General features: G+C 68.9%; 43 protein-coding genes and 3 pseudogenes (1 of these 46 running past the window's edge). 13 read left to right on the forward strand and 33 right to left on the reverse strand.

The window, feature by feature from the left end; all coding sequences use genetic code 11:
* A partial coding sequence (locus ACTWPT_RS49560) for a M14 family zinc carboxypeptidase (protein ID WP_443184536.1) occupies positions 1-2,514 on the reverse strand: 2,514 nt, incomplete at its 3' end.
* A 128-nt stretch (positions 2,515-2,642) separates the two neighbouring features.
* Positions 2,643-3,629 carry a hypothetical protein gene (locus ACTWPT_RS49565; protein ID WP_443184537.1) on the reverse strand — a complete coding sequence of 329 codons (987 nt, stop codon included), beginning with the start codon at positions 3,627-3,629 and terminating at the stop codon, positions 2,643-2,645.
* A gap of 241 nt (positions 3,630-3,870) precedes the next feature.
* Here ACTWPT_RS49565 and ACTWPT_RS49570 point away from each other — a divergent pair, with 241 nt between their 5' ends.
* Entirely contained in the window at positions 3,871-6,195 is a 2,325-nt protein-coding gene (locus ACTWPT_RS49570) for a rhamnogalacturonan lyase (RefSeq protein ID WP_443184538.1), read from the forward strand.
* A 57-nt stretch (positions 6,196-6,252) separates the two neighbouring features.
* Here ACTWPT_RS49570 and ACTWPT_RS49575 read toward each other — a convergent pair whose 3' ends face one another.
* From ACTWPT_RS49575 to ACTWPT_RS49630, 12 genes are all read right to left on the reverse strand, one after another.
* Positions 6,253-7,263: a LacI family DNA-binding transcriptional regulator gene (locus ACTWPT_RS49575; protein WP_443184539.1), complete on the reverse strand. Its 1,011-nt coding sequence runs from the start codon at positions 7,261-7,263 to the stop codon at positions 6,253-6,255.
* Positions 7,264-7,300: 37 nt separating this feature from the next.
* The gene (locus ACTWPT_RS49580) at positions 7,301-8,122 is read right to left on the reverse strand and encodes a carbohydrate ABC transporter permease (RefSeq protein ID WP_443184540.1); all 822 of its coding nucleotides are present in this window, start codon (positions 8,120-8,122) and stop codon (positions 7,301-7,303) included.
* Entirely contained in the window at positions 8,119-9,060 is a 942-nt protein-coding gene (locus ACTWPT_RS49585) for a carbohydrate ABC transporter permease (RefSeq protein WP_443184541.1), read from the reverse strand. Before ACTWPT_RS49585 ends, ACTWPT_RS49580 begins: the two co-directional genes overlap by 4 nt.
* 1 nt (position 9,061) lies before the next feature.
* Positions 9,062-10,303: an ABC transporter substrate-binding protein gene (locus ACTWPT_RS49590; RefSeq protein ID WP_443184542.1), complete on the reverse strand. Its 1,242-nt coding sequence runs from the start codon at positions 10,301-10,303 to the stop codon at positions 9,062-9,064.
* A 130-nt stretch (positions 10,304-10,433) separates the two neighbouring features.
* The gene (locus ACTWPT_RS49595) at positions 10,434-11,366 is read right to left on the reverse strand and encodes a hypothetical protein (protein ID WP_443184543.1); all 933 of its coding nucleotides are present in this window, start codon (positions 11,364-11,366) and stop codon (positions 10,434-10,436) included.
* Positions 11,367-11,465: 99 nt separating this feature from the next.
* Positions 11,466-12,035, reverse strand: a complete 570-nt coding sequence (locus ACTWPT_RS49600) for a hypothetical protein (RefSeq protein WP_443184607.1) — start codon at positions 12,033-12,035, stop codon at positions 11,466-11,468.
* 385 nt (positions 12,036-12,420) lie between these two features.
* A complete protein-coding gene (locus ACTWPT_RS49605) occupies positions 12,421-14,118 on the reverse strand; it encodes a CBM35 domain-containing protein (protein WP_443184544.1) in 1,698 nt (565 codons plus the stop codon).
* 4 nt (positions 14,119-14,122) lie between these two features.
* Complete coding sequence (locus ACTWPT_RS49610; protein WP_443184545.1) at positions 14,123-16,042, reverse strand: glycoside hydrolase family 127 protein; 1,920 nt, start codon at positions 16,040-16,042, stop codon at positions 14,123-14,125.
* Between the two features lie 28 nt (positions 16,043-16,070).
* Positions 16,071-16,889, reverse strand: a complete 819-nt coding sequence (locus ACTWPT_RS49615; protein ID WP_443184546.1) for a carbohydrate ABC transporter permease — start codon at positions 16,887-16,889, stop codon at positions 16,071-16,073.
* Positions 16,886-17,827 carry a carbohydrate ABC transporter permease gene (locus tag ACTWPT_RS49620; RefSeq protein ID WP_443184547.1) on the reverse strand — a complete coding sequence of 314 codons (942 nt, stop codon included), beginning with the start codon at positions 17,825-17,827 and terminating at the stop codon, positions 16,886-16,888. The genes ACTWPT_RS49615 and ACTWPT_RS49620 overlap by 4 nt, the downstream gene beginning before the upstream one ends.
* Positions 17,828-17,831: 4 nt before the next feature.
* Entirely contained in the window at positions 17,832-19,103 is a 1,272-nt protein-coding gene (locus ACTWPT_RS49625; RefSeq protein ID WP_443184548.1) for a sugar ABC transporter substrate-binding protein, read from the reverse strand.
* 62 nt (positions 19,104-19,165) lie between these two features.
* On the reverse strand, positions 19,166-20,209 hold the full coding sequence (locus ACTWPT_RS49630; protein WP_443184549.1) for a LacI family DNA-binding transcriptional regulator: 1,044 nt from the start codon (positions 20,207-20,209) through the stop codon (positions 19,166-19,168).
* Between the two features lie 338 nt (positions 20,210-20,547).
* Between ACTWPT_RS49630 and ACTWPT_RS49635 the strand changes: the two genes are divergently transcribed.
* On the forward strand, positions 20,548-24,180 hold the full coding sequence (locus ACTWPT_RS49635) for a LamG-like jellyroll fold domain-containing protein (RefSeq protein ID WP_443184550.1): 3,633 nt from the start codon (positions 20,548-20,550) through the stop codon (positions 24,178-24,180).
* A gap of 80 nt (positions 24,181-24,260) precedes the next feature.
* On the opposite strand, the gene ACTWPT_RS49640 is transcribed toward ACTWPT_RS49635, so the two are convergent.
* Positions 24,261-24,734: a DoxX family membrane protein gene (locus ACTWPT_RS49640; RefSeq protein ID WP_443184551.1), complete on the reverse strand. Its 474-nt coding sequence runs from the start codon at positions 24,732-24,734 to the stop codon at positions 24,261-24,263.
* A 173-nt stretch (positions 24,735-24,907) separates the two neighbouring features.
* Positions 24,908-25,318: an organic hydroperoxide resistance protein gene (locus ACTWPT_RS49645; RefSeq protein ID WP_443184552.1), complete on the reverse strand. Its 411-nt coding sequence runs from the start codon at positions 25,316-25,318 to the stop codon at positions 24,908-24,910.
* An 83-nt stretch (positions 25,319-25,401) separates the two neighbouring features.
* On the opposite strand from ACTWPT_RS49645, the gene ACTWPT_RS49650 reads away from it, so the two are divergent.
* Positions 25,402-26,001 carry a TetR/AcrR family transcriptional regulator gene (locus tag ACTWPT_RS49650; protein WP_443184553.1) on the forward strand — a complete coding sequence of 200 codons (600 nt, stop codon included), beginning with the start codon at positions 25,402-25,404 and terminating at the stop codon, positions 25,999-26,001.
* A 101-nt stretch (positions 26,002-26,102) separates the two neighbouring features.
* On the opposite strand, the gene ACTWPT_RS49655 is transcribed toward ACTWPT_RS49650, so the two are convergent.
* The 5 genes from ACTWPT_RS49655 to ACTWPT_RS49675 form a co-directional block, all read right to left on the reverse strand.
* Positions 26,103-27,692: an acyl-CoA dehydrogenase family protein gene (locus ACTWPT_RS49655; RefSeq protein ID WP_443184554.1), complete on the reverse strand. Its 1,590-nt coding sequence runs from the start codon at positions 27,690-27,692 to the stop codon at positions 26,103-26,105.
* Between the two features lie 51 nt (positions 27,693-27,743).
* On the reverse strand, positions 27,744-28,610 hold the full coding sequence (locus ACTWPT_RS49660; protein WP_443184555.1) for an FAS1-like dehydratase domain-containing protein: 867 nt from the start codon (positions 28,608-28,610) through the stop codon (positions 27,744-27,746).
* Positions 28,611-28,623: 13 nt separating this feature from the next.
* Positions 28,624-29,748, reverse strand: a complete 1,125-nt coding sequence (locus ACTWPT_RS49665; RefSeq protein WP_443184556.1) for an acyl-CoA dehydrogenase family protein — start codon at positions 29,746-29,748, stop codon at positions 28,624-28,626.
* The gene (locus tag ACTWPT_RS49670) at positions 29,745-30,995 is read right to left on the reverse strand and encodes a CoA transferase (RefSeq protein ID WP_443184557.1); all 1,251 of its coding nucleotides are present in this window, start codon (positions 30,993-30,995) and stop codon (positions 29,745-29,747) included. The genes ACTWPT_RS49665 and ACTWPT_RS49670 overlap by 4 nt, the downstream gene beginning before the upstream one ends.
* Positions 30,996-31,101: 106 nt before the next feature.
* The gene (locus tag ACTWPT_RS49675) at positions 31,102-31,557 is read right to left on the reverse strand and encodes a MarR family winged helix-turn-helix transcriptional regulator (RefSeq protein WP_443184558.1); all 456 of its coding nucleotides are present in this window, start codon (positions 31,555-31,557) and stop codon (positions 31,102-31,104) included.
* A gap of 85 nt (positions 31,558-31,642) precedes the next feature.
* Here ACTWPT_RS49675 and ACTWPT_RS49680 point away from each other — a divergent pair, with 85 nt between their 5' ends.
* A complete protein-coding gene (locus tag ACTWPT_RS49680; RefSeq protein ID WP_443184559.1) occupies positions 31,643-32,509 on the forward strand; it encodes an NmrA/HSCARG family protein in 867 nt (288 codons plus the stop codon).
* A 26-nt stretch (positions 32,510-32,535) separates the two neighbouring features.
* On the opposite strand, the gene ACTWPT_RS49685 is transcribed toward ACTWPT_RS49680, so the two are convergent.
* Positions 32,536-32,793, reverse strand: a complete 258-nt coding sequence (locus tag ACTWPT_RS49685) for a SpoIIE family protein phosphatase (RefSeq protein WP_443184560.1) — start codon at positions 32,791-32,793, stop codon at positions 32,536-32,538.
* A 424-nt stretch (positions 32,794-33,217) separates the two neighbouring features.
* The gene (locus ACTWPT_RS49690) at positions 33,218-34,228 is read right to left on the reverse strand and encodes a LacI family DNA-binding transcriptional regulator (protein WP_443184561.1); all 1,011 of its coding nucleotides are present in this window, start codon (positions 34,226-34,228) and stop codon (positions 33,218-33,220) included.
* A gap of 241 nt (positions 34,229-34,469) precedes the next feature.
* On the opposite strand from ACTWPT_RS49690, the gene ACTWPT_RS49695 reads away from it, so the two are divergent.
* Together ACTWPT_RS49695 and ACTWPT_RS49700 are read left to right on the forward strand one after the other, a co-directional pair.
* Positions 34,470-36,794 carry a beta-xylosidase/alpha-l-arabinosidase gene (locus tag ACTWPT_RS49695; RefSeq protein ID WP_443184562.1) on the forward strand — a complete coding sequence of 775 codons (2,325 nt, stop codon included), beginning with the start codon at positions 34,470-34,472 and terminating at the stop codon, positions 36,792-36,794.
* A 1-nt stretch (position 36,795) separates the two neighbouring features.
* Positions 36,796-38,817: a beta-galactosidase gene (locus tag ACTWPT_RS49700; RefSeq protein WP_443184563.1), complete on the forward strand. Its 2,022-nt coding sequence runs from the start codon at positions 36,796-36,798 to the stop codon at positions 38,815-38,817.
* A 980-nt stretch (positions 38,818-39,797) separates the two neighbouring features.
* Here ACTWPT_RS49700 and ACTWPT_RS49705 read toward each other — a convergent pair.
* Positions 39,798-40,682, reverse strand: coding sequence for an HTTM domain-containing protein (locus ACTWPT_RS49705; RefSeq protein WP_443184564.1), 885 nt, complete (start codon positions 40,680-40,682; stop codon positions 39,798-39,800).
* A 143-nt stretch (positions 40,683-40,825) separates the two neighbouring features.
* Positions 40,826-41,593 (reverse strand): DUF5819 family protein, encoded by a 768-nt coding sequence (locus ACTWPT_RS49710; RefSeq protein WP_443184565.1) that lies wholly within the window; start codon positions 41,591-41,593, stop codon positions 40,826-40,828.
* A 1,117-nt stretch (positions 41,594-42,710) separates the two neighbouring features.
* Between ACTWPT_RS49710 and ACTWPT_RS49715 the strand changes: the two genes are divergently transcribed.
* Positions 42,711-43,763: a serine hydrolase domain-containing protein gene (locus ACTWPT_RS49715; protein WP_443184566.1), complete on the forward strand. Its 1,053-nt coding sequence runs from the start codon at positions 42,711-42,713 to the stop codon at positions 43,761-43,763.
* A gap of 15 nt (positions 43,764-43,778) precedes the next feature.
* On the opposite strand, the pseudogene ACTWPT_RS49720 reads toward ACTWPT_RS49715, so the two are convergent.
* Positions 43,779-44,427, reverse strand: a pseudogene (locus tag ACTWPT_RS49720) (hypothetical protein); the annotation flags it as partial.
* 115 nt (positions 44,428-44,542) lie between these two features.
* Positions 44,543-45,970 carry a phytoene desaturase family protein gene (locus ACTWPT_RS49725; protein ID WP_443184567.1) on the reverse strand — a complete coding sequence of 476 codons (1,428 nt, stop codon included), beginning with the start codon at positions 45,968-45,970 and terminating at the stop codon, positions 44,543-44,545.
* A 566-nt stretch (positions 45,971-46,536) separates the two neighbouring features.
* Here ACTWPT_RS49725 and ACTWPT_RS49730 point away from each other — a divergent pair.
* The 5 genes and pseudogenes from ACTWPT_RS49730 to ACTWPT_RS49750 form a co-directional block, all read left to right on the forward strand.
* Positions 46,537-47,064: pseudogene (locus ACTWPT_RS49730) on the forward strand (hypothetical protein); the annotation flags it as partial.
* 675 nt (positions 47,065-47,739) lie between these two features.
* Entirely contained in the window at positions 47,740-47,982 is a 243-nt protein-coding gene (locus ACTWPT_RS49735; protein ID WP_443184568.1) for a hypothetical protein, read from the forward strand.
* Between the two features lie 381 nt (positions 47,983-48,363).
* Positions 48,364-49,557, forward strand: coding sequence for a poly-gamma-glutamate synthase PgsB (gene pgsB / locus ACTWPT_RS49740; RefSeq protein WP_443184569.1), 1,194 nt, complete (start codon positions 48,364-48,366; stop codon positions 49,555-49,557).
* Complete coding sequence (locus ACTWPT_RS49745; RefSeq protein ID WP_443184570.1) at positions 49,554-50,042, forward strand: poly-gamma-glutamate biosynthesis protein PgsC/CapC; 489 nt, start codon at positions 49,554-49,556, stop codon at positions 50,040-50,042. The genes pgsB and ACTWPT_RS49745 overlap by 4 nt, the downstream gene beginning before the upstream one ends.
* Before the next feature lie 276 nt (positions 50,043-50,318).
* Positions 50,319-52,046, forward strand: a complete 1,728-nt coding sequence (locus ACTWPT_RS49750; protein ID WP_443184571.1) for a tachylectin-related carbohydrate-binding protein — start codon at positions 50,319-50,321, stop codon at positions 52,044-52,046.
* A 96-nt stretch (positions 52,047-52,142) separates the two neighbouring features.
* On the opposite strand, the gene ACTWPT_RS49755 is transcribed toward ACTWPT_RS49750, so the two are convergent.
* The 4 genes and pseudogenes from ACTWPT_RS49755 to ACTWPT_RS49770 form a co-directional block, all read right to left on the reverse strand.
* A complete protein-coding gene (locus ACTWPT_RS49755) occupies positions 52,143-52,523 on the reverse strand; it encodes a hypothetical protein (RefSeq protein ID WP_443184572.1) in 381 nt (126 codons plus the stop codon).
* 169 nt (positions 52,524-52,692) lie between these two features.
* Entirely contained in the window at positions 52,693-53,661 is a 969-nt protein-coding gene (gene add / locus ACTWPT_RS49760; protein ID WP_443184573.1) for an adenosine deaminase, read from the reverse strand.
* A 43-nt stretch (positions 53,662-53,704) separates the two neighbouring features.
* Entirely contained in the window at positions 53,705-54,472 is a 768-nt protein-coding gene (locus ACTWPT_RS49765) for a class I SAM-dependent DNA methyltransferase (protein ID WP_443184574.1), read from the reverse strand.
* 187 nt (positions 54,473-54,659) lie between these two features.
* Positions 54,660-55,610, reverse strand: a pseudogene (locus ACTWPT_RS49770) (RNA polymerase sigma factor); the annotation flags it as partial.
* A gap of 142 nt (positions 55,611-55,752) precedes the next feature.
* Here ACTWPT_RS49770 and ACTWPT_RS49775 point away from each other — a divergent pair.
* On the forward strand, positions 55,753-56,418 hold the full coding sequence (locus ACTWPT_RS49775) for a TetR/AcrR family transcriptional regulator (protein ID WP_443184575.1): 666 nt from the start codon (positions 55,753-55,755) through the stop codon (positions 56,416-56,418).
* 199 nt (positions 56,419-56,617) lie between these two features.
* On the opposite strand, the gene ACTWPT_RS49780 is transcribed toward ACTWPT_RS49775, so the two are convergent.
* Positions 56,618-56,935, reverse strand: a complete 318-nt coding sequence (locus tag ACTWPT_RS49780; RefSeq protein ID WP_443184576.1) for a hypothetical protein — start codon at positions 56,933-56,935, stop codon at positions 56,618-56,620.
* Positions 56,872-57,671, reverse strand: the 3' portion of a protein-coding gene (locus ACTWPT_RS49785) for a winged helix DNA-binding domain-containing protein (protein WP_443184577.1). 319 nt of this gene lie beyond the right edge of the window; 800 of the gene's 1,119 nt are visible here — the last part of the coding sequence; the start codon falls outside the window, past its right edge — the gene reads right to left on this strand; its stop codon occupies positions 56,872-56,874. The genes ACTWPT_RS49780 and ACTWPT_RS49785 overlap by 64 nt, the downstream gene beginning before the upstream one ends.

The following is a 57,671-nucleotide window of genomic DNA, read 5'->3' on the forward strand; positions in this document are numbered from 1 at the left end:
CTGCGGGAACAAGCCCTTCGGGTGGTTGCGGAACATCGGCTCGGTGCCGAACAGCACCACGGCCGCGCCCCGTTCGTCCCGGCCGCTGACCACGGCCGCCTGTCCCCTGGCCGCGTCCGGGCCGCCGGTGCCGTCCTCGGCGTTCGGCCGCCAGTGGCCGGACACGAGCGGGCCGTCGGCTGCGTACGACTGCTCGACCGTGACCCCGGCCCCGAGGGCGGTGAACCAGCGTGGCGAGTACACGAACGAGTGCTCGGGCGACCCGCTGCCGACGGGGCCGGACGACGAGGTCACGCGTACCACGCCGTTGGCGTCGCCGCGGCCGGCGACAGCGGTCGCCGTGAGCAGTCCCGCGGCGGCGTTGAACGCGGCGCCCGTCCCGCCCCGGGTGATCACGCCGCCGGTGGCGAGGAAGGCGTCGAGCGCCGTACGGGCGGCCGGGTTGAGCGCCGCGTAGCTGAGCCCGCTGGAGACGTACAGCACGTCGGTCCCACTCCAGTCGAAGCCCGCGTTGAGCACGGCGGTGGAGACGGGGGTGACGGGGAAGCCCATCTCACGCAGCGTGAACAGCTCGTCGGCGGAGGCGGCCGCGGCGACGCGCACCTGGGACAGCGGCGTGCCGGCGGCCGAGCCGGCCGGCGTGAACGCCACGCCGAAGCGGTCGGACACGGTCACGGCGGCCTGTCTGGAGGCGGCCGGCACGATGGCGCTGCCGTCGTTGGTCCAGGTCACGGCCACGCCCTGGGCGAGCAGGTCGTTCAGCGCCAGGGCCTCCTTGGCGTCGGTCACCTTCAGCGCGAGCGGCCCGGAAGTACGTGCGACGGATCCGGTGGGCGCGGCGGCCTTGACCGGCTCGGACGACACGTGGAGCGGGCCGGAGGCGACGCTGTCCACGGTGGCGCCCCAGAGCATGCCGTGGCTCCAGCCGGAGATGTCGTACATCGCATCCACCCGCGGGGAGATGTCCTCGCCCGGTTCCAGCATCACGTTGGCCAGCCCGCGCTTGGGCTGGCGCATGTCCACGACGTAGGAGCCGGCCGGGTACGTCTTGCCGTTCAGGCGGAACGGGCGCCCGGCCCGCTCGACCCGCACGTCGTTCGCGATGAGGTGGTCGACCAGGCGGGCGGCCGCGGTGGCCGAGCGCTGCCCGGTGATGACGTACGCGCGGGGGAAGGTCGTGTTGTAGACGTCCTCGGGGCCGAAGCCGGGCACGATGCCGAGCGGCACGACCTTGGACGGCTCACCGGCCGCGCCCCGCCGGAAGACCTCGATCTGGTCGGCGATCAGCTGGTCGTGCTTGGAGTGCACGAACCCGTAGGTGGCCCGGATGGCGGCGGCGGCCACGTCGGTGTTGATCGCGGAGCGGCGGCGCAGCTCCTCGACGGGCAGGTTGTAGTCGGCGTTGTTGACCCGGAGCGGGATCTCGACGGTGTGCGAGGCGACGGTGCCGTGGAACGGCGCGTACTGCGGGGTGAAGATCGGCGGCCAGTCGTCCCAGCCCTCGTCCGAGTCCCGGAACGGGATCTGCACCGGGTGCACGCCGTCCTTCGCCGGCGTGTAGCCGAGCCCGTTGACGGCGGCCTCCATGCCGAGCCCGTTGGCGTAGGTGTTCTTGATGAACAGGTCGTACTCGTAGTTGGCGCCGTGCGGCGGCGTGGTGGGCTCGATGAGCGTGCCGTTGACGTAGCCGTGCAGGTCGATCATGGCGACCGGCTGGGTGTCGATCATCACCTGGCGCATGGCCCGGACCTCGGGCTGGGAGGCGGTGATGAAGTCGCGGTTCATGTCGAAGCCGGCGCCGTTCGCCCGCGTGCCGTTGACGCGGCCGTCGGGGTTGGCGGTGATGTTGAAGTACAGCCTGGTGCGTTTCATGAGGTCGGCGACCTGCGGGTCGGTGCTGGTCGCGAGCTCCTCGATGGTACGCAGCGCGCCGTCGGTGCCCTCCCACTCGTTACCGTGGATGTTGGCGTTGACGAAGATCGGCGCCTTGTACCTGGCGGCCAGCCTGCGGTCGCGGGCGGCCCCGGCCGGGTCGTTCTCGATGCGGTCGCGGATGACGCTCTGCTCACCGGCCTCGCCGCGGCTCTCAGGGGCGGTGAGGGTCACGAGGTAGAGGTCGCGGCCCTGGTGGCTGCGGCCGATGAGCTCCACGCTGACGCGGTCGCTGCGTCGCTGCAGGTCGTTCAGCTTGGGCGCGATGGCGTGGTACGGCACGAGGCCCAGCTTGATGGAGGCGTCGGCGGGGTTCTCCGCGGGGATGGGGAGCTGGGTCTGCCTGGGGTACCCGCGGTCGCGGGACAATCCGTACGATCCGGTCGTCTCCGGGGCTCGGCGGAGCGTCTCGGCCTGCTTCCCCTCCGCGACGCCTGCGGCCACCTCGTTCCGCTCGGGGCCGTTGCCGAAGTCGCGTACGGCGGGCTGGGGCGGCTCGGCGGGCTCGGCTGCCGCCGACCCTGGCGGGACGAGGAGCGCGGCCGAGACGGCGATGCTCAGGAAAGCTGCATATAAGCGCACAAAGGCCTCCACGAATCAGTAGTGCGGTCTCGTTCGTACGTTTCAGTGCAAAACCCCACAAGACGCCGTGATCAGAGCGACGCGCAATCCATGTCAATCTGTGTCGCCCGGATCGCCCGCCGGCCCGCTCAGCGGGCATGCCACGGGCGTGCGTGCTCGTCGACGATCTCGGCCAGCCGCTGGAGCCGGGGCACCGCGCGGGCCCGGAGCGCGGCGGCCAGATCATGGGATGAGACGTCGATGCCGACGAGGTCGCTCCAGATGGCACGTCCGGCGAGCATCCCGGAGGCTCCCGCGCGGCAGGCGGCCCGCACGGCGGCCGGGAAGTCGTCGCGGTCCACGCCCTGCGAGAGCACGACCCACGGGACGGGGATCACCTCGTCGAGGCGCGCGCACTCCTCGACCAGGCGTTCCTCGGGCGCGGCCCCTCCGAGCGGGACCTGGGCCTTGTAGAGGCTGGGACGCAGCCCGGCCAGCTCGGCGGCCGCCTCCCTGATCATCGCGGGCCCGTCGAACGAGGGCACGGAAGTGGCGGCGGAGGCAGGATCCGCGGCGACGCCGGTCGCGGAGGCCGCCGCGACGGCGGGCGCGGAGGCGGGGGCCACGGCGGGTGGTTTGGCGACGCCTTCGAGGACGGACAGCAGCCCCGCCGCGGCGCACCGCCGGACGAACTCGGCGGCGATGTCCAGACGCCGCTGCCGATGCTCGTCGTCGCGCCAGATGAGCAGCAGCTTGGCGGCGACGGCGCCGGCCCGGCGGGCGGCCGCCAGGTCGACGCGCTCGTCGATCGAGGTGTCCTCCACGGGCCCGTCCGGGGTCTGCTGGAGGTTGTCGACGGCGACGATCAGCCCGCCCGGGATCAGGCGCTCGGCCGCCACCCGGGAGAAACCGTAGTCCTGGTCGATGAGGAACCCCGAGGCATGCGGCCCCACCTCCCTGGCCACCGCCAGCTTGAACACCGTCAGCGTGCCATCGCCCACCCGCTCGCCGGTGGCGGCGGCGAACATCTGCCTGAGGCTCTCGCGCTGGTCCATCGCCACCATGGCGAATCCGCCGGACGGCCGGGCCAGCAGATCGAGCGTCGGAGCCGGCGTGGTGGTCTCGGAGGTGGCCATAGGGAGCTCCAATCCGGGTCATGCGTTCCCGTGGCCGAGGCGAGCGGGCGCCGCGGGCACACCAGCCATCATGGGCACAGGAGCGACACGGACGCGAGCCCGCGATCGGCAATTCAATTCACTGCAACTCGTGCATTCATTTCGCGAAAAATGCCGCCGAAATCCATCCTTGACAAAACTCACAAGCGGCCAATAACCTCCGGGAGATTTTATCGATTTAATGCGCCAGGAGCCCTGTGCCATGAGACCCCCCAGCGGCGTTCGCCGCTTACTCGCCACCGCCTTGGCCGCCCTGCTCACCGTGTCGGCGACCGCGGCCCCGGCCACCGCCGGCTCCGGAGCCGGGCACGGCGCGGGCGTCCGGCTCGAGCACCTCGACCGTGGCCTGGTAGCGGCCTCCACCAGCGAGGGTGTGTTCCTCAGCTGGCGGCTGCTCGGCGACGAGGTGACCGGCGCCGGCGCCACCGGGATGGAGGGCGCCGACTTCCGCGTCTACCGCGACGGCCGCCCGATCGCCACGGTGACCGACAGCACCAATTACCTGGACGCCGCCGGCACCGGCTCGGCCGAATATCGCGTCGCCCCCGTCGTCAAGGGCCGGGAGGGCCGCCGAAGCGCCGTCGCCACGCCCTGGGTTAAATCGTTTTATGATCTTCAGCTGAAGAAACCGGCCGACGGCGTGACCCCGGCCGGCGAGGCGTACACGTACTCTGCCAATGACCTGAGCGTCGGCGACGTGGACGGCGACGGCCAGTACGAGTACGTCGTGAAGTGGGACCCGTCCAACTCCAAGGACGTCTCCCAGCGCGGCTACACCGGCAACGCCTACATCGACACGTACGAACTGGACGGCACCCTCCGCTGGCGGCTCGACCTGGGCGTCAACATCCGCGCGGGCGCTCACTACACGCAATTCCTGGTCTACGACTTCGACGGCGACGGCCGCTCGGAGATGATGCTCAAGACCGCGCCGGGCACGAAGATGATCCGCTACGGACGCGACGGCCAGGTCGTCTCCGAGCGCTACGTCACGATGCCGGAGCAGGACGTCAAGGCCGGCCACTCGCACACCGACGACTACCGCAAGAGCGCGGCGGACTACTTCGACCACGTGGTCGGCATGTTCGAGAAGTGGCACGAGCACCCCGAGGTGGTGGCCGGACGCTGGCCGGCGACGCTGGAGCAGGCCTTCGGCATCGCCCCGAGGCACCAGTACCCGCTGTCGCACGAGGCCGCCGTCGACCTGGCCACGTACTTCGTCGACGTCTACGCCCCGAGCCGCAGCGGCAACAACCGCCTGCGGGAGTTCGCCGGGTTCGTCATCACCGGCCCCGAGTACCTGTCGGTGCTGGACGGCGCCACCGGCAAGGAGCTGCAGACCATCCACTACAAGCCGGGCCGCGGCGACGACGGCCTGCTGTGGGGCGACTATGCGATGGCCCGCATCGAGCCGGGCAACCGGGTGGACCGGTTCCTGTCCGCCGTCGCCTACCTCGACGGCAAGCGGCCGTCGGCGATCTTCGCCCGTGGCTACTACACGCGCACCACGCTGGTCGCCTACGACTGGAACGGCAGGAAGCTGAAGGAGGTCTGGTACGTCGACAGCGGCCACGCGCCGATGGCCAACCCGTTCAACGCCTCCCCCCACGGCGTGCCCGGCAGCAACCCCGAGTACGCCGACCTCACCACCCAGGGCTTCCACTCGATGAGCGTGGCCGACGTGGACAATGACGGCCGGCAGGAGATCGTGTACGGCGCCGCGACCATCGACGACGACGGCGACCTGCTGTACTCGTCGTTCGCCGAAGGCCCGCCGCAGAGCAACGTGCCCGGGCAGAACGTGCGGCTCGGCCACGGCGACGCCATGCACGTCGGCGACCTCGACCCCGACCACCCGGGCCTGGAGATCTGGACGGTGCACGAGGGCGCCGCGTGGGCGCCGTACGGATGGGCGATGCGCGACGCCGCCACCGGGAAGGTGCTGTTCGGCGGCTACAGCGGCCGGGACACCGGGCGCGGCATGGTCGGCGACATCGACCCCGCCATCCGCGGCCTGGAGGCATGGTCGTCGATGCCGCCCAACCAGGAGATCCAGGCGGGCCTGTGGTCGGCGCGCGGCGAACACCTGGGCCGGACCACGCCGGGCACGAACATGAGCATCCGCTGGGCGGCCGACATGACGACCCAGCTCGTCAACGGCACCGCCACCACCGTGTTGCAGACGCCGACGATCGACGACTGGAAGCGCGGCACGGTGCTCACCGCGGAGGGCACGCTGACCAACAACTGGACGAAGGGCAACCCGGGGCTGGTGGCCGATGTGTTCGGCGACTGGCGGGAGGAGCTGCTGACGCGCACGGCCGACAGCTCGGCGATCCGGATCTTCCTCAGCACGGAGGTCACGGACCGCAAGCTGTACACGCTGATGCACGACCCGCAGTACCGCGTGGAGGTGGCCCGGCAGCAGACCACCTACAACCAGCCCGCCTACCCGAGCTTCTACCTGGGCTCGGACATCGACTGGTCGCGGGTGCCGGTGCCCCGCTTCCGGACCCCCCAGGGCTGAGCCAAGCGAGTCGACCGGCGGCGGTCAGCCGCCGGTCGACGTCAGCGGCCGGAGTCGTCAGCCGCCTGTCGACTCGCGGGCCACGACCGTGAAGCGGCTGATGAACTCCCGCGCGACCTGCCGCTTCTTCCCCTTCTCCGCCAGTCGCCCGACCAGGAACCGGACGGCCGTGCTCGCCATCAGCGCGTGGTCGGGGTCGATCGACGACAGCGACGGCACGATGAAGGCGCCCTCGGCGATGTTGTCGAACCCGATGACCTTGACGTCCTGCGGCACGCGGACACCGGCGTCGGCGAACCCGCGCAGCGCCCCCATCGCCACCGTGTCGGTCACGCAGAAAGCGCCGTCGAACTCGACCCCTGACTCGCTCACCCGCCGCGCGGCGGCGGCCCCCTGCTCCATGGTGAGCGCGTCGATGTGCACGAGGAGCCGCGGGTCGAGGGGGATGCCAGCCTCCTCCAGCGCCTCACGGTAGCCGTCGTAGCGCAGTCTGGAGACGTCGACCTCGTCCCCGGGCCCGCCGTCGATCAGCACGACGCGGCGGCAGCCCCGCTCGATCAGGTGCGCGGTCGCCGCCCGCGCGCCCTCGACGTTGGGCATCGCGACGTGGTCCAGCGGCCCGTCGAAGATCCGCTCCCCCAGGATGACCATGGGGTAGTCGACCTTGAGCAGGTGGGTGTCGGCCGGCCCCAACCCGACCGTGCTGAGGATGAGCCCGTCGTAGAGCCGGTTGCGGGACAGGGCGAGCGCGTCGAGCTCGCCCTCGCGCGAGGCCCCGGTCTGCTCGATCGCCACCTTGAGGTTGTGCCGGGCCGCCGCCGTGATGATCTCGGCGGCGAGCTGCCCGTAGTAGGGCCGGTCGACCTCGGGCACGGCCAGCCCGATCGTGCCGGTGCGCCCGGTCCGGAGATTGCGCGCGGCCACGTTGACCCGGTAGTCGAGGTCGGCGATGGCCTGCAGCACGCGGGCTCGGGTCTCCGTCTTGACGTGCGGGTGGTCGTTGATCACGTGGGACACCGTCATGGCGGACACGCCTGCCGCCCGCGCGACATCCTGAATCGTCACCATCCCCGCCGCCTCACCGGAGAATCCTCTCATGGCTGATCTAGCCCTTGACGCTGCCCTGCAGGAGCCCGTTGACGATGTGGCGCTGCATCACGATGAAGAAGATCACGACGGGGATCAGCACGATCACGCTGAGCGTCATGAAGGCCGGCCAGTCCACCGAGTACTCCCCGACGGCCTTGTAGACCTGCAGGACCAAGGTCTGCTTGTCGGGCGAGCTGATGAAGACGTTCGGCGTGATGAAGTCGTTCCAGATCCACATGGTCTGGAACACCCCGACCGTGATGAGGATCGGCCGGATGAGCGGCAGCACGATCCGCCAGTAGATCTGCCAGGGCCCCGCGCCGTCGATGCGAGCGGCCTCGAAGATCGAGATCGGCAGCGACCGCAGGTAGGCCTGGATGAGGAAGTAGCAGAAGATCGAGCCGGCCGCGTACAGGAAGACGAGCCCTTCCAGGCTGTCCACCAGCCGCAGCCCCACCAGGATCCGGTAGACGGGGATCAGCGTGGCCTGCCCGGGCACCAAGAACGCGATCACGAGGAGCACCCCGACCACCCGGTTGAGCAGCGTCTGGCGCAGCAGCATCGCGTACGCCGCCATCGACCCGATGACCAGCATGATCACGATGGACACGGCGGTGACGTAGAGGGTGTTGAGGAACGACTGCAGGATCGGCGTGCTCTCCAGCACCCGCACATAGTTGTCCAGGTAAAGGCTCGTCGGCGGCGCGAGCGGCGCGGCGGACGTCTCCTGCTGCGTCTTGAACGTGTTGACGACGATGTAGTAGAAGGGCACGCCGACCACGGCCGCGGCCAGGATCATGGCCAGGGACAGGATCGGCGAGGAGCGCTGTTTCCTCATGAGAGGCGTCCCTCCAGGCGGCGGGACAGGACGAGCTGGACCGCCACGATCGCCCCCACGGCCAGCATGAAGACCACGGCCAGCGCGGAGGCCTGGCCGAACTTGGCCTGGGCGATGCCGCTCTGGATGATCGACTGGGTGATGGTGAAGGTCGCGTACCCGGGGCCGCCCTTGGTGAGGGTGTAGGGCAGATCGTAGACCTTCAGCCCGCCGGTCATCAGCAGCAGCGAGCTGACGGTGACCGCGGGGGCGAGCAGCGGCAGCGTGATCCTGAAGAACGACTGGCGCGGCGAGGCCCCGTCGACCCGCGCGGCCTCGTAGTAGTCGCCGGGGATGGACTGCAGGTACGCCAGGTAGAGGATGGCGTGCCAGCCGGTGGACGACCAGACGGCGACCATGATGATCGACAACTGGGCGAGCGTGCCGTCCGACAGCCACGGCACGGGGCCGAGCCCGCCGACCGCGTCGAGCAGCCAGTTGAGCGCGCCGGACCCGAGGGGCGACAGGATGAACCCCCACACCAGACCGAGGATCGCGATGCTCGGGATCGCCGGGAAGAAGAAGACCGCGCGCACCACGTTCCGGCCGAAGAAGCGCCGGTTGAGCAGCACGGCCAGCGGGATCGCCAGCACCGTGACGATCGCGGTGGTGCCGATCGCGTACAGCAGCGTGAACCCCAGCCCCGCCAGCATGGACGGATCGCTGAAGATCTTCCGGTAGTTCTCCAGCCCGACGAAGTTGACGTCCGTGGAGTAGCCGTTGAAGTCGGTCACGCTGAAGTAGAGCGACTGCGCCAGCGGGATCGCGAACAACACCGCGAACACGATCCCGATCGGCACCAGGAACGCCTGCAGGCGCAGCCCTTCGAGCCTCTTCGGCGAGGTGAGCCAGGACAGGGCGCCCGTCGGTGCGGGCGCCCTTCTGCCGAGCGCGGTCATGTCAGCCCTGGGCCAGCCGGTTGTCCAGCGCGGCGGCGACGTCCGCCGGCTTGGCCTGGCCCTGCACCATCAGCTGGAGCTGGGCAACGCCCTCGGTGTTGAGCGCGTCCTGGACCCGCGGCCAGGCGATCTGCGGCAGGTAGAAGTTGCCGTCCTTGAGCGCCTGGAGGTTGGGCTCCAGCACCTTGTCGATCACGGGGGTGACGTCGGACGTGGTGGTCATGGCGGCCGTCTGCTTGTTGAACAGCGTGACGCCCTCTTTGCTGCCGAGGTACGTCAGGAACGCCTCGGCCTCCTTCTCGTGCTCGGTCTTGGCGTTGATGGCCCAGCCGGGCGAGGCGGCGCCGCCCCAGAACGGCTCGCCGTCGGGAGTGGGCACCCCGGCGAAGACCATGTTCATTTTCGGCGCCTTCTCTCGCAGCGAGGTCACGTCCCACGGACCCGCGGGGATCATCGCGACGCGGCCGTTGGCGAACTCGTCCACGATCTGCTCGCCCTTCAGGCTGACCGCGTCCTTGCCCAGCACGCCGCTGGTGAACAGTTGGTTGAAGGTCGTCAGCGGTCCGTTCCACAGGTCGCCGAACTTCTTCTTGCCCGCGAAGATCTGGGCGTCCACGTCGCCGCCCTGGCGCGCGTTCTCGTGGCCGACCAGGGCGGCGAAGGTGAGCGGCATGCCCGCCACCGATTCGTGGTACGGCGTGGTACCCGCCGCCTTGAGCTTCTGGCACAGCGCGATGAAGTCGTCCCACTTGGTGGGGAATTCGGTGACGCCCGCCTTGGCGAGGAGGTCCTTGTTGTAGAGGATGCCGGCGGACCACGACGAGATCGACATGCCGTAGGCCTTGCCGTCCACGGACCAGGCCTCGGTGTTGAACTTGGACATGTTCGCCATGAACGGCTTGCCGGTCAGGTCCTTGACGAAGCCGCCCTGAACGAGGTTGGTCTTGTTCTCCGCGGCGATCACGAACACATCCGCCCCGGTGCCCGAGACGAGCCTGGTCTGCAGCGCCGCGATGTACTCGGCTACGGGCGGGGCCGTGGAGAACTCGATGTCGATGCTGGGGTTCTGCTTCTCGAAGGCGTCGATGAGCGGCTTCATCGTCTGCTCGTTCTCCCAGGAGAAGAAGCTCAGCTTGGTCTTGCCGCCGCCGCTGCCTTCACTTCCCGAGCCGCATCCGGCCGTTGCGGCCAGGACGGCGGCCGCTGCCGCCAGCGTCGCGACTGATCTTCTGAGCAGGGACATCGCTCACCTCTTTGGCGATCGTTACCGTGGGGGGATGGGCGCGGGGATGGACATCCACGCGCGGGGCGACCGGCCAGTCTTGCGCCGGTTTATCGATACAGTGGTTTGTATCGATAAAAATCGGCAAATGTCAAGGATGTGTTGCCGGGCCCTCAACGGGCAGAATCGGGCCGGTGAGCGGCTCGTTGCGATCGCAGGTCAGCACGCCGTCGCACACCCGCAGCCGGGCCGCGTGCACGGCCGAGCGCCGTCCGCTGTCCGGCCCGTCCGGGTGGGTGAAGTAGAAGACCAGCGCTTCTTCGCCGGTCACCACGACGTCCGCGTGGTGCCCGTACCCGGCGTCGTGGTCGCCGGTGCCGGGCTGGTCGAGGATGAGCCCTTGGGGCTGCCAGGTCTCGAGATCGTCGGATCTGAGCACGCGCTGGCCGTGCCATTCGTCCACGATCATCCAGTGGTGGCCGCCGAGGGTGAACACGTTGGGCCCCTCGTGGGCGGAGATCGTGACCGCCGGGCCCTTGACCTTCCATTGATACAGGTCCTGGCTGTCGGCGGCCCAGGTGTGGGAGCCGTCGGCCTCGTCCTTGTACCAGAGGCGGTGGCCGCCGCCGGGCAGCGGGGCCACGCAGGCGTCGATCACGTACGCGGAGGACAGGTCCAAGGTGGAACGGTAGGTCCAGCGGACGAGGTCGGGGCTGGTGTAGTGGCGGATGTGGCGTTCATGGGACCGCCAGTTGCCGGGGACGCCGCGGATGACGCTGACGTACATGTGGTACGTGGCGCCGTCGTCGACGATCTCCGGCGCCCAGTACGTGTGCCGCCCCCACTCGAGGTCGAGGCCTTCGATGGTCCCCCGGTACAGCCAGGTCACGCCGCCGTCGGCGGAGGAGGCCACGCCGAGGTCCGTGCCGTGGACCCAGCTGACGTCCTGGCGGCGCGGGGCGGTCGCCCGCCTGCTGGTGTAGACCAGCCACCACGCGCGCTCGGCGCGGTTCCAGATCACGGTGGGATCTGTGGCGCCGTCGAACATGGGGTCGCGGTAAAGCGGCCGGGGAACCTCCGTCATGACCATCCTTCCCTGTAGATCGGTTTTGTAACGATACAGGCGAGGAGGGCACCCCGAATGGGATGCCCTCCTCGTGGACGGACTGACCGATGAGCCTGCCTAGTGCTTCACCGACACGGTCGTCGTGACCGGGGTGGTGTCCTTCTCGGCCCAGGCGCGGGTGTCGAAGGCGGCCGGGTGGCTCTTGCGGCCGATGCCGTCGCCCCACTTGGTCACCACGTACTGGATCTTGATGTGGCCCTCGCCACCGACGCCGTCCACGCCCAGGGTGTCGGGGTTGAACGTGCCGCCGGTCAGTTCGGCGAAGGTCTTGGCGTCCAGGTCTAGCATGACGCCGCGGCTGGAGGGGTCGCCGGGACCGCGGTCGCCGACGAAGAAGGGCAGCTTCTTGCCCTTGTAGACCACGTAGCCCTCGGTCATGAGCGGCCAGCTGGGGCTGGCGGCCAGCCCCTTCTGCATGGGCTTGCCCGCGGCGGGCAGACCGGTGTCGCCGGCTCGACCGGAGGAGTCGTCCCAGAAGTAGGACGCCGTGGTCGAGCCCATGAGCATGGCCTTCTGGGCGGCGCCGGCGTCCGAGCCGGTGTCGGCGTGCGCCGTGGTCGAGCCGATGGTCAGGGCGCCGAGGGTGGAGGCTGCGAGCAGGGCGATGGAGCGCATGCGGGCAGTCATGGTCAAGGGTCAGTCCTTTGTTAGGGGACAACGTACATTGCACTCGCTTGACGGACGTAGCCCAGGCATCAGGCCATACGGTCACTACGTGGAGCGCTAGAGAGTCCGGGAAACCGTCCTTCAGAGGTAAGGAGCGGGTCATTTGCCCGGCAACTGGAACTACGTTACCGACTCGATCCGGACAAACGCAAACAAAACACCACGAATCCGGCAAAGATCTACCCTGCGGGGTAAAGCCGGCTTCGGGGTTGCGGGGTCAACGCCACGTCGTACCCATCCATTCCCTGGGCTGCGGTCGGCGCTCCCGGGGGTGGCGGGCCGTGCGCGGCCAGGTACCGGGTTCAGGTCGCCCGGCATGCGGCCGCCGACGGCCCGCCGGTCACCGTCAGGTGAGCTGGATGTAGTCGAGTTCGGCGTATCCGGTGCCGCCCGCGAAGTACGGCGAGCCCTTCGCCAGGCGGATCACGTTGTAGCCGGCCCTGAGGTTGAGGGTGGTGCTGATCGTGGCGCCGAACTGGCCCCAGCCCGCGGTCGGCGGGTAGCTGACCGTGGTCCAGGCTCCTCCGTTGTAGGCGAGGCCCTGGGTGGCGGTGGCGCCGGTGCCGTTGGCGTAGCCGATGGTCATCGTGTACGCCCGGGCGGTGGGCACGTTCACCACGAAGTCGACGTAGCTGTCGGTGCGGGGTGTGCCCGAGTTGTCGATCCGGCCCACGTAGCCGCCTGCCGACGCGCTGGAGGCGCTCAGCCGCTGGGCGCGGAACACGGAGGCGTTCTCGGCCTCGTAGCGCTGTTGGTAGGACGGCACCCCGCTGACCGGTTCGACGAGGAGCTGGTAGCCGCTGGCGGCGTTCATGTTCGGCACCGACACGCTGAGCTGGCCGCCGCTGACCGTGCGGGTGGTGCTGGAGACCGTGGCCGGCGCGGTCACGGCCGTGAAGCGGCCGCTGGACGGGGTGGACAGCAGCGTGACGCGCACGCTGGAGCCGAGCGGGGCGAGGCCGGTGAGATTGACGGTGTTGGCCCCGGACTCATTGCCGAACACCACGTTGACGATCCTGCGGGTGGGGTCGTAGGAGGCGAACCCGTCCAGGCCGGTCTGCGTGGTGGACGTCGTCGTGACCATGTTCCCGGCCATGTCGCCGTACCACTTGTACAGCCACCAGGTGCCGGTGGGCTGGTTGTTGTTGACGACCAGGCCGTTCATGGTGCCGTACTCGTACCAGAAGGCGCGGTGCGCGGACTCCACGCCGCCCCTTTCCAGCTTGGCCACGTAGCTGGCGACCCGGCCGGGGACGTCCACCTCGGCGGGGGCGGCGTACTCGTTGATGGAGATGCGGCGCGGGCTGATGCCCAGCGACGCCTCCAGGTTGCGGTAGTCGGCGATGTCGGTGGCGATCCTGGTGGGGTTCGTCAGCTCGTGCCAGCAGATGATGTCGGGCAGCGTGCCGGTGTCCCTGGCGCGGGTGAGGAACGACTGCATCCAGGAGCGGTTGTAGGTGGCGGTGCTGGGGCCGACGATCGGCGTGAGCGTGTCGAGCGCGCGCACCGCCCGGTACGTGCGCACCCAGCCGTCGTTGAAGTTGCCCGCGGCAGAGGTGTTCCAGGTGTAGTCGGGCTCGTTCCAGAGCTCCCAGCCGATGATGTTCGTGACCGTGGTGGCCGACAGCCGGGCGTTGACCATGGTGTTCACCTTGGCCAGCCAGTCGTCCCAGCTCACCCACCGGTAGGGGAAGTCGGGGTAGATGTCGGGCATGCGGATGAACTCGCCCGCGCCGACCCTGGTGGCCTGCGGGGCGACCAGGAGGGAGTCGCCGCCGGGCGGCTGGCCGTTGGGACGCTGGCCGACGCCGGGCGCGGGCTGGACCAGCGAGTTCACCTTGATCGGCAACAGGGTGGAGTCGGCCGGGCGGGAGTTCTCCGCCAGTCCGTACAGGCCGCCGGAGGCGACGTGGGTGACCGGCCGGAACGGCTGGGCGGCGTTGACGGTCAGCGTCGCGCCCGCCGCGGCGGCCGGCGGCGAGGCGGTCACCACGGTTGCGGCCGTGGTGACCAGTGCTAAGGCGAGCACTCGGATTCGGGACATGGTGTCACGCTCCTTCGGGGGGTGTGGACACGGGCAACCAGATGCGCATGCTCGACGGGCCGCGCTGAGCCCAGGAGTTGTAGGGGCGCAGTGGCACGTCGAGCCACTCGGCGCGCTCCGCGGAAGCGGCCGAGAGACGGTAGGGCCAGGGCCGGTCGGCGTGGGCGGGCACGAGGCCGCGGACCAGCGCGCCGCCGGGCTCGGCCCGGGGAGCGGACAGGGGGTCGATCGCCAAGGCGTCGAGCCCGCCGGGGTGCGGGAGGTCGTGGGACTCGGCGCACATGACCTCGGGGCCGCGCTCGACGGCGACGCAGCCGCGTACGGCGTCGATGCGGGGATCCGGCCAGGTGAAGCGAGGCTCCATCGGCAGCTCGAGGGTGATCACGTCGCCGGCGCGGAACGCCCGCCTGACCCGTGCGGTGCCGGGCTCGACCGGCCGCGCCCGCCCGTCCTCGATCAACGTGGCGCCGGCAGCCCAGGCGGGGACCCGCAGGGAGAGGGTCCAGGGCGCGGGCGCGTCGGCTCCGATCCGGACGCGGACGGTCCCGGACTCGGGGTAGTCCGTCTCGACGTCCACGGCGACCTGCCGCCCGTCGGGCAGCTCGGCGCGCACGGTCCCGGGCGCGTACTGGTGGATCTGCAGCCCGTCGTCGTCGGCGGTGGCAAGGTAGCCCTCGAGGCTGGCCAGCGTCCTGGCGACGTTGGTGGGGCAGCAGGAGACGTCGAACCAGGCGGCCCGGACGCCGGCCTCGGCACGCGGGCTGACCTCGGTCGGGTCCGCCGGCCTGCCGGGCGTGCGCTGGTGGAGGGGATTGGCGTAGAAGAACGCCCGGCCGTCGGGGCTCGGTGAGGTCGCGATGACGTTGTAGAGCGTGCGCTCGATCAGATCGGCGTAGCGCACGTCGGCCGTGGCCAGGTAGAGACGCCAGGACACCATGATCGACGCCACGCCCGCGCACGTCTCGCAGTAGGCCCGGTCCGGCGGCAGCTCCCAGTCCTCGCCGAACCCCTCGTCCTGATGGCGGGAGCCCATGCCGCCCGTGATGTACGTGCGGCGCGCGACCGAGCGCTCCCACTGCCGCTCGACCGCGCGCAGCAGCTCGTCGTCGCCGAGCTCGACGGCGACGTCCACCGCGGCGGCGGTGAGGTAGAGCGCGCGTACGGCGTGGCCGCGCCAGACGTCGGCCTGCCTGATCGGGATGTCGTCCTGGAAGTAGGTGCGGCCCAGGGGGATGTCCCGCAGGGTCCCGTGCCCGCGGCGGTCGAGGAACAGGCGGGCCTGCTCGACGTACCGCTCCTCCCCCAGGGCCCGGCCGAGCTCGGCCAGCCCGACCTCGATCTCGGGGTGCCCGCAGATGCCCGGATTGCCGTCCGCGCCGAAAGTGCGGCACACGTGGTCGGCGGCCCGCCGCGCGATCCGTACCAGGTCGTCCTCGCCGGACCGAGCTCCGGTGCGCAGCCGGGCCACCGCGGCCTGCAGGAGGTGGCCGGTGTTGTAGAGCTCGTGGCCCATTTCGAGATCGCTGTAGCGCGGCGGCTGCTCTCCGTGGCCGAAGCACGTGTTGAGGTAGCCGTCAGGGTCCTGTGCCCGGCCGATGCGGGCGGTGAGCCGCTTGATCGCCGCCTCCGCCTCCTGGTCGCCGGTCCGGCCGGCCTCCCAGGACAGAGCCTCCAGCAGCTTGTAGACCTCCGAGTCGGAGAACGACCAGCCCGGGCGGTCGGGCCCGGTCGTGCCGTCGGCGACGCGATCGAAGTTCGCGAGCCAGCCGAGGCGCTCCATCCACGACTCGCAGTGGGACAGCGTGGCCGTCGCGTTCACGCTCTGCCTGCGGCCCCAGAACCCGCCGGTGATGGACACCTGCGAGAGCCCGAGGGGGCGTACCGGGCCGGTCGGCGGCAGCACGGGAACGGAGCGGTCGGTCATGTGGTGGGCCTTTCGAATCACGGAACGTTCAGTCCTTCACGGCGCCCGCGGTGACCCCGGCGGCGATGTAACGCTGCGCGAGGACGAGGAGGAACGCGGCGGGAATGGACGCGATCACGGCGGTCGCCATGATCGAGTTCCATTGGGTCGTGTTGTTGCCGATGTAGCGGAAGATGCCGAGCGTGATCGGGATGACGTCACTGTTGCGGTTGAGTGTCGAGGCGAAGATGAAGTCCGACCACGCCCACAGGAACGCGAAGAGCGAGACCGTGATCACGGAGTTGCGGCTGAGCGGCAGGATGATGGAGCGGAACGTGCGCCAAGTGCTCGCCCCGTCGATCTGGGCCGCCGCCATGAGCTCGGCGGGGATGCTCGCCATGAACGCCCGGAACAGCAGCACCCCGAACGGCACGGCCAGCGTGGAGTCGGCCACGATCAGGCCCGCGACGGTGTTGAGCATCCCGAGCCTGATGTAGATCGCGTAGAAGCCCATGGCCATGACCACGGCGGGGATCATCTGGGCGACCAGGAGCAGGAAGTCGATCCCGCGCGCGCCGAGTGGCCGCAGCTTGGCCAGCGAGTAGCCGGCGGGCAGCGACACGACCAGCGTGAGCGCGACCGTGCCGAGGCCGATGAAGAGGCTGGTGGCGAGGGCCGGCAACTGCTGGCCGAACGCCGCGGTGTACCCCTCGAACGTGGGATCCCACGGGAACCAGTGCGGCGGGTCGGCCCGCATATCGCTCGTCTTGGTGAGCGAGACGTTGAACATCCAGTAGACCGGGAAGAGCATCAGCCCCACCAGGACGACGCCCAGCGCGGTCTTCCACCAGGATCTCGCGGTCCTCATGCGCGTTCCTCCCTGCGCTGCAGATGCACGTGCACCAGACCGGCGGCGAAGGCGATGAGGATGAGGATGTTGCCGACGGCCGCCGCCGGGGAGAAGTCGGGCTGCCCGGTGCCGAACGCCTCCCGGTACGACCAGATGGCCAGGGTCGTCGAGGCGTCCGCCGGACCTCCCTTCGTCATGATCCAGATGATGTCGACGACCTTGAGCGTGTAGATCAGGCCGAGCAGCAGCGTGATCGCCGACACCGGGCGCAGCAGGGGGAACGTGATGCGCCAGAACCGCTGCCAGGCGTTCGCCCCGTCCAGGCCGGCGGCCTCGTACAGGTCGGCTGGGATGTTCTGCAGCCCGGCGTAGAGGATCACCAGGTTGAACGGGATCCCGAGCCAGATGTTGGCGATGGTGACGGCCAGCAGCGAGGTGTCGGGGGAGGTGAGCCAGTTGATCTGGCCGATCCCGAACGCCTGCAGCGCCGAGTTGACGATGCCGTTCTCGCTGTTGAGCATCCACGACCAGGTCGAGGCGGAGACGATCAGCGGCAGCAGCCACGGCACCAGGAACATCGCGCGCAACGCCACCGACAGGCGGAAGGTGCGATGGAAGAAGACCGCGAGCGCCAGCCCGAGGGCGTACTGCAGGGCGATGGAGCCCAGCGTGAACACCGCGGTGTTGCTCAGTGCCCGCAGGAAGGTGTCGTCGGCCAGGATGTTCGCGTAGTTGGCGAGCCCGGTGAACTCCGGGTTGCCCTGCACGAACGCGCGCGGCGTGTAGTCGTGCACGCTGAGCTCGATGTTGCGGTAGAGCGGATAGGCGTAGAAGAGGAGCAGGTAGAGGACGAGCGGCGCGAGGAAGGCGAGGGCCGTCCACCGCGGAGAGCGCCGCCGGGGAGCCTTGTGCGCCGCTCTCCTCACCGTGACCGTTGGGGTACGAACGGAGGTCATCGGATCAGCCGCCGGTGGCCTGCTTCGCCTGGGCCTGGGCCTCCTTGAGCGCGTCGGCCGGGCTGGCCGAGCCGCTCAGCGACTTCTGCACGGCCGTCCACATCGCCTCGGAGATCTTCGGGTACTTGGTGCCGAGGTTGTCGCTGGTGCGGCCCTTGGCGGACTGCACGGCCTCGACCCACGGCTTCAGATCCGGTTCCTTGGCGAGGATCGCCTGCTGCCCCTCGGCGGTGGAGGGGATGTAGTACGCGAACGTCGTACCGGTCTCCACCAGGCCCTCGGGCGTGGTCATGCACTCGAGGATCTTCTTGGTGGCAGTGTAACGCTGGGTGTCCTTCTGCACCGGGACCGTGATGAACTCGCCGCCCGTGGGCGTGGGGGCCACGCCCCCGTCCTTGCCGGGGATCTGGACGATGCCGGTGGGGAAGCCCGCCTTCTCGGCGCTGTTGATCTGCCACGTGCCGTTCTCGGCGAAGGCGAACTCGCCCGTCAGGAACTCCTCCCAGGTGGTGTTCTGCGAGTTGCTGATGACGGAGTTCGGCGCGGTGCCGTCCTTGACCCACGAGGTCCACAGCTCCAGCGCAGACACGGCCTCGGGCGAGTCAAGCTGGGTGAGCTGCGCGCCGGCGCCCCAGAACCACGGCAGGAACTGGAACGAGCCCTCTTCCGTGCCGATGGCCGAGAACGTGATCGGCTTCTTGCCCGCCGCCTTGACCTTCTTCAGCGCCGCGTTGAGCGAGGCCCAGTCCTTGATCGAGGCGGGGTCGACGCCGGCCTCGTCGAGGATCTTCTTGTTGTAGTAGAGGGCGAGAGTGTTGGCGCCGATGGGGATGCCGTAGGCCTTGCCGTCCAACTCCCCAGCGGCGATGAGGTTCTTGTCGAACCTGGAGGTGTCCAGCCCGAAGTCGGACATGGTGGTGAGCATCCCGGCGTCGGCGAGCGTCGAGACGGCCGGATTGTCGAGGAGGATGACGTCCGGCGCGTTGCCCTCCTGCCCGGCCAGCAGCGCCTGGTTGGTCAACGCGGTCGTGTCGTAGGCGGTGCGCTCGATGGTGACGCCGGCCTGCTGCCCGCAGGAGTTCACCCGCTTCGCCCAGGCGGAGGACGCGTCATGCTGCGGGTACGGGTCCCACCACGTGTAGACCGCGCCGGCGGAGCCGGCGGCCGTGGGGGTCGCACCGCCCTGGGGAGCGGAGGCGCAAGCGGACAGAGCGGACAGCGCCAGAACGGCGGTTCCGAAGACCGCCGCCCTCGTGGACATCGACGAACGGTTCATCGATTCCTCCAATGTTAGCGCTCACATCGAGCGTCAGAAGTTGTCGGGGGGTCTGGGCACGCTCAGGGGGCGTACGGAGGCTGGAGAGGCGCCCCCGGGGCCGCGGTGCTGCCTCGGGAGACCAGTTCGGGTGAGATGAAGCGCACGACGAACGGCTCGTCGCGGGCCGACGCCGATTCGACGCGGCGCACGAGCTGGCGCACCGCCATCGAGCCCAGGCGGTCGGGTGCGCTCTCGATGAAGGAATAGGGCAGAGAGAAGGTCGCGGCGAACTCCTCGGAGTAACGCCCGATGACCGACAGGTCCTCGGGGACCCGAAGTCCGCGCTGGTAGGTGACGGACGGCAGCGCGGCGGCGGCCGCCTCGTTGTTGATCAGCAGGCCGGTCGCCTCGGGGTAGGCGTCGAGCAGGCCGTTGAGCAAGCGGCCCACGGCAGGTTGCCGGGACTCGCCGTACACCGCGTGCAGGGTGACGCCGAGTTGCCGCGCCCGTTCCTGCGCGGCGTCCCGTAGCCGCCAGACGTAGGCGCCGCCACGCTCGACAACGTGCTCGGGCTGCGAGATCAGGATGAGCTCGCGGTGGCCGAGGCGGTGGAGGTGCTCCACCATGACCCGGCCGGCCTCCTCGAAGTCCAGGTCGAACACATCGAGACCCGAGCAGTCGCCGGGCAGGCCGACCAGCGCGCCCGGCTGCGGCGCGGCGCGCAGGATGGGCAGCCGCGGGTCGTCCTCCGCGATGTTCATCAGGACGACACCGTCCACCATCCGGGAATCGGTGATGCGCCGCAGGGCCCGCGCGCCGTCGGCCTCGGTGACCAGCAGCGTGTCGTAGCCGAGGTCGCGGGCGGTGTCGGTGACGCCCAGGATGTACTGCATCATCGCGGGCGCGAACTCGTCTTCGTGGAACTGGGCGAGCAGACCGAGGACCTTGGTCTGGGAGGTGGCGAGCGCGCGAGCGCCTGCGTTCGGCGTGTACGCCAGCGCCTCGGCCGCCGCGAGCACGCGCCGGCGGACCTCCTCGGAGATGGGCCGCTTGCCTGACAGCGCGTACGACGCCGTGCTGCGGCTCACCCCGGCCTCCCGGGCCACGTCTCCGATCGTCGCCACTCTCACCTCCTGATAATGCATCGAACCGGTTCGACGATTGCGTTGCGGACTCCCTCATATCGTCGACCGGACGACGCCATGCAGGAAGATCCACGGGATCATGCCTCACCAGCGGCGGCGAACCGGTTCAACGATTGGGCTCGACTGTCACTCCTCCAGGAGGCAGGCGTCAAGAGCGAGGGACGCGGACGATACCGAATCGTGACATGCCGGAAACGACAAGAGAACGCCCCATTGACGTGTGCGCTGCGGGTACGTAACCTACGCGAAACCCTCGGTTGCGTTGCGGATCGACTCCCTCGAACTTGTTAGCGCTCACATGACCTAGGGACATCGTGATGACCTTTCCGAGCATCACCAAGGCCATGCGCGCCGGACTGCTACCGGCCGCCCTCACCCTCGCGTTAACCGTTGGCGTCCCGGTCGCGGCAGCGGCCGATCCACCCACACCCGCCCTCGTCTACGAGTTCGACGCCGACGACGTCAGCACCGGCTCCGTCACCGACTCCTCGGGCAACGGCCTGCACGGGACGCTGGTCAACGGCTCCACCGCGTCTTTGGTCGACGGTGCGGGCGAGGGGCACGCGCTGAGCCTGCCCGGCGGCGCGCCGACCTCGAGCGGCGCCTACGTGAAGCTGCCGTTGGAGGCGATCAAGGGCAAGACCGACCTGACCGTGTCGGCTCGGGTGAAGTGGGACGGCACCACCGCCCCCTGGCAGTGGATCTACGCGCTGGGCAAGGACACCAGCCGCTACCTGTTCACCACGCCGTACAACGGCGACGGCCGCCTGCGCACGGCGGTGACCGCGTCGTCGGCGGGCGGCGAGGCGCAGGTCACGGGGGCGGCCGCGCTGCCGGCCAACGCCTGGAAGACGCTGACCGTCACCCTCGACACGGCCGCCAAGCGCGTCACCACCTACCTCGACGGCGCCGCCGTCGCCTCGGCCGCCACGAACGTGACGGCCGCGCAGTTGATCGACGCCGCCACGACGTCCGCCGGGTTCATCGGCCGCTCGTTCTATCCGGACCCGCTGTTCGACGGGGCGATCGACGACTTCCGCGTCTACGGCGCCGCGCTGACGGCCGAGCAGGTCGCCGCCCTCGCCGGCGGCCAGGTCCCCACCCCGACGGGCCTGACCCAGGACACCTTCGCGGTGCGGACGTTCATCGGTACCGCGCCGTCCCTGCCGGCCGCGGTCCGCGCCACCTTCTCCGACGGCTACGACCGCGACCTGGCCATCACCTGGGCGCAGGTGAACCCCGAGGACTACGCCAAGGCCGGGACGTTCACCGTGACGGGCACGGCGGGCGGCCGACCCGTCACCGCCGGCGTCACGGTGATCCGCGAAGGCCAGCTCGTCATCGACCTGGCCAAGGACACCGGTGCCTTCCACGGCGGCGCGTCCGGCACGCTCTACGGCCTGTATGGGCCTGGAGTGCCGACGAACAACCTGATCGAGGGCATGCGCCTGCGCACGGTCTCGACCAAGGCCCAGGACGGCCCGCAGCACCCGGGGGCCGACGCGCTGGAGGTGGTCAAGCCACTGGCTGACAGCACCGACGGCGACGTGTACATCTACATGACCGACATCCACCGCGGCTTCCCGTACCAGTGGCCGGGCAGCACCCCGCTGGAGAAGCTGGACCTGTACAAGGAGAAGATCGCCAAGCAAGTGGACCAGGTCCGCGAGCTCGACCCGAAATATCAGGACAACATCGTCTTCGTGCCGTTCAACGAGCCCGAGGGCAACATGTTCGGCACCGGCGAGTGGAGCTACAACCGCAAGAGCTGGCTCAACGACCCGGCGGACTACTTCAGGGCGTGGGACGAGGTCTACGCGCTCATCAAGGGCAAGATTCCGGACGCCAGGATCGCCGGACCCAACACCAGCGTGCTGTACTCCCAGGTGAAGGGCTTCCTGCAGCACGCCGTCAAGGCGGACACCGTGCCCGAGGTGATGACCTGGCACGAGCTCAGCCACCCCGAGCAGGTGCGGCAGAGCGTCAAGCGCTACCGCGGGTGGGAGGCCGAGGTCTTCGCCGGCACCAAGTACGCCGGGAAGAAGCTGCCGATCAACGTCAACGAGTACGCCTTCAACTACCACACCTCGGTGCCCGGCCAGATGATCCAGTGGGTGTCGGCCATCGAGGAGTCGAAGGTGGACGCCGACATCGCCTACTGGAACATCGACGGCAACCTGTCCGACTCGGCGGTGCAGGCCAACCGCGCCAACGGCCAGTGGTGGCTGCTCAACGCCTACGGCAGCATGAGCGGGCACACCGTGCAGGTCACGCCGCCGTTCCCGGGGCAGAACTACACCCTGCAGGGCGTCGCCACGCTCGACCCGGCCAAGAAGCAGGCGCGGGCGATCTTCGGCGGCGCGAGCAGCGCCGGGCACATCCGCTTCGAGAACGTCCCCGACGACGTCTTCGGCGCGAGCGTGCACGCTTGGATCCGCGAGATCCCGTGGACGGGGCAGATCGGCGACTCGGCGCAGCCGGAGATCATCGCCGAGCGCGACGTCAAGGTCGAGGACGGCACCGTGGCGTTCGACTTCGGCAGCGGTGACCTGCCGCGGCTGAAGGAGTCGTCGGCGTACGAGATCGTGCTCAGCCCCGAGGGCACGGGCACCGCGACGGCGGCCGCGCCCAAGCTGTGGGAGCAGTCGTACGAGGCCGAGGACGCCAAGTACACCGGCAGCGGCTACAGCCGCAACGGCCCCGAGGGCTCACCCTCGGACGTGTCGAAGTTCTACACCTCCGGCCGCTACAACGTCGGCGGGCTGCGGACCGGCTCCGACGGGGTGCTCGACTTCACCATCGAGGTCCCGCAGGACGGCCGCTACGACCTGAGCGTCTTCGCCAACTCGCTCAACACCTTCGACCGGGTGCGCGAGCAAGGGCAGACCAACGTCTTCGTCCGCGTGGACGGCGCCGCCGAGCAGGAGCTGTTCCTGCCCCTCGGCTACAAGTGGGTCGTGTGGGACCACGCCGACACCACCGTGGAGCTCAAGGCGGGCAAGCACGTGATCTCCCTGGCCGCGCGGAGCCTCGACGGCGCCAAAGCGACCAAGGGCGACGCGCTCGTGGACCGGATCCGGCTGTCGCTGGCCAACCCGGCGGCGACGACCTCGATCTACGAGGCCGAGCTGGCCGACCTGAGCGGGGCCCACATCGCCTACGACGTCAAGGGCGACGGCGTCGGCGGCTCGGGTGTCGTGGCGACCGACCGCGGGAAGTCGGTGACGTTCTGGGTCTACTCTGCCCAGGACACTGCGGCCACCCTTGACCTCAAGCTGCTTGGCTCCGGCCAGGCGACAATATCCGTCAACGGCATCCAGGTGATGGAGGACGCCCGGCGCGACGGCTCCACCAGGACGGTGTCGCTGTCCGGCGGCGTCAACAAGGTCACCGTCTCCGGCGCGTCCGGCACGGCGCTCATCGACCGGCTGGAGGTGCGCCCGGCCGCCGACGCGCTGCCCGGCACCGCCTACGAGGCGGAGTCGGCCCAGCTCGCCGGCACGGCGAAGGCGTCGCAGCTCTCCCTGGCCAGCGGCAAGGCCGCGGTCACCGGGGTCGGCGGCACGCCGGGCAACGCCAACACCCTGACCTTCACGGTGCAAGCGGACAAGCCGGGCACGTACGCCATGCGCGTCCGGTATTCCAACCCGGAGCAGTCGCCGGCGACGCACTACAACCCGGACCCGCTCGCCAGGCACGCCGACATCGCGGTGAACGGCGCCGCCCCGCAGCGTGTGCTGTTCCCGCACTCCTTCCACGAGAACAACTTCTGGGAGCTGACGGTCCCGGTGCGGCTGAACAAGGGCGACAACACGGTGCGGTTCTCCGCCGAGGAACTGCCCAACTTCGACGGCAAGACCTACGCGTCGGAGACCTTCCCTGGAGTGCTCCTCCGCTCCCAGTACGCCCCGACGATCGACAAGATCACGGTCGCTCCCTATAGGGACTGACACACATGAATCCGCCCGTGCCTCGAAGGTCTGCCTTCGAGGCACGGGCGGCGTGTGGGCGGCGAGGGCCGGCGCGCCGATCACCCGCGGTGCGGCACGAGCCGGGCACCCAGGGCGCGGGCCGCGATGACCAGCGCGGCGGCGGCCAAGACGATGTCCTTGAGCACGTACTGCGCGGTCAGCGTCGGAGGCCCGGGGAACAGATCGGTGAAGAACAGCACCAGCGGCGCCATGATCCCCACCAGCGCCCCGGCCAGCACGGCCAGGCCGGTCTTCAGCAGCCGCCCGGTGATGAGGGTCAGGCCGATGAAGCACTCGACCGCGGCCACGAACATCAGTGCTGTGGTGCCGGAGAGGAGTCCGAAGGACAGCGTCTGAACGGTGGCCACCGACAGCTCCTCGGCCGGGCTGACGCCCGGGAAGAACTTCAGCGCCCCGAAGCCCAGGAAGATCAGGCCGAGGCTGACGCGGAGGACGTCGATGCTGTGCGCGGCAAGCCAGCGGGTCACGGCCGGGATCGTACGGTGCGTGAGCGTGTGCGTGAGAGTGGTCATGTCCGCTCCTGTGTCGAGTTCGTGTTGTGTGCTCGACTTCAGGGTCGCCTGGGAGCACCCCCTGGGTCGTCAAGCCCGGGGATGGCTTCGCGCTACGCCCTCATGCGTAGTAGCGGGGAACGGCAGTCACCTCTGGAGCGTAGACAGAGTCACTTCCTTACTCCCGGGTGGGCCTACTCCACGACCAGGTTGACCGGGATGTTGCCGCGGGTGGCGTTGGAGTAGGGGCACACCTGGTGGGTGGCCTCGACGAGCTCGCGGGCCGTCTCCGGGGCGATCGAGTCGGGCAGCTCGACCCGGAGCGTGGCCTCGAGCTGGAAGCCGCCCTGGCCGTTCGGCGACAGGCCGATCTCGGCCGTGACCGACGCGTCAGAGACGTCGAGCTTCTTGCGCGCGCCCACCAGCTGCATCGCCGAGGCGAAGCAGGCGGCGTAGCCGGCGGCGAAGAGCTGCTCAGGGTTGGTGCCGTTGCCGTCGCCGCCCAGCTCCTTCTGCCGGGCCAGCGTGACGTCCAGCCGTCCGTCCGAGGAGACCGCGCGGCCGTCGCGCCCGGCGGCGGTGGCGATGGCGGTGTAGATGCTCATGACGATACCCTTCTCAGTGAACAGACCTGTCTGTCTGTCTTCTTGCCAAGAGAGTAGACAGGTCTGTCTGGTACCGTCAACTGGTGACCGCAGAAACGATGGAAGGACATCGCCCGAGCGCGGCGCGCACCCGCGTGCTCGACACCGCGACGCGCCTGTTCTACCGGGAGGGCGTGCACACGGTCGGGATCGACCGGATCATCGCGGAGGCGGACGTCGCCAAGGCGACCTTCTACAAGCACTTCCCGAGCAAGGACGACCTCGTCCGCGCGTACGTGAGCGATCAGAGCACGCGGCAGCGCGCCGCGGTCGCCACCGTGGACGCCGCCTCGGCGCGCGAGAAGCTGATGGCGATCTTCGCCTTCATGTGCGAGTTCGGCGCAGGCCCCGCCTACCGCGGCTGCCCCTTCGTCAACACGGCGGCCGAATATCCCGATCCCGGCCACCCCGTACGGCAGGCCATCGCCGAGCACCGCCGCTGGACCCGCGACCTGTACCGGGACCTACTCGCCGCCGACGGCCACCCCGACGCGGAGCGCACCGCCGACATCCTCCTACTGCTCAGGGACGGGCTCGTGGTCGGCTTCGATCTCGACGACCCGGTCGCGGTCCGCGCGGCCGTCCGGGAGGCGCTCACCAGAGTGCTGGGCACCGGAGAAGGAGTTTCCCCGCCCCGCGCGTGATGCGCGGCCCGGCAGTGTGGGCGGCATCACATGGCCGTTGGCGCGGGTGGACCGTCACCAGCCGATCGGAGCACTGGGTGGCTGCCGGCAACGCGGACACGTCAGGGCTTGGCCAGGCGGCGGGCGATGACCCTGAGGGCGAGGACCTCGTCGGCGCCCTCGAAGATGGACAGCACGCGGGCGTCCACGAACAGCCGCGAGATGCTGTACTCCTCGGCGTACCCGTAGCCGCCGTGCAGCTGCTGGGCTTCGCGGGTGACCCACTCGGCCGCCCGGCAGGCGAGCTGCTTGACCTGCGCCGCCTCGAGCCCGCCGTCGCCGGCGGCGACGGCCCGTGCCGCCGCGAACGTGAACGCCCGGCACGCGGCGATCAACCCCGCCATTCTTGCGATCTTGGTGCGGGTCAGCTGGTAGTCCGCGAGCGACCGGCCGAAGACCGAGCGCTGCCGGGCGTAGTCCACGGCGAGTTCGAGCGCCGACTGCATGACCCCGACGGCCCGGGCGGCGGTCTGCAGGCGCGCGTTGGCGAATGCCTGCATCTGCAGGTAGAAGCCGCGCCCGAGGCCGTCGTCCAGGCCGATCAGGTCTGCCGCGGGGACGTGCCAGTGGTCGAAGCGGACCTCGAAGGAGTGCATGCCGCGGTAGCCGAGGGTGCGGATGGCGCGCCCTTCGACGCTTCCGCCGCCCTCCTGGGTGAGGCGCCACTCGTGGCCGGTGAAGGACGGTTTCTCCACGACGAAGAGCGACAGCCCTCGGTGGCCGGCCGCGCGGTCCGGGTCCGTGCGTACCAGGACGAGCAGGTAGTGGGCGCGGCCGGCGAAGGTGCACCACGTTTTGACGCCGTTCAGCACCCACTCGTCGCCGTCCCTGACCGCGCTGGTGGTGATGGCGGCGACGTCCGACCCGCAGTCGGGCTCGGTCACCGCGACGGCGCACAGCCGCTCCCCCGAGGCAATGGCGGGGAGCCAGCGCCGTTTCTGCTCTTCGGTGCCGCCGCGGGCGATCGCGGCGCCGATGATCTCGGGGCGGGTGATGAGCGAGCCCGCGGCCCCGAGCGAGGCGCGGGCGAGCTCTTCGGTCACCACCACCATGCTCAGCAGCTCGTCGGCCCCGCCTTCCGCGTAGCCGCCGTACGCGGCGGGGATCGACAGCCCGAAGCAGCCCATGTCGGCGAGGCCGTCGATGATGACGGCGGGGATGTCCTCGTCGTCGCAGTGTATCCGATCGGCGACTGGGGCGATCTGGTCGGCTGCGAACTCGCGGAAGGCGGTGCGGACCAGCTGCAGCTCGTCGGACAGGTGCCGCGCTCCCGCCTCGCGGGTGGCCATGACGCGCTCGGCCACACGTTCCAGGAGAGCCGGGTCCCGTCCGGCGGCCATGTGGGCGGCGATCCCGTCAAGCGCGGTCCGGTCCACGCCCCACAGGGATTCCCGGCCGGTCATGCGGCCCGTCACGTCCGCGGCGACGTCGGCGGCGTAGAGCAACGCCAGGTCGTCCTCGGCCGCCCCGTTCGCGCGCCCGAGGCCGCGGGCGCCGTGGCCGAGGAGTGCCGCGGCGGCCGCGACCGACGACGACACGGAAGCCACGTCGTAGGCGACGGCCTGGTGCTCGCCGGTCGCCTGCAGGTGTGTCGCCGCCTTGCCGACGACGGCTTGCAAGGTGTCGACGATGACGCGGGCGTTGTGCTCCATGTCCGAGATCCTCAGGGTTGTGACGCCGTAGTTGCCCCGAAGACGACCGTTTCACGCATGGCTGGGCCCTTCGATCGTCAAGGTGCTGCAGGGTTCGCCGGAGTCCTGGGCGAACAGGCCCAGCGCGAGCGGGACGTCCTCGACCCTGCGCATGCGCGCGGCTTGGCCGCAGAACAGGGGTTTGCGGTTCCTGTGCCGGATACACGAGATCGGCACGCCGTGTTGCTCGAGACGGAGCACCTCGGCGAGGGCGAGCGTCATCAGCGGCCCGTGCACCACCAGTCCGGGATAGCCCTCGACGCGGGTGGCGTACGGCCAGTCGTAGTGAATGCGGTGCGGGTTCGACGTGGCGGCGCTGAAGCGCATCAGCAGGGTCGGGTCCGTGGCGAGATCCCACGCCCACTCCCCCGCCCGGGTGAATGGCGCGCCGGTGGGGGTCAGGGCGGCCGCCGGCTCGGCCGGAATCTCCGCCGGGAGGACGGGGCCCGCGTCCCGGTAGATGAGGTCCTGCCGTTCCTCGATCGCGAGCCGGTCGTGCTCGTCGTACAGCCTGGTGGCGACGGCCACGACGACCAGCTCGCCCGAGCGCCCGGACTTCTCGGTGACCGACTCCACCCGCGACTCGCGCCGCACCGTGCCTCCGACGGTGAGCGGGGCGTGGAAGACGACCTCGCCACCGGCGAACATGCGCCGCGGCAGCTCCACCGGAGGCAGGAACGACCCGCGTGCCGGATGGCCGTCCGTGCCGAGGACGGAGGAGACGGGCCAGCGGGCCAGGGCCGGCCAGTGCCACAGCGGCGGCAGGGCGGCGCCCGGGCCGATCGCGGGCGTGCCGTCGTCGAACAGCGACGACAGGGCCGCCACGGGGTGCGGGTCGAGCGTCTCGGTCGTGGTGACGGTGTGCGGTGCCCAGCTCATCAGCTTCTCTCGTTCATGTGATGGGGTTGCGGGCGATCAGCTGCGCCGCGATGACGTTGCGCTGGATCTCGTTGGTGCCCTCGCCCAGGATCATCAGCGGGGCGTCCCGGAAATACCGCTCGACCTCGAACTCCTTGGAGTAGCCGTACCCGCCGTGCACCCGCATCGCGTCCAGCGCCACCTGCATGGCGGCCTCGGAGGCGAACAGCTTGGCCATGCCGGCCTCCATGTCGGCCCGGGCGCCCTCGTCGAGCCGGCGTGCGGCGTCCTCGGTGAGCAGCCGCGCCGCCCTTACCTTGGTGGCCATGTCGGCCAGCAGGTTCCCCACCGACTGGTGTTTCCAGATCGGCTTGCCGAACGACTCCCGCTCCTGGGCGTACCTGATGGCGTCGTCGAGCGCGGCCTGGGCCACGCCGACCGCGCGGGCGGCCACCTGGATCCTGCCGACCTCGAGGCCGCGCACCATGTGCGCCCATCCCTGGCCGGGCTCGCCGCCGAGCACGGCGGAAGCGGGGACCCTCATCCGGTCGAAGACGAGCTCGCACGCCTCGACGCCCCGGTAGCCGAGCTTGGGCAGGTTCTTAGAGATGTTGCGACTGAAGGTAATCGGACGGTAATGTTCAGTCACAGCCGGGTGCCTGACTGGCGCCCGGTCCCGGCCCCCATTGGTGCTCGCACCAACGGGACAGCGTCGGGCGGGGCGGTGGCCCAAGAGCCGCACTCCCTCCAGGAATGCGGAGTCAGGCCCCGACAACGCGGTTCTCAACCACGGTCCGCCCGGCTCGCCGGACGGACGCGGCATCGGCTTCCACCGAATCGCTTCCCGGCCTCGGCCGGCAGGCGACGAGGCCACGCTGATGTCCGTTTTACTCATGTAACACAGAGAGCCGAAGACGCTCATCCAGCCGCGGGCCAGTTCCTCGGTCACCCGGGCGAAGCAGGCGGCGCTGACGTCCACGCCGCCGTGCTCGCCCGGGACCAGCAGGCAGAAGAAGCTCAGCTTCTTCATCTCGTCGATGAACGCGGCGGGGTACTTGTCCACCGACTCGTAGTCCCGTACGCGCGGCCGCACCCGCTCGTCGACGAATTCGCCGGCCAGGGCGACGATGTCCCGCTCGTCCTCGGTCAGTGCGCTCATCGTCGTTCTCCGCTTCCGGCGCTCCGAATGATGCCGTTGTCCCTCAGCTTGGCGAGGTCCTGCTCGGACCGGCCGAGCTCGTCGCGCAGCACCTCGCCGGTGTGCTGCCCCACCAGCGGGGCCGCCGCCGGGGGCAATTGCCGCCCGTCCATCACCAGAGGTGATCCCGGCGCCCAGTGCTCGCCGACGCCGGGTTGGTGGAGCCGCGCCATCAGCGGGTTCCCCGGCAGCAGCGGGACGAGGTCGGCGAAGCTCCGGTACGCCGACCACAACACCCGGGTGTCCCGCAACGCCGCCTCCGCCTCGGCCAGGGTGTGAGCCTCGAACCAACTCGCGAGCAGCTCGCCGAGCACCTTGCGGTGCCGGTGGCGCTGCGACTCCTCGGTGAAATCGGCGCCGAACGCGGCGGCCAGCGCGGTGACCACGTCGGCGAGCCCGGTGGCGGCCAGGAGGTCCCGCCAGTGCCGGGGCGTGAGGGCCACGATCATCAGCCGCCCCCCGTCGGCGGTGGCGAAGTCGCGGCCGAAGGTGCCGTACACGTGGTTGCCGTCACGTTGCCTGGGCGTGCCGCCCAGCTGGGCTTCGGCGAGATAGCCGAGGCTCCCGGCGGTGGCCAGGGCGACGTCCTCGAGTGCGAGGCGTACCTGCCCACCCTCGCCCGTCAGCAGGCGGTGGTGTTCGGCGGCCAGCAGCCCGGCCGCCAGGTAGAGGCCGGCGGCCAGGTCCCAGGCCGGCACCACGCTGTTCACCGGCTGTGCCGTGTCCGGCGGGCCGGTCAGGAGGGGGAATCCGGTGGCCGCCTGGACGGTGTAGTCCACGGCGGCCCCGCCGTCGCGGCGGCCGGTGAGGAGCACGTGGATCACGTCGGGGCGGCGTGTGCGCAACGCCTCGAACGTCAGCTCGGGGAACCGGTCCGCGTTGCTGACCACCACCCCGGTGCGGACGATGAGGTCGGCGACGAGCGCACGGCCCTCCTCCCGTGACAGGTCCACCTCGATGGCGCGCTTGCCCTTGTTGAGCCCTGACCAGTACAGGCTCGTGCCGCTCTGGGCCAGCGGCCACCGGGTGCGATCGACCGCGCCGCCGACCGGCTCGACCCTGATCACGTCGGCGCCCAGCTGAGCCAGTGTCATCCCGCACAACGGCGTCGCCACGTAGCTGGACAGCTCGACGACCCGCAGGCCGCGCAGCGGCCGCGCCCGCCCAGCGGCGCCGTCCGTCACCGGCCGGCCTTCGGTCTCCACCATGCCATCTCCAGACCTGGTCTCGGGGGCTCGTTCACCGCGCGTTGCCCGGCGTGGAGGATCTTTCCCGTTCGCATGGCGCCCACCTCGTCGACGTACCCGCTCCGGCTCACGTGCAGGGCCGCGCCGGCGTCGTGTCGAGGAATGTCCGGAGCAGATGGGCCAGGTCGCGGCGGTCGGCCTCGCCCATCCCCGCGAAGATCTCCTCGCTGATCTGCTCCTGCAGGCGGGCGATCTCGTCGATCGCGCCGAGCCCTTTGCCGGTGAGGGTGAGGCGGAAGGCACGCCGGTCGTCCGGGTCGGGCCGGCGGGTGACGAGGCCGTCCGCCTCCAGAGCGTCGACCAGCGGGGTGATGGCGCGCCCGCTGACCCCGAGCACGTCGGCGAGATCCCGCATCCGGCCGCCCGGGCGGCTGTGCAGCGTGGTCAACAGCCGCACCCGGGCGGGCGAAAGCCCGTACTCGCCGAACCGGGCTCTGCCCTGCTGCGAGAACGCCCGCGAGGCGGCCACCAGCAGCTCGCCCAGCTCGGTCGCGCTGGATTCCGATGGTCCTCGGCTTGACATCCGACTCCATCCCTGAAAGAGATAGTGAACTAGGTAACTATCCAGTACTTCTCCTTCAGTCTAACCACCTTTAGAGAGGGACGTCATGGACGCAGCCAGCGCGCGCCCGCTGATCCTCGCCACCGGGGCCACCGGCAACCAGGGTGGCGCCGTCGTGGACGCATTGCTCGGGGAACCGGGCCGATGGCGGGTGCGGGCACTCAGCCGCGACCCGTCGAGCGCCGCAGCCAGGGCGCTGGCCGCCAGGGGCGTGGAGGTGGTTGCCGGCGACATGGCCGACGCCGGGTCGTTGCGGCGGGCGCTGACCGGCGTCCACGGGGTCTTCAGCGTGCAGAACTCCCGTACCGCCGGGCTCGAGGGCGAGGTCCGGCAGGGCGTGACCCTGATCGACGCCGCCCAGGCCGCCGGCGTCGCGCACTTCGTCTACACCTCCGTCGGCGGCGCGGAACGGGTGCGCGGCATTCCCCACTTCGACACCAAATGGGAGATCGAACAACACCTGCTGGCCGCCGACCTGCCCGCCACCGTGCTGCGGCCGACCACGTTCACCGACGTGTTCACCATGCGGGGGGCCGGCATCGGCCTCGGCATGATGGCCGCCGCGCTCGGCCCTGCCAAACCGCTGCAAATGATCGCCGTACGGGACATCGGCGTCTTCGCCCGGCTGGCCTTCGAGCAACCAGACGCCTTCGCGGGCCAGGCACTGGAGCTGGCCGGCGACGAGCTGACCGTGCCACGGATCGCCGCCACGCTCAAGGCGGCGGGCCGGCCCGGCCGGTACCCGCGTCTGCCCAGGCTGGTGCTGCGGGCGATGGGCAAAGAGGCGCGGATGTTGTTCTGGTTCGGCGAGTCCGGCTACCGCGCCGACATCCCGGCCCTGCGGACGCTCCACCCCGGGCTACTGACCCTCGAAGCCTGGCTGGCCCACGGTCGCGCACACGAAGCGGCATGACCGATGCGTGGGTCAGGAGCGCCCGGTCACACCGCCTTGGCCAGGAGCAGGGCGATGTCGTCGCGTTCGCTGTTCGGGCACTGGGCGCGCACGACCATGTCGCAGATCCGGTCGATGCCCAGCGGCGGGCCCGGCGTCACCGGGAGCGTGGTGGCCACGCCGGCCGGCTGGACCAGCACGGGAGGCAGGTGGCCGGCACTGGCGATCTGTACCGTGCCCGCGGAGCGGTCGTGGCGGGCGTAGACGCAGGTGGCGATCTGGTCGGAGTCGAGCTGCTGTGCCACCCGGTTGAGCCGGAACAGCAGCTCGGGCGGGTCCAGGTCGAGGCTCCAGCGTCTGGGTGGCGGTTCTGAGCTGGCCCATCGTAGCGGCGGCGCGTACCCCGTGACCCATGACGTCGCCGACCACGAGCGCCGTGCGGTCGCCGGACAGGGGGATCACGTCGAACCAGTCGCCGCCCACCCCGGCCAGGTCGCTGGCCGGCAGGTAGCGGTAGGCGATCTCCAGCCCTGGCGGCGTCTTCAGGCATCTCGGCAGCAGGCTGCTCTGCAGCATGAGCGCGGTACGCCGCTCCCTGCTGTAGAGGCGGGCGTTGTCGATGCAGGTCGCCGTGCGAGCGGCCAGTTCCTCGACCAGCGCGATGTCCGTCTCCTGGAACGGCTCGCTCACCGCCTGCCGGAATTCACCCTTCCCGCGCTTTCCGGTCTGCTACGAGGACAGCTGCTCGGTGCTGGCGCGGACGATGAGCGTGGTGGCCAGCTCGATGCGGGTGCCCGCGGGCCCGCCCGGGTGAGTCAGCTCCTCGGAGATGAGCCGTACGGCCTCGTTGGCCATGTCGTCGAGCGGCTGGCGCACGGTGGTCAGCGGGGGCGACAACATCTCACACAGGGGCGAGTCGTCGAACCCGATCACGGACAGGTCACCGGGGACGCGGACGTCGCGCTCGGCGGCCGCCTGGTAGACGCCCGCAGCCTGCAGGTCGGACCCGGCGAAGATCGCGGAGGGCGGGTCGTCGCGGTCGAGCAGCTCGCCGCCGAACAGCTTGCCACCGGAGACGAGGAAGTCGCCGTAGCGGGTCAGCTCACGATCAGGCTCGATGCCGAACGTGCGGTGCGCCGCCAGGTAGCCCTCGTACCGGTCGAGCGTGCACTGCACGTCGAGCGGCCCGCCGATGAAGCCGATCCGGGTGTGCCCCAGCTCGAGCAGGTGGGTCGTGGCGATGACGCCACCGGACCAGTTCGTGGCCCCGACCGTGGACGTGCGCGGGTCGCGCTGACCGACCGGGTCCAGCAGCACGAGGGGGACGTGCAGCAGCTCTCCGATGGCCGCGATCTCGTCCTTGTTGTGCCGGGAGAGCACCAGCACGATGCCGTCGGTGCCGCGCTTGCGCATGATCCCGATCCAGCGCCGCAGGTCGAAGTCGGACCGCGCGGACGAGGTCACCACGAGCGAGAACCCCCACCGCGCCGCCGCCCGCTCCGCGCCCCTGATGAGCACCTGCGCCCACGGCGAGCCGAGCCCGTCGATGAGCAGGTCGACCAGGCCGACCCGGGGCGTGCTCGGCGGGCGCGGGGCCTCGTACCCGAAGGCCCGGACGGCTTCGAGGACCTTGTCCCTGGTGGCGGCCGAGACGTGTTTCTTGCCGCTCAGGACTTTGGAGACCGTCGGCACCGACACTCCGGCGGCCGCCGCGACGTCGGCTAGCGTCGCTCGGGGCACAGAACCTCCCGCTACAGCGGCGCCGCCATCCGGCTGACACCGGCGAATGACAACTTTCGGAAAATCACGTGAAAGCCGGTAACCCTCTGAACTGGGCTAACCGGCCTCCTTTTGCAATCGACCGGGACTGTTGACAGGGTTGAGGACCGCAGCCTACCGTAACGGATCGGCAATGTCACGGTAATCTTTCGGAAAGCTAGCCAGAAACTTTCCGACGCGAAAGGCCAGTAGACGAGGGTGTATGCCTGCACGTGTTGAGCAGCTGACGTCGGAACCCGCAGAACGCCGATCCCGGCGGATCGAGGACCTGCTCGCGGACATGTCACTCGATGAGAAGCTCGCCCAGCTGGTGGGCCTGTGGCTGAACGTCAACCGCAACGAGGGCGTCGTCGCGCCGCTGCAGGATGCGATGCAGGGCGAGGAGGTCGAGTTCGAGGCGTTCGCCCGCCACGGACTGGGCCAGATCACCCGCCATTACGGCACCCGGCCGGTCGATCCGGAGCGGGCGAGCGGCGTCCTGGCGGCGCGGCAGCGGTGGCTGCGTGACCACACCAGGCTCGGCATCCCCGCGCTCGCGCACGAGGAGTGCCTGACGGGGCTGGCGGCGTGGCGGGCCGCGGTCTATCCGGTGCCGCCGGCGTGGGGCGCGTCGTTCGACCCCGATCTGGTGGAGGGCATGGCGCGCCGGATCGGGGCGAGCATGCGGGCGCTCGGCGTGCACCAGGGCCTGGCGCCGGTGCTGGACGTGATCCGCGACCAGCGGTGGGGCCGGGTCGAGGAGTGCATTTCCGAGGACCCGTACGAGGTCGCCACCATCGGCGCCGCCTACGTCCGCGGCCTGCAGTCGGCGGGCGTCATCGCCACACTGAAGCATTTCGTCGGCTACTCCAACTCCCGCGCGGGGCGGAACCTCGCGCCGGTGCACGCCGGCGCCCGCGAGGTGGCCGACACGTTGTTGTTCCCGTTCGAGGTCGCGGTACGAGACGCGGGCGCGGGCTCGGTCATGAACTCCTACGCGGAGATCGACGGCGTCCCGGTCGCCGCGGACGCCCACTACCTGACCCGGGTCCTGCGTGATGAATGGGGCTTCGACGGCACCGTCGTCGCCGACTATTTCGCCGTCGCGTTCCTGCACACGCTGCACGCCGTGGCCGCCGACGCCGAGGACGCGGCCGTCCAGGCGCTCACGGCCGGCATCGACGTCGAGCTGCCCACCGGCGTGACGTACCTGGAGCCGCTGAAGCAGGCGGTCGCGTCGGGCCGGATCGAGGAGTCGCTGATCGACCGGGCACTGCGCCGCGTGCTGCGGCAGAAGGCCGCGCTGGGGCTGCTCGACGAGAACTACGAGCCGGCCGCGGGCACCGGGCCGATCGACCTCGACGATCCCGGATCGCGTGAGGTGGCGCGGCGGCTGGCCGAGGAGTCGATCGTGCTGCTGACCAACGACGGCCTGCTGCCGCTCGGCGACGCCGCGGGCAAGCGGGTCGCCGTCGTCGGCCCCAACGCCGACAGCCTCGCCGCGTTGTTCGGCTGTTACTCCTTCGTCCAGCACGTCCTGCCGCACTTCCCCGAGGCCGAGCCTGGCATCGCCGCGCCCACGCTGCTCGAGGCCCTGCGCGAGGAGCTGCCCGGCGCTACCTTCCTGGCCGAGCGGGGCACCGGGGTGGACGACGGCGACCGGACCGGGATCGAGGCGGCCGCCCGCCTGGCCGCCGGCTCCGACGTGGCCCTTCTGGTGCTCGGCGACCGCTCGGGGCTGTTCGGGCGGGGCACCTCCGGCGAGGGGTGCGACGTGGACACCCTGGAGCTCCCGGGCGCCCAGCGGGAGCTCGCCGAGGCGGTGCTCGCCACCGGCACGCCGACCGTGGTGGTGCTGATGACCGGCCGCGCGTACGCGGTGCCGGGGATCGTCAGGGACGCCGCGGCGGTCGTCCAGGCGTTCTTCCCCGGCGAGGAGGGCGCGGGCGCGATCGCCCGGGTGCTGAGCGGGGCCGTGAACCCCTCGGGCCGGCTGCCGATGAGCCTGCCGCGCACGACCGCCGGCCAGCCCTACAGCTACCTGCATCCCAGGCTGGGCGGGGCCGGCTCGGTCAGCAACATCGATCCCGCTCCCGTGCTGCCCTTCGGCCACGGGCTGAGCTACACCCGCTTCACCTACGACAACCTGACGGCCGACGCGGCCGGAGAGTCGATCCGCTGCTCGGTCACCGTGCGCAACGACGGGGAGCGGCGCGGCACGGAGGTCGTCCAGGTGTACGCCGCCGACCGGATCGCCTCGGTGACCAGGCCCGTCGCCCAGCTCGTCGGATATGCCCGGGTCGAGCTGGACCCGGGCGAGCGCGCGCGGGCCGGCTTCGACGTGCCCGTGCGGCTGCTGGCGTTCACCGGACGGGACGGGCGGCGGATCGTCGAGCCCGGCGAGGTCGGAGTGTCGGTCCGGCGCTCGGTCGCGGACGTCGTGGCGGAGCGGACGGTGACGCTGACCGGCCCCGTTCGCCAGATCACCGGTGCGGAGCGGCGGCTGACCACCGTGTCGATAACGGTCGATAACGAAGTGGAGTGTTGAAATGACCCGGATGGACGCGTTCAGGAACCGCGTCAAAGGTTTCGCCTTCGGCGGCGACTACAACCCCGAGCAGTGGGAGCCCGCCGTCTGGCGGGAGGACGTCCGGCTCATGCGCGAGGCCGGCGTCAACACCGTTTCGCTGGGCGTGTTCGCGTGGGCGTCGCTGGAGCCTGAGCCGGGCAAGTACGAGTTCGGCTGGATGGACGAGGTCATGGACCTCCTCCACGAGAACGGCATCAGCGTCAACTTGGCCACTCCCACCGCGGCCCCGCCCGTCTGGCTCACCCACATGCATCCGGAAGTGTTCCCTATCAGGGAGGACGGGCAGCCGTTCGGTTTCGGGAACCGGCTGCATTACGACCCGTCGTCGCCGATTTACCGGGAGTACGCGGCGAACATCACGACCAAGTTGGCCGAGCGGTATTCGTTCCATCCGGCGCTGGCGATGTGGCACATCAGCAACGAGTACGGGCCGACGGCATACAACGAGGCCGCGGCGGTCAACTTCCGCCGCTGGCTGCGCCGCAAGTACGGCAGCCTCGACGCCCTGAACGAGGCGTGGACCACCCGTTTCTGGGGCCAGATCTACACCGACTGGGACCAGATCGACGTGCCGCACATCCCGCGCACCTGGATGAACCCCACCCGCCGGCTCGACTTCAAGCGCTTCTCCTCCGACGCGCTGCTGGAGTGCTACATCGCCGAGCGGGACATCGTGCGGTCCTTCCGCGACGACATCCCGGTCATGACGAACTTCATGCGTTTCTTCCGGCACGCCGACTACTGGAAGTGGGCGCCGGAGGAGGACGCCGCCGCGCTCGACATCTATCCGAACCCGGCCGAGGCCGACTCGCACGTGTCGGCGGCCTTCAACTACGACCTGTTCCGCTCGCTCAAGGGCGGGCAGCCGTGGATGCTGATGGAGCAGTCGAGCAGCGCCGTCAGCCAGTGGAAGCTCAACGTCGTCAAGGAGCCTGGGCGGATGCGGCTCGGCTCGCTGGCGGCGATGGCGCGCGGGGCCGACTCGGTCATGTTCTTCCAGTGGCGGGCCAGCCGCGGCGGGCAGGAGCGGTTCCACTCGGCGATGCTGCCGCACTCCGGGCCCGGCTCGCGCACGTTCAGGGAGATCACCGACCTGGGGCGGGAGCTGAAGCTGCTGGCGCCGGTGGCGGGCACCACCTCGCGGTCGGAGATCGCGATCCTTTTCGACTGGGACGGCTGGTGGGGGCTGGAGGAGGTCTTCGGCCTGCCGCGCAACGACTTCAGCTACACGGACACGGTGATGCGGCACTACACGCCGCTGTGGGAGCGGCACTACCCGGTGGATGTGGTCTCGGCCGGTTCGTCGCTGGACGGGTACAAGGTGCTGGTGGTGCCGAACGCGTACCTGATCGGCGACGAGGGCGTGCGGCGGATCACCGAGTTCGCGCGCAACGGCGGGACGGTGCTCATGTCGTTCTTCTCCGGCGTGGTCGACGGGAACAACCGGGTGCGGCCGGACGGATACCCGGGGGCGTTCCGCGAGCTCATCGGCGCGAAGATCGACGAGTACTGGCCGGCCCGGCCGCACGAGGAGTTCGCGGTCGAGTTCGGCGACGGGCGGCGCGCGAGCTCCACCTGGTGGCGTGAGGACCTCCACCTGGAGACCGGGACGGCCCTGGCGACGTACGGTGACGGGCTGCTGGAGGGGCGGGCCGCCGTGGTCGAGCACCGGTACGGCGCCGGCCGGGTCGTCTACGTCGCGACGCTGCTGGAGCAGGCCGCGTTCGACGCACTCGTGGCGGAAACCGTGGAGGCGGCGGGTGCGCGCCGGCGCTTCGAGGGCGTTCCCGCCCACGTGGAGTGCGCGGTGCGGGGCGACGAGGCGCACGAGTACGTGTTCCTGCTCAACCACAGCGCCGAGCTGGGCGCGTCCGTCCCCGTGGGAGGGGAGGGGACGGACCTGCTCACCGGGCGGCCGGTGTCCGGGGAGGTGGCGCTGGAACCCCTGGGGGCCGCGGTGATCCGGCGCCCCACGCTGTGACGTGCCACGGTTGATGTCGCTGTCTCTGCCGCGCTCTTGTCGTGGTGGTGCGGCAGTTGGTTGATGGACTGGTGGGCGTTATGAAGGCCGTTGCCCGGCCCCCGAGTCCTCGGGGTCGTCCCATGTCTCACAAGAGTCTGACAGAGAGGGAAGAGCAGCAACACCTGCTGTAACGCAGGGGCGCCCCTGCGTTACAGCAGGTCTTTGTGGGTAGCACCTACGAATGAATGTGTGCGCTCGGACGGTTAGCGATTACGCTCGCCATGGCTTGGAAACGATCGCCGGTTCACCGCCCGAGCGCAGTAGCGTGACTGGCTCGTTGACTGACGGGTTTGCGGTCTATCTACCGAGCGCGCCACCGGCCGTCGCGCCAACCGTCGCGCCACCGGCCGTCGCGCCAGCCGTCGCGCCACCGGCCGTCGCGCCACCGGCCGTCGCGCCAGCCGTCGCGCCACCGGCCGTCGCGCCACCGGCGGTCGCGCCACTGATTGCGCGTGCATGTGACGCGGCGACCGGCCCGATCCCTGCAGGGCCTAGCCTCTGAGAGCTCCGTCTGGGTGGCTGCGGTCACTTCTACCTTCGAGGCGAAGGAGGTCGTAGAGGCTTCGGCCATCCCGGACGGCCAGAGCATGAGGGTGGCGAGAGACGCCGCGCCGATCAGCGGGAGTCGGTTTCTGCGCATGGGCTCCTCCAGGTGGAGAATTACGCGACCACTGTGGATCACGACCCGAAACGGACATATCGGGACATTCCCGATATTCGGCCCATCATGCATGTTTTTCTGAACGGGTGTGCCTGTTCAGGACTCTGCGGAATGGCGCGCCGTACTCGCCAGCGGATTGGCGACTGATGTGGCAGACACTGTCCGCGATCCTGGCGTCCGCTGATTCGACTTTGGGCACCGTGGCGCTACCAGTACCTTGCCAAGGCTTGCGAAGACTTTCTTTACGGAGCCATGCGCGTCAATTCGAGCAGGGCACTCACGTCGACTCTGCGGCACGCCGAAGGTATCGAATCCTCGTAGCTCGCGCCCACCAGGCGAATCGTTCGTACGTGGAATCTCGAATGAAAAGCAAATCCGTGGCGATCATTATGAAAGAAAAGGAGGACAGTCCCATGAGCACGCCAACGCCGAGGTGCATGCCAGTCACTGCAGCGATCCCCAGCCGTCTCGTCATGCTGTTCAACATCAGTAGTGGAAATGTCAGTTGGATGAAGACTGCAGCATAGGACCCAAAGGTGAATAGGAAGGCGTTGTCATAGATCGCACGGCTGAGATTCGGAAAGGGCTGGACATCTTCGATGTGAAGTACGTAATAAAGTGCCGTTCCTTCTTGCCAGAGATCACCTTGCACCTTGAGGAGGCCGGTATTAACGTAGAGAATGCTGACCTGGAGGAGAGTGGCCAGGAGCGCAACATTGTGCAGGACCGTGGCCATGCGCCACCGAACATTGCTCGTGAGGGCTGCCGCGGATCCTGAAACAGCATGGACAGTTCTCTTCTTCGCCCGTCTGGCATCGATTGACCAGCGTGCCGAGAGGTCAGCGAAGGAGAGATAGATGAGCACGAGAAGCATGAGATCGTCACCGCCATCGAGCAGCCATGGTTGACGTTCACGCCAAGACCACAACATGACGGCTAGTGCCGGCGTTATCAAACGTGTCCGCCAGCCGAGTATGAAAAGCGCCACGAGTATGATGAAGGAGTGGTAGATCAATTCGAATTGCTCGCTGGAACCCGCGAACGCGAATATCGAGAAGGTGCCCTTCTCAGCCAGTCGCTCTTCGAGGATATCTTTCGTCCATGGTGATTCCGGCCCCCAGAGCAGACGGCGATCTCCATAGTCGACCAGCAGCAGGCCCATGAGGACCAACCCATATCCGATGCGGAGGACAGCCAGGCCATAGAGCCCGTAACGAGTGCCACTGACTCGCTCTACTATGCTTTGGATGCGCCCCTGTATATGGTTATATGTTTGCCGCAGTCGGAGCGGCAGTCGGTTATCCCTCACCTAAAGGCCTCTTTCCAGAGCCTAACCGCTTCATCCGTCACGGGCGACGGCGGCCACCAGTCGAAGTCGCTGTGATATCTGTTCCCATCATCACTCTGGCTTCGGTCTGAGAACCGAGGAACGAGATGGTTGGAGATCCGCACCTGAACCGCGGTTATTTTATTCCCCCATTGGGCGCGCGCCGCTAGCGTCGCGATAGCGCTCATATGGCGCACCGCTTGCCATCGAGCGATCGGATCAGGAGCGCTAGGGCTATCTGGTGTCACCGCCGCATCCTCACTCTTTTGACTGGTAGTCGCCGGTTCGACCTCGGCTTCGGTCATTATCTGGTGGCCACCGATGACGAGTCGTGAGAGGCGTGCAGGGAACAGGCTGCCCCGTACCTTTTCTATCCCAGGCTTGCTGATATCCGTCCAGCCGGCGGTTCTCTCCATACCGGTCGAATCGCGAATTTTTGCACGAACGAGAACTCGAGTGTTGTAATCGACTGGATCAGGCGCGAACAGCCCCCAACCTTGGCGAAAGTACGGATTGATGTAGTCATTAACGATTGAGGCGCTCTGTTCGCTGATCGGATTCCGTGGGGCGAGATATAGGAACGTCGCAATGAAATGAAAGGACAGTATCAGTGTGCAGATTACGCACCATGCGACGATGACTCTCTGCCGCCAGCCGCACAGTTGGCTGGCGGCATATGGGCGATGACGCTGCTCGGGATAACCGGTTTCTTGGCCTTGTAGGGATCCCATATCATCCAGGTCCACGGTCGGTTCTCCCTTATGTGCGGTGCCTTTATCTCGCACCACGGGCGTCGTGCGCTACGGCCAGTGAAGTGTCCGGGGGTCTCGTTGATCGGGGTTCCGATGGGGCGAACATGGAGAAATCTTTAAGGCTTGTGCGTGCTGGGAATCATGCCTGGTCATGGTCCATTGCATCATGAAGTTCCCCATATCAGAGTAAGTGGCGCTAAGAGGGCTCTCTAATATCTGGTGTGGGGGCCGTGGCGTGCGCCATCTCTGAACAGCCTGCGTGAAGCCGGGGCCCACGAGCAGGCCGACCGGCTTTCCTGCCGCAGGGCCATTCGATCGGTTCATTCGAATCGTTAACCATCGGGAGCGGTTCCGGTTCGGGCGGGAACGCGATGGGAGCGCCGCGGCCCCCGCACTTGGCGAACCTGGAGTGATCAAGAGCCGGTCTTTGGCATCGGGGTCCCGAGCGGCCGCAGTGATACTCAAGTTGGCGCCGACAGCCCGCGGGGCGTCGGCGCGGCCGTCCTGCGGCGGCTCACCCTGGACCGGATGGCCGACGTGCTGCCTTCACGTCATCGCCAGACGGCAAAACGGCTACCGCCTCGCTGCCTGATCAATTACATGACCGACTCTCCGGGCCAGGCGGTAGCGGTCGGCGCTGGGCCCCTCTCGGAGGCCAGGCAAAGAACGCACCGCTGCAGGGGCTGCCGATTGACTTGTCGGGTCCGTTGACCTGCAACAACATCCAAAGCCTCGGTTTAGAACCGGACAACTTTGCGGGTACTATCTGTCGATCGGTTTCGGCCAGGTCCTCCACCCCTTTGCTCAGTGCGTCCAGGGAGCTCCCAAACGCCGACCCGCCGGTCAGTCCCCCGGGATGTTGATCCGTCGGTGAAGCTCCTTGCCCACATCGCTGAGGGGTTGCCGCCCAGTGTGCTGGATCCGCTGTCGCTCGTCGATCGCCTCGGCCCCGTAGGGGGCGCCAGGCGGACGCTGGTAGATCGCGGGGTCAGTCCTCAGGTCTACCCCTCTGGTCTGGAGCCGATCTTGTTTCAAACGAGACAAGGATCTCCCAAGACCGGAGGAGTAGATGGTAAGAGGAATCGGCATCGTGATCTGTGTGATCACGTCCATGCTGGCTCTTTCAGCGGGTGCCGCCTTGGCCGACCCGCGTTCCGGAACTCGGACCCCCTATAACACGATCCTGGACGCTGTCGTCGTCGGCAGCTCGATCGCAGCGGTCGCCGAGATCCGCAACGGTGACAAGATATGGCGAGGCAGCAGCGGCTTGGCGGAAGTGAACGGCGACCAGCCTCCACCGGCCAGCGCAAACTTCCGTGCCGGGAGCATCACCAAATCCTTCACCGCGACTGTCGTGCTCCAACTCGTGGGCGAGGGAAGGTTGAGCCTATCCGACAGTGTCGACCACTGGCTGCCTGGGCTCGTCGGCGACGGCAGCACGATCACCGTGAAACAGCTGCTCCAGCACACCAGCGGCCTGCCTGAGTACACCACGGACATGGTCGACGATGCCGGTGTCCCCAAGGAGCGTTATCGCACCTGGTCCCCAAGGGAACTGGCGGAGAAGGCCGGAAGGCTTCCCCGGGAGTTTCCTTCCGGCACCAGGTTCCAGTACTCCAACACCAACTACATCGTCCTCGGCATGCTCATTGAGAAGGTGACCGGCAGGCCGTACGGGACGGAGATCGAGCAGCGGATCCTGCAGCCGCTGGGCCTGACCCGCACCTGGCTCCCAGGGGCCTCACCCGAGGTGAAAGGCCCACACGCCCACGGGTACGTGGCCGTCAAGAAGAACGGCGAGCTCACCCGCGTCGACGTCACCAGGTTCAACCCGACCATAGCCGGCGCCGCCGGTGAGATCATCTCCACTACCGGCGACCTCAACCGGTTCTACCGCGCCCTGCTCGGCGGCAAGCTGCTTCGTCCCGCTCAGTTGAAGGAGATGAAGGATCCCGGCCCTTCGGGCGATTACGGGCTGGGCCTGGAGATGACTCACCTGCCGTGCGGCACCGCGTACGGTCACACAGGCGCAACCCCCGGATACAGTACGGCGTCGTTTATCTCGGCGGACGGCACCCGGCAGATCACCCTGTCGACCACGCCGTCCTCCGGTGATTCGGGATCCGCGGCGAAGGCCCTGTTGAAATCCGCGCTCTGCGCCTGAGAGCTGCTTCTTGGATCAGGTTCGGAGCCAGATGGCTAGGGCGGCCGGGGGGACGGTGCCGAGGAAGATGTAGGCGCGTTTGTCGTACCGCGTGGCCACTGCACGGAAGTTCTTAGCCGGTTGATCGCTCGTTCGACGACGTTGCGCGCCTTGTAGCGTTCGGCGTCGAAGCCGGTGGGCCATTCCCAGGCCGCGCCGGCGGCGGTTGTCTGTGGCCAGGCTGTCCGGCCGGGGTACCCGGATGGTGCCCAACACCCGCCGGAACTGAGGACTGTCGCCATACTGGCCCGGTGTCAGAATCGGCGACAGCACCCGGCAGCGGCCGTCCGCCGACAGGTGGATCTTGGTTGTGAACCGGCACGGGATCGGCTTAAGTACTCCCCAGTCTGACCACCTCCGCCAGTCGGGCGGCCAGAGCGGCCAGCACCGGCCCGCCCCGGTTTGTCCCCGCGCGGCGTCCCCCCTTTTTGCCGCCCCGGGAAGGGGACCGTTGAGACGGCCGGGGCGGTGTGCGTGGCGCACCGGCGGCGTGCTGGTGCGCCCGGATAGTGGTGGAGTCTACGGAGATGTCCCAGTCCACCCGGCCCTCGGCGTCTTGCTCGGCCTGGATCGCGGTCAGCAGCATCTGCCAGGTGCCATCGGCCGACCAGCGGCGGTGCCGCTTTTAGACCGTGATCCAGGGCCTAGGCGATCGCCGGCCGCGGCCGAACCGCCCCTCACGTCGGTGGTGTTCGGCGGGAGGTGAAGAGGGCGGGATCGATGTCTGTGCCGGCCTCGGGCTAAGGGCGTGATCGGCGGTGAAGGTGGCGCAGTGCTCGTGCTGCGGCGTGCGCGCCGCACATCCCGTGCGCGCCGGGACCTGGCGGGGTGGCTGCGGAGCAGATGAAGTGCCCGGGCAGCCCGACGTCATAGGGCTGGAGAGTGGGCCGTGGCCCGAACAGCAACTGCGGGACGTCCTTGGCGCCGGTCATGATGTTGCCGCCGACGTAGTTCGGGTTGTACTCGGCGAATCCCGGTGTCGTGCGTACGGCGGTGCCGACGGCCCTGTCCCGGAACCCCGGCGCGAACCGCTCGATCTGCGCGATGATCGCCTCCGTGGCGTCGCCGGTGTAGCCGTTCGGCACGTGCGCATACGTCCACACCGGATGCACGTTTCCGGCCGACCGCTGCGGGTCGGCCAGATACTGCTGCCCCACCAGGACGAACGGCCGTGGTGGCATCCGCCCGGCATGGATCTCCCGTTCGGTGGCGGCGATCTCGGCGAACGTGCCGCCGACATGAACCGTCCCTGCCCGTCGCGCGGCCTCCGCGGTCCACGGGACGCCGCCTTCCACCGCGAAGTCGACTTTGAACGCCCCCGGGCCGTAACGGAATCGCCGGTAGGCCCGGGCGACGCGCGCCGGCAGCCGGTCGCCGAGGATGTCGGCCACCGCCGTGGGCGCGAGGTCGTAGACGGTCACATCCGCGGACGGCAGATCGGAGACCGACCGCACACGCACGCCGGTCTCGATCTTTCCGCCGAGGTCGAGGAGCAGAGCTGACATGGCGTCGGTGATCCGGCGAGACCCGCCTTCGGCGACCGCCCAGCCGTGCCGGTGCCCGGCGGTGAGGATGCCGAGCCCGATGCCGGAGCTCAGCGGCCGGTGCAGGGGATGGAACGCGTGCGCCGCGACCCCGCTGAACAGCGCCCTGGCCTCCTCGGTGGCGAAGATCTTCGCCAGCAGCGACGCGGGAGCCAGCGCCGGGATCCCGAAGCGGGCGAGGCGGATTGGATGCCGTGGGATGCGCAGGAGCGGGCCGAGGATGTCGCCGCTGAAGGTGTCGTAGGCCGCAGACGGGCCGCCGAACAGCCGCCGCCAGCGCTGGCCGTCGGTGCCGAGACCGGCGGCGGTCTCGGCGACCGAGCGGTACAGCACCCCGGCGGTGCCGCCGTCGAGCGGATGCGCGCAGTCGATCTCCGGGAGCTTCCACGTCAGCCCGTAGCGGCCCAGGTCGAGACTCCGCAGGAACGATGATCCGACGGCCATCGGATGGATGGCGGAGCAGTGATCGTGCAGCAGGCCGGGCAGGATCGCCTCACTCGAGCGAGTGCCGCCGCCCGGCTGGTCTCCGGCCTCCAAGACCGTGACGTGCACGCCCGCCCGGGCCAGGACGATGGCGGCGGCGAGGCCGTTTGGCCCGCCACCGACCACGGTCGCTGTGCTCATCTGTCCGACTCTCCCGGCGGCTCGGCCGATCGTCACTGCGGCATCCGTTCGGTCGCCGCGTGCTCCGCCGCAGACGTCATGGGCTTGCGTCGAACTGCAGTCGGCGGGCGTGGATCGAGGCGGGCTTGCCTGGATAGGAATCCGGCCGAGACGTCTGCATGGCCTGCACCCACCTCCAAGCGCTGATGTGACGATCGGTATCCATGAGAATACCAAGAGTTGGCATCGTGGGTTAGAACGCCTGAGCGGTAGGGGGAGTGGCGCTTCCTTTAGCCGGTGGCCGCCCACACCCGATCTGATCTCGGACTCCACACTCCCAATGGGACCAGCTCGCAGGCCACCTCGACGGCACCCGCCCAGTCGGCTCCACAGGCGCGACCTCAGCCGGGCAGATCCTGTCCGCCCGCGCCGTTATGTACACCCCAAATGGTCCACAACACCCCCGCACAACCTCGCCAATGAGATCTCGTTCCTGTGTGATCGGCTCGGCTGGAACGTCGAACTGATGCTCAACCCGGGCCGCGGCATCGACGAACGGCAGGCTCAACACCAGCACCCATGCCGAACTCCTCATTGTGGACGAGGCCGACCGCCTCAAAGTCGGGGTACTCGAACAACTGCGCGACCACCACGACCGCACCGGCATCGGACTCATCCTGATCTGCATGCCCGGACGAAAAGCGCCTTGCCCGCTACCACCGCTCTACTCCCGCGTCGGCTTCGTCCACCACAACAAACCCATGTCCCCCGACGAACAAGCCTTCGTCCTCGCCCGACCCTGGCCCCACCTCAACCTCAGCGACACCGACGACTACGCCACCACCGAAGCCCTCGCCGCCATCACCCGCATCACCAGCGCCAACTTCCGCCTCACTGTCCGCCTCATCGGCCAGATCGAGCATCCTGAAAATCAACAGCATGTCCACCGTCACCCAAAGAAGTCGTCGAAGCCGCCCGCAAGGACCTCGTCATCGGCTCGATGTGACCGCCCCACGCCAAGCGCAGCCGCCCAGATATCGCGCACCACCGGACAGCATCACGCAAAGGCCGTTGCCCGGCCCGAGGACTCGGGGGCCGGGCAACGGCCTATATAACGCGCACCAGTCCATCAACCAACTGCCGCACCACCACGACACTAGCGCGGCAGAGACAGCGACATCGTGGCACGTCACACCCCACGCCGTAACGGCCCGCCCAGCCGCGCCAATCGATCGGAGACGGAAGACGGAAGGCCGTATTGCCGAGCGGCGGGGAAAGGATGGTTGCACTGGGTCCTCCGTATGGCGCCTCCTTGACCAGGCGTCCATCGGGACGGGCCTGTGGCCGCCTCGTGGCCCCGCCCACGGCGGCCTTCTCCAGGCGCCGCCCGTCACCTCGCGCCCTTTTCTCGAGCCATGCCGAAATCCTGAGGCCGCATTGACCGGGCCGGGGAAGGCTGGATCGTCGCCGGTTACAGCCCTGTTACGCAAATCCGTGTCGCTGAGTGCACACCGTGTAGCGGCTCGATTCGAGATACCGGAACTCCCGGCTATTTCGAATCGCTGCCACACAAATGCGATAGATGGCCTTTTGGCGACAAGAGAGGCTTTGCCGCTGTTGTGGAGAACATACTGGCCCCCGTCGCTAACGTGGGAATTGTCCATAGCGCCGTCATGGAGAATCCCGGGAAACCGTGGCACCGTCACGGTGAATTCGGGGAACCGTGCACGACGCTTCGGCGAGTCCTAGGCCGGTCCTGGGACTCCTCCCTGCCATTCGGGAGCGATCTTATGCTGAAGCGACTCGTCGTAGCCACAGCGGTGGCCGCGTCCACACTCGTGATCAGCGGCCCGATCACCGTACAGCCCGCCAACGCCGCCACCGACGCAAACTGCACGGCCGTCGAACAGCGCGCCGTGCCAGCACCCGCCGCGAAGCCGTGCTATTGGAAGACGAAGTACGGCATGTGGTGCAAATACTGCTACAAATTCGGCAAGTACAGGTTCGAGCACTGCAAGTCAAGACCGCGGTAGCAGCTGGCGACTCGGATCGCACCAGCGTATCCAGCGCCCCGCGAGGACCCTCCTCGCGGGGCGCCCCATGCCACGGCGTCGGCGTCACACGACCACGCCGCATCACCTGCGGGCCCGGCGCCGCCGCGGAGGCCCGTCATAAATTCCAGAGCTCGGTGACTAAAACGGGAAAATCCGGGATTTTGCACCGAAATAGTTCGCTTGGTTGAAGCTTGGGCGCACTGCGGTATCCCCCTGAGGCTTCGCCCGGGACCATTGCGTTGAGGGGGCTTGCCGGATCAAGAGGTCCAGCAGCACCGCATCCAGATCCGCAGGTACAACGAACTCGAGCTGATCGGGCACACGATCAAGCGCACCCAACTCCGGGCGGGGGACGTGTAGATGCTCTATCTGTATGTGATCTTCAGCTTGTCCCTGCTGGTACTGCTCGTGCTTGGTGTGGCAGAACAACGCCGGCACGACGCCAACCTGGACCGCATCCCAGTGCGGATCCTGGTCAACGGCATCCGCGGCAAGAGCTCCATCACCCGGCTGATCGCCGGAGCCCTGCGCGGCGGCAGGCTGCGCGTGATCGCCAAGACGACCGGCAGCGCCGCCCGATTCATCCACGCGGACGCCACCGAGGAGCCGGTGCACCGAAGATTCGGCATCGCCAACATCGCCGAGCAGATCGGCGTCGTGCGCCGCGCTGTTGCGGAGCATCCGGACGCTCTGGTCATCGAGTGCATGGCGGTGACGCCGCCGTTGCAGGAGACCTACCAGGACAAGCTCATCCGCTCCACCATCGGTGTGCTGAGCAATGTCCGGGAGGACCACCTGGAGGAGATGGGCCCCACCCTGGACGACGTCGCGCGGTCACTGTCGCGCGCGATGCCCCGCGACGGCATCTGCGTGACCGCCGAACGTGACCGCCGAAGGGTGCTTGAGCAGGAGGCCGGGCGCCGCGACTGCCGGCTCCTGTTTACGGACGCCGGCGAGGTGAGCGAGGAGGAGATGGCCGGGTTCCGGCACTTCGCCTTCCCTGAGAACGTCGCCATCGCGCTTACGGTGGCCGCCCAACTCGGCATCTCCCGCCAGGACGCCCTGCACGGCATGTACTCCGTGCGGCTCGACCCCGGCGTGCTCACGGTCGAGAAGTACGACGTGCGGGGCGCGACCCTGCGGTTCGCGAACATCTTCGCCGCCAACGACCCTCGCTCCACGGTCATGAACTTCAAGCAGCTCCTCGACCACGGCCACATAGGGCCTCCGATTCTCACCCTCATCAACTGCCGGCCGGACCGCATCGAACGCAACGCCCAGATGGCCGAGATCGTCCCGGAGCTCGGCACCTCCAGGCTGTTCCTCATCGGCCACCCCACCCGCTCCGCCCGCGCCGCTCTCCCCGAGGGCTGGAACGGAGAACTGGTCGACCTCGGCGGCCCTCACCGCGAACCCGGGCAGATCTGGAGCCAGATCTGTTCACGCATCGACAGGGACGCCTCCGTGGTCGCCATCGGCAACATCCACGGTCAGGGGGAAAGGCTGCTCGCGCACCTGCTCACCGCCGCCGCACCGGCCGGAGGGGCCCGATGAGCCCCGCCACCGACTCCGTGCTCACCCCTGAGACGGCGGCCCTGGGGTTCGCGATCGGTCTACTGTTCGCCCTGGTCTGCTACCTGAGCACCAACCTGTCTCCAGGCGGAATGATCAGCCCTGCCGGGCTGGCGATCACGCTCGTCGAGGACTGGCGGCGCCTGATCATGATGGCCTGCGTCGTGGCGCTCACCTGGGCGGGCACCCTGGTGGTCCAGCGGTTCGTCATCCTTTACGGCAAACGGCTGTTCGCCGGCGCCCTCATGCTCGGCATCTTCCTGCAGGTGACGCTGTTCGCCTTCCTGCTCAAGCGGTTCCCGCTGCTGCTCAGTTACGAGACGCTCGTCTTCCTCGTGCCGGGCCTGATCGCCTACCACCTCGTCCGCCAACCGGTGGTCCCCACCTTGATCTCCACGACCTTCGTCACCGCGGTCACCTACGCCGTCCTGGAGACCGGCATACTGCTGCACCTCCTTGGCCGCTGAGGATCGTGTACGACGCGCAGGGCGTCGGCGGCACGTGCACCGGCGATCGGTTCGCTCCGAGACTTCCGCCGGTGACCAGGGAGGACGTCTTCCTCTGAGATCACGAAAATGACAGCCGTAAAGTGGCTCGCATTCGACACCGCCGCCTATCCTCGCTGGTGAATGACCGGCCGTCTGCAGTCGTAGGGGTTCTTCCCCGGGCTGCAAGCGAGACAGGAAACGACTGCTTCGCGGCGGTCTGATCGAGACCGTAAGCTCATCGGAGTCAGCCCAGCTATGACCGTAGTTCGTAGACGTGTCGGGGCCGCGGTAGGTGCGGCCGTGCTGGGCACCGCGTTGCTGGTCTCGATGCCGATGCGACAGACATCAGCCGCATCCCTGGTGACCTGCCGGCCCACGGTTCCGCTCTACGCTGTCGATCAGGGCGGCGACTTGAAATGGTACGGCCATCGGGACGGCGTCGGCGGAGCCGCATCGTGGGCTCCTGGTAGCGGCAGGAAGGTCGGCCATGGGTGGGGGCACTTCGTCTCGATCGTCTCCGGCGGGGACGGCGTGATCTATGCGGTCGACCGATCTGGTTACCTGCGGTGGTATCGGCACCTCGGCGCGGCGACCGGCGCCGAGCAGTGGGCGCCCGGCTCCGGCAGGGTGATCGGACACGGCTGGGGCGGCTTCGCCGACGTGACAAGCGACGGCTCGGGCGTGCTCTACGCCCTGGACGGGCAAGGAAACCTGCACTGGTACCGGCACCTGTCGCCGGTGCAAGGGGGCAGCGACTGGGTCGCGGGCAGCGGCAAGGTCATCCGCTCCGGATGGAAGGCGATCAGGCAACTGATGGCCGGACACGACGGTGTGCTATTCGGCGTCAACTCCAAAGGACACATGCGGTGGTACCGCCACGCCGGCCCTGGAGGCGGCGGTACGTCCTTCAGCACCGGCAGCGGGCTGGTGACCGGTGAAGGCTGGAGCGGCTACCGCCACTCGACCAGCGCCGGTGCCGGAGTCTTCTACACGGTGGATCCGAGCGGCAAGCTTTGGTGGGAACGGCACGCCGACCCGCGGGCAGGCGCACCCGTGTGGCAGACGCGCCGCCAGGTGGCCGGCGGCTGGAGCGGCTTCACCATCGTGTTCGCGGGCAGTGCCTCGTGTTCGGCCGATTCCTATACCGGCTACGCCACCGGCAAGCATGGACAGACGATCTACTACAAGGACGGGCGGGCAGCCGCGGTGCTCACTCCCGGCGCGCGTACCGCGATTCTGTACGGCTCGCCACGCAGGTTCACCGAAAGCACCACTGACGCCACCGTCTCGACCAGGGCATGGGTGCGCCTGCTCCCGAAGCCCTGGACGCCGTCGGCCGACTGGGCATACTCATGGCTGTCCGCCAACGTCGGCAGCGCCCGGGACGATCTGCTCGAGATCGCCACGCAGTACATCACGGGGGCACGCAACCTGACCAAGGACGGGCTGCGATACGCCGGCGGTGCCCGCTACGGCCCGGTCGGGGAGGACGGCCTCCTCGAGGGGTCGGACTTCAACGACTACCTGGGTCTGGATTGGAAGTACGGCGAAAGGGTGGATCGGGCCGAGTCCGAGCAGAAGGGTGCGCTCGACTGTTCGGGATTCGTCCGGATGGTGTACGGCTACCGCAGCGGTTACCCGTTGGAGATCGGCACACCGACAGGCACCGCTCTGCCACGACGAGCCGTGCAGATGCACTCCTCCGCCCCTGGCGTGACCGTGGCCGACGGCGGCGCCGCCAAGCCCGGCTCCTACGCCGACCTGCAGCCGGGTGACCTGCTGTTCTGGGATGCCAGCACCGATGACGGCGCCGACATCGACCATGTGGGCATCTACCTGGGCATCGACTCTGACGGCAAGCACCGGTTCCTGTCCAGCCGCAAGATCGTCGACGGCCCGACCCTGGGCGATCGGGGAGGGCCGTCGCTTCTCGACGACGCCAAGCTCTATGACCGATCTTGGCGTGCGGCCAAGCGCCTCTGACCACGGCGCTGCCACGTCCGGAACGTGAGCGAGGCCCCGCCGGCTCATCCTCACAGAACTCCACCGCGATCCGTCAGGCCCGCGAGTAGCGGGTCCTCAGAACCGGACGGGATGGAGAGCCGAGCCGGGGACGAGGGCCAGGAAGACACAGAACACCAGAAACAGGCCCAGGGTCAGAGCGCGCCGCCGCCACGAGATGCGCGGCGCGGTCACCAAAGCGGCGAACGGATACGCGAGCACGCCGATCAGCACGACCACCGTGCCTACGCTCCCCTCGGCGAGCTCCCAGACAGGCAACAGAAAGAACGGGGCCGCGAGGGCGACGAGCCACGCCGGTCGCACGCACAGGAGTCGCAGCAGCGGCCAGGCGAGGACGAACGCGACCCAGCGCCCCGACTCCCACGCCTCAACGGCCAGGCCGACGCAGCCGAAATGACCGCATTGCGTGTCGTCGGCCAGGGCTAGCACGAGAAGCATCCATCCAAAGTTGATGAACGGAAGGATGGCTCCGACCAGCCCGGCGCGGACCAGTCGCAAGGACAGCCCCTTATCCGCGGGCGACGGGAGTGCCGTTGATGGACCCACATCAGCAAGCGTGCGGCACCGCAATATCGCCTACTGCGCGCCTTCATCACGATTGGCGAACTCAGTGCTCGGCTGACTCCGGCGCCCCATGATCGAGCCAAACGTTCACTTCGGTCCGGAGGCGGGCCTTGAGGGCCTCGGGGGCGAAGGACGCGTTGATCGAGGCCATGGCCAGATCGGCCAGGTCGTGGTCGTCGTAGCCGAAGACGTCGCGCAGCCGGGCGTACTCGTCCGCGAGCGCCGTCTCCCCGTCGCTGTTTACGGTGACCGCGAGCCCGGCAGCCCGCAGCCGCGGCAGCGGGTGGGCGGCGAGCGAGGGGACGAACCCGAGCAGGACGTTGGACGTGGGGCAGACCTCCAGCGGGATCCCGCGCTCACGCACCTCCGCCACCAGCGTGTCGTCGTCGAGCACTCGGATGCCGTGCCCGAGGCGCTCGGCGTGCCCCAGGTCGAGGGCCTCGCGGATGCTGGCCGCCCCGGCCGCCTCCCCCGCGTGGTGCGTCAGGCGCAGTCCCGCGTCCCTGGCGGCGTCGCACACCTCCGCGAACGGGGCAAGCGGGTGGGCCTCGTCGCCGGCCAGCCCGAGGCCGATCACAGCGTCGTAGCGGGTGGCCAGTTTCAGCGTGCGCCACAGCCGCTCGACCGGCCGGCGCCTGGAGTGGTCGAGCAGCACCCGCCACTCGATCCCGTATCTGGCCCCGCCCTCGGCCAGCCCGTCGAGCACCGCCTCCAGCGGCATCTCCGGCGCCCCCAGCCGCTCGCCGTGGGAGGCGGCGGTGAAGGTCACCTCCACGTAGCGAGTGCCCTGTGCGGCCTCGTCCTCGCAGAACTCCACCGCGATCCGCCTGAAGTGCTCGGCCGTGCGCAGTAGCTCCCGCACCCGGGCACGCGCGTCGCCGAACTCCCTGAAGCTCCGGAAGCCGTTCTCGGGCTCGCGCGATCCGCCCAGCTCGCGCACGGTCTGCGGGCGTACGGTGCTTTCGAGGTGAACGTGTAGGTGGGCCTTGGGCAGTGACCGTACGTCTCTCACGCCCCAACCTTAGGAACCCGCCCCACCCGTGCGCACTCCCTTTTCACGAGGCGGTCTTCTTGGTGAGGCGGATCTTGGACTGCTTGTGCGGCAGTCGCTCCCAGTCCTCCATGAACGTCGCCGTGAATCCGTGCTTCTCGGCCAGGGCCGCGAGCGTCTCGGTGCGGTAGTAGAAGTCCTCGCGCAGGACCTGGTGCTCCCTGCCTTCGGTCCGGTCGAAGGTGAAGTCGAACCAGGCGTTCGGCTTCATGATGCGGCCCACGTGCGCGAAGCACTCCTCGATGACGTGCAGCGGCGAGTGCGAGAAGACGCTGTGCGCGTGCACGACGTCGAAATGCCGGTCGGGCAGGAAGGCGAAACGCAGATCGCGCACCGGAGTCAGATACGGCAGTTTGTCGCGCAGACCATGCCGGACGATCGTGTCCTGTGCCGCCATGAGGATGTCGGGCGAGATGTCGATTCCGTAGTAGTTCCCACTGTGCAGGTAGTCGATGAACAAATGGCCGGCGCGCAGGTTGCCGCAGCCGATTTCCAGCATGCGGCATTCCGGCTTGAGCCCGTGTTCGACGAGGTAGTCGAATTGCATGCGACCGAGCGCCAGCCAGCGTTTGTGGGTGTGCGAGCCGACCGCACCTTCGGGGTCGCGCGCGGTGTCGGACTTCATGACCGCCCGGTAGTAGGCGACGTGGTCGCGGGTACGCAGCAGAAACCACGTGTCACGGGCCAGCCGCCGCAGGTGGGGCACGATCTTGTGGGGATGCTTGAACGCGTAGGCCGCCTGGTGGACGACGCTGGAGCGGGTGCGTTTCACCCTTGGGAATCTAAGCCAGCCGCCATGCCGGTCAAAGGCCCAATGCGACACTCTTGGGTTTTCGTTTGCGCAGCCTTTCTCCCGACCAGCGGACATTCCCCTCCAGGATCGCCCAGCATGGTGCCGCCACCCCCGTTGTGCGGCACCCGGGCATACGACGGATAATCGGCCCAATAACCGGCGGAGATCAGCTGAGATAGTCGCGCAGCGCCAGCGAGCGCGACGGGTGGCGGAGCTTGGACATGGTCTTGGCCTCGATCTGCCTGATGCGTTCGCGGGTGACGCCGTAGACCTTGCCGATCTCGTCCAGTGTCCTCGGCTGGCCGTCGGCCAGGCCGTAGCGCAGGCTGATCACCCCCGCCTCCCGCTCGGAGAGCTGGTCGAGCAGGGCGTTCAGCTGCTGCTGGAGCAGGGTGAACGAGACCGCGTCGGCCGGGGAGACGGCCTCGGTGTCCTCGATGAGGTCGCCGAACTCGCTGTCGCCCTCCTCGCCCAGGGGCGTGCTCAGGGAGACCGGCTCGCGGCCGTAGCCCTGGACCTCGACCACCCGCGCCACCTCCAGGTCGGTCTCCACGGCGATCTCCTCGGGGGTGGGCTCGCGGCCTAGGTCACTCTGCAGGCGGCGGTGCACCCGCGCCACCTTGTTGATCAGCTCCACCATGTGGACGGGGATGCGGATCGTACGTGCCTGGTCGGCCATGGCCCGGGTGATGGCCTGCTTGATCCACCAGGTCGCGTACGTAGAGAACTTGAAGCCGAGCCGGTAGTCGAACTTCTCGATCGTCCGGATCAGGCCCAGATTGCCCTCCTGGATCAGGTCCAGGAAGAGCATGCCACGGCCGGTGTAGCGCTTGGCGATGGAGACGACCAGCCGCAGGTTGGCCTCCAGCATGCGACGCTTGGCACGCGTGCCGTCGTCGACGATCCACCGCAGGTCGGCACGCAGGTCGGCGGGCAACCCCGGCTCGGTTTCGAGCCGTTCTCTGGCGAACAGGCCGGCCTCGATGCGCTTGGCCAGGTCGATCTCCTGCTCGGCGGTGAGCAGCGGGACGCGCCCGATCTCCTTCAGGTATGCCTTGACCGAGTCCGCGCCAACGGCCCCGCCGCCGTCGGCAGTGTTGTCGTCCAGTTCGAGAACCTCTGCTGCTTCGGACAAAACTCACTCCTCGCTCGCGTTGGATGGACGCACTAAACTTGGGTCGCACCTAACTTTAGGTTGAACCTTCGCCTTGGTCAACCTAAAATCAGGTCGGACCTAAAATTCATGGAAGACTGTGGCTATGAGCATCGACACCTTGGGCTTGCGGGAACAGAAGAAGCGAGAGACCAGGCAGGCCATCTCTGACCACGCTACCCAACTGTTCCTGCAACGTGGCTTCGACCGGACGACGATCGCCGACATCGCCGCCGCGGCCAGGGTGGCGAAGATGACGGTGACGAACTACTTCCCCCGCAAGGAGGACCTGGCGCTCGACCACCACGAGGTCTTTGCGGCGGGGCTGGCCGAGGCCGTAGCGGGGCGCGGGCCGGACGAGTCGGCGCTGGGGGCGGTGCGGCGGACGTATTTGGCGGCGCTGGAGCGGCGCGATCCGGTCATCGGCTTCACGGGGCGGGATTTCGCCCGGATGATCGCCGACAGCCCGACGCTGGTCGCCCGCTTGCGCGACCTCCATGACCAGCGCGAAGAAGCCCTCGCGACCCGGCTCGCCACCGAACCGGCCTCCTCTCATGAGGCTCTCCACCCCGCCGACGACAAGGGCCACCGGCTCACCGCGCGGGCCGTGGCCGCGCAGCTCGCGGCGGCGGATCGGCTGCTCTTCCGCGAGTTGCAGAGCCGCACCCTGGCCGGCGAGAGCGACGACACGATCGCCGCCGCCCTCGCCGAAACCGCCCAGCACGTCTTCGCCCTGCTGGAACCGGCCATCGGCGAGTACGCGCGCCGCTGACCCGCCATGCCGAGAACGCGGCTCCGGGGATGACGGCACACGGGCGTGGCCGTCGACCCGTCCGCCCTTGTCCCACACCCCGCCCTCGGCTTTTGAGCGCCCCGCGCCGCGGCGGTGCGTGGGCCCATGACACAGCAGGGCGCGGGCCGAATCACCGGTGGAGCAGGCGGCACAGGAGCCTCCGGAAACCCGTCTCGCCTCAGCGGCCCAGGCTCTCGACGTAGGTCGCCGCCTCCGCCATCAGCCGCCGCCACACCAGCTCGTCCGGCTCCCGTAACGCGATCCATTCCCGCATCTGCCGTGACCCCATCCGCACGACCTCGGCCGTCCCCTCCCCCACCAGCTCCCCGGCCCGGGCGGCGGGCAGTTTGAGCACGACCCGGTCCCGGGAAAAGAACGCGTAGACCTTCCCCGCGACCTTGAGCCCGTCCGCGTGGAGCATGCGCCCCATGCTCACGTCGGGCCTGGCGAGGTGCTCGGCGACCAGGTCGTCGTAGAGCTCCTGGGCGGTAGCCATGCGATGCTCCCTTCCTCGACACCCGCGAAGGCCATCAGGCGCGCCGCCTCGGCGGCCAGCTCCTCCATCACGCCGTCGGACAGCGGATGGAAGGGCTCGACCGTCAGCACGCCGCCCTTAAGGTCCCACATGCCACCGACAGTTCCGTCGACGAGGAAGGTGGGGTAGATGACCGCGCCCACGCACACCGCCTTGCGTTGCTCGGCGGTCATCAGCCGGCCGCGGTCGGCGTAGGCGACGATGAGGTTGTCGAACCAGGGCAGGAATCGTACGGGAGCGGGCACGTCCTCCTCGGCGAGCGGCGCATCGGGCACGTCGTAGAGGACTTGACCCTCGGCGTCCTGATATTTCCGTAAGTGGGGCATGCCTTCCACGACCGCCCGCAGCCGCGTCAGCCCCGACCACATTTGCACGTCCATCACGCTCGCCGGCCCGTACGCGGCCAGATACCGCTCCACCAGCCGCTCGATCGGGACCGTGCCGTCCAGCGGCCGCCCCAGCCACTCCTCGGCCAGCGTGAACGGCGTGGCCCCGCCCTTCCCCCAGATCCCGTTGGGCGGTGTGTGCACGATCGGCACCAGCGCCTGTGCCGACCAGCTCAGCGCCATGGGATCCGCCTCGGGCCACCGTTCCCGCAGCAGGTCGCGCAGCTGCGGGCGGGTGAGCGTACGCCCGGCCAGGTGCTCGCGCGCCAGCCGGGCGAGCTCCTCCAGATCCACCTCGCGCGTCGCCCGCC

This window comes from Nonomuraea sp. 3N208, assembly GCF_052245935.1.
In the GTDB taxonomy this organism is placed as follows: Bacteria; Actinomycetota; Actinomycetes; order Streptosporangiales; family Streptosporangiaceae; genus Nonomuraea.

Coding starts and splice junctions, on each gene's coding strand:
- ACTWPT_RS49700 (WP_443184563.1), top strand. CDS start 36,796: ATGACCCGGATGGACGCGTTCAGGAACCGCGTCAAAGGTTTCGCCTTC.
- ACTWPT_RS49705 (WP_443184564.1), bottom strand. CDS start 40,682: ATGGGCCTGCTGCTGGTCGACTATGGAGATCGCCGTCTGCTCTGGGGG.
- ACTWPT_RS49625 (WP_443184548.1), bottom strand. CDS start 19,103: ATGAACCGTTCGTCGATGTCCACGAGGGCGGCGGTCTTCGGAACCGCC.
- ACTWPT_RS49750 (WP_443184571.1), top strand. CDS start 50,319: ATGACCGTAGTTCGTAGACGTGTCGGGGCCGCGGTAGGTGCGGCCGTG.
- ACTWPT_RS49610 (WP_443184545.1), bottom strand. CDS start 16,042: ATGACCGACCGCTCCGTTCCCGTGCTGCCGCCGACCGGCCCGGTACGC.
- ACTWPT_RS49635 (WP_443184550.1), top strand. CDS start 20,548: ATGACCTTTCCGAGCATCACCAAGGCCATGCGCGCCGGACTGCTACCG.
- ACTWPT_RS49570 (WP_443184538.1), top strand. CDS start 3,871: ATGAGACCCCCCAGCGGCGTTCGCCGCTTACTCGCCACCGCCTTGGCC.
- ACTWPT_RS49580 (WP_443184540.1), bottom strand. CDS start 8,122: ATGAGGAAACAGCGCTCCTCGCCGATCCTGTCCCTGGCCATGATCCTG.
- ACTWPT_RS49575 (WP_443184539.1), bottom strand. CDS start 7,263: ATGGTGACGATTCAGGATGTCGCGCGGGCGGCAGGCGTGTCCGCCATG.
- ACTWPT_RS49655 (WP_443184554.1), bottom strand. CDS start 27,692: ATGGAGCACAACGCCCGCGTCATCGTCGACACCTTGCAAGCCGTCGTC.
- ACTWPT_RS49755 (WP_443184572.1), bottom strand. CDS start 52,523: ATGCTTCTCGTGCTAGCCCTGGCCGACGACACGCAATGCGGTCATTTC.
- ACTWPT_RS49645 (WP_443184552.1), bottom strand. CDS start 25,318: ATGAGCATCTACACCGCCATCGCCACCGCCGCCGGGCGCGACGGCCGC.
- ACTWPT_RS49670 (WP_443184557.1), bottom strand. CDS start 30,995: ATGGTGGAGACCGAAGGCCGGCCGGTGACGGACGGCGCCGCTGGGCGG.
- ACTWPT_RS49780 (WP_443184576.1), bottom strand. CDS start 56,935: ATGGCTACCGCCCAGGAGCTCTACGACGACCTGGTCGCCGAGCACCTC.
- ACTWPT_RS49595 (WP_443184543.1), bottom strand. CDS start 11,366: ATGACGGAGGTTCCCCGGCCGCTTTACCGCGACCCCATGTTCGACGGC.
- ACTWPT_RS49725 (WP_443184567.1), bottom strand. CDS start 45,970: ATGAGCACAGCGACCGTGGTCGGTGGCGGGCCAAACGGCCTCGCCGCC.
- ACTWPT_RS49675 (WP_443184558.1), bottom strand. CDS start 31,557: ATGTCAAGCCGAGGACCATCGGAATCCAGCGCGACCGAGCTGGGCGAG.
- ACTWPT_RS49680 (WP_443184559.1), top strand. CDS start 31,643: ATGGACGCAGCCAGCGCGCGCCCGCTGATCCTCGCCACCGGGGCCACC.
- pgsB (WP_443184569.1), top strand. CDS start 48,364: ATGCTCTATCTGTATGTGATCTTCAGCTTGTCCCTGCTGGTACTGCTC.
- ACTWPT_RS49640 (WP_443184551.1), bottom strand. CDS start 24,734: ATGACCACTCTCACGCACACGCTCACGCACCGTACGATCCCGGCCGTG.
- ACTWPT_RS49715 (WP_443184566.1), top strand. CDS start 42,711: ATGCTGGCTCTTTCAGCGGGTGCCGCCTTGGCCGACCCGCGTTCCGGA.
- ACTWPT_RS49565 (WP_443184537.1), bottom strand. CDS start 3,629: ATGGCCACCTCCGAGACCACCACGCCGGCTCCGACGCTCGATCTGCTG.
- ACTWPT_RS49620 (WP_443184547.1), bottom strand. CDS start 17,827: ATGACCTCCGTTCGTACCCCAACGGTCACGGTGAGGAGAGCGGCGCAC.
- ACTWPT_RS49590 (WP_443184542.1), bottom strand. CDS start 10,303: ATGTCCCTGCTCAGAAGATCAGTCGCGACGCTGGCGGCAGCGGCCGCC.
- ACTWPT_RS49585 (WP_443184541.1), bottom strand. CDS start 9,060: ATGACCGCGCTCGGCAGAAGGGCGCCCGCACCGACGGGCGCCCTGTCC.
- ACTWPT_RS49600 (WP_443184607.1), bottom strand. CDS start 12,035: ATGACTGCCCGCATGCGCTCCATCGCCCTGCTCGCAGCCTCCACCCTC.
- ACTWPT_RS49735 (WP_443184568.1), top strand. CDS start 47,740: ATGCTGAAGCGACTCGTCGTAGCCACAGCGGTGGCCGCGTCCACACTC.
- ACTWPT_RS49605 (WP_443184544.1), bottom strand. CDS start 14,118: ATGTCCCGAATCCGAGTGCTCGCCTTAGCACTGGTCACCACGGCCGCA.
- ACTWPT_RS49775 (WP_443184575.1), top strand. CDS start 55,753: ATGAGCATCGACACCTTGGGCTTGCGGGAACAGAAGAAGCGAGAGACC.
- ACTWPT_RS49615 (WP_443184546.1), bottom strand. CDS start 16,889: ATGAGGACCGCGAGATCCTGGTGGAAGACCGCGCTGGGCGTCGTCCTG.
- ACTWPT_RS49745 (WP_443184570.1), top strand. CDS start 49,554: ATGAGCCCCGCCACCGACTCCGTGCTCACCCCTGAGACGGCGGCCCTG.
- ACTWPT_RS49665 (WP_443184556.1), bottom strand. CDS start 29,748: ATGAGCGCACTGACCGAGGACGAGCGGGACATCGTCGCCCTGGCCGGC.
- ACTWPT_RS49660 (WP_443184555.1), bottom strand. CDS start 28,610: ATGAGCTGGGCACCGCACACCGTCACCACGACCGAGACGCTCGACCCG.
- ACTWPT_RS49695 (WP_443184562.1), top strand. CDS start 34,470: ATGCCTGCACGTGTTGAGCAGCTGACGTCGGAACCCGCAGAACGCCGA.